This window comes from Kitasatospora sp. NPDC048662, from assembly GCF_055587065.1.
This window is the reverse complement of the sequence record NZ_JBVJHA010000005.1, coordinates 191681-248345: the sequence shown is the minus strand read 5'-3', so window position 1 is coordinate 248345 and position 56665 is coordinate 191681. Positions and strand designations below refer to the sequence as shown.

Here is a 56665-nt window from a genome sequence, read left to right as displayed (position 1 = left end):
CGCGGCCGGCACCGCCGCCGTGCCCGCCGCCGCGGCCACCACCACCCAGGGCTACACCCCGCCCGCGGGCATCGCCGCCACCTCCTCCGAGGAAGCCAACAACAAGGCGTTCTTCGAGGCCGTGATGAAGTCGGCCCGCGCCAAGCAGGCCGCCAACCCCTACCTGATGGCCGTCACCGTCACCTACGACGCCAGCCAGGCCCCGAGCTTCCGCACCGTCATATCCCAGAGCGCGCAGATCTGGAACTCCTCGGTCACCAACGTCCAGCTCCGCTCCGGCACCAACGCCGACTTCCGCTACTACGAGGGCAACGACTCCCGAGGCTCCTACGCCTCCACCGACGGCCACGGTCGCGGCTACATCTTCCTCGACTACGCGCAGAACCAGCAGTACAACTCGGTCCGCGTCACCGCCCACGAGACCGGCCACGTGCTCGGCCTGCCCGACCACTACTCCGGCCCGTGCAGCGAGCTGATGTCCGGCGGCGGACCCGGCACCTCCTGCACCAACCCGTACCCGAACGCCACCGAGCGCAGCCGGGTCAACAACCTCTGGCTGTACGGCCTGGCCGTCGCCGGCTGACCCCCGCCCGCCCGGGACGCAGGCCCCGCCCCGGGCCGGGCAGGCGTCCGACCACCGCACCGCAGGACCCCCGTCGCCCACCCGGGCCGGCGGGGGTCAGTGGCAGCCCTGCGGGCGGGAGGTTGGGTATCGGCCGGGAGGGGCCCGATGGGATGGGGCCGGGTGTACGGCGAACGGAGCAGACGTCTCGATCGTGGACGATCCGTCTGCTTGTATGCGAGCAGCCCCCACCCCGTCACCCACTGGGAGAAGAACGTGCTGCCTTCCGCCCGTCACCTGCTCGCGATCGGGACCTGCCTGCTGGCCGTCGGCGTCCCGTCCACCGCCGTCGCCGCCCCGCAGTCCGTCCACCGGCTCCAGCCGCAGACCCTCACCGACCTGCAGACCTCGATGCAAGGCGAAGCCTTCGCAAACGCCTCCTACACCTTCTACGCCGACCAGGCGGAGCGGGAGCAGCTGCCCGCCGTCGCGGACCTCTACCGCCGCACCGCCAAGGTGGAACTCCACGAGCACTTCCACGAGGAAGCGCTGCTCGCGGGCGTGATCGGCGACGAGGTGGCCAACCTCACCGCTGCCATCGAGGGAGAGACCTACGAATCGACCACGATGTATCCGCAGTTCGCCCGGGAGGCCGAGCAGGACGGCGACCAGAACGCGGCGGCGCTGTTCGCGGAGATCGCCAAGGACGAGGCCGCCCACAACCAGGCGTTCAAGGCCGCGCTCCGTGTCCTGCAGACCGGAGAGGGACAGGTTCCCGCCCCGCCCCAGGCCGACCAGGTCCCGGTGCCCGCCGGCCCGCCGCAGGTGCACTCGGCCCGGACCCTGGCGAACCTCGACACCGCCCTGCACGGCGAGGCGCTCGCCTTCGCCCGCTACACCGTCTTCGCCGAGCAGGCGGCACAGACCGGCGACGAGCGGGTCGCCGAACTGTTCACCGGCACCGCAGCGGTCGAGCTGCACGAGCACTTCGCCGGCGAAGCCGTCCTGCGCGGCTTCGTCAAGGACACCCGGACCAACCTGCGCACGAGCATCGCCGGCGAGAACTACGAGGCGTGGACCATGTATCCGACCTTCGCGAGGCGGGCCGAGGCCGCGGGAGACCTCGACGCGGCCGAGCTGTTCCGCCACAACTCCCGTGACGAGGCCGGCCACGCCCGGGCGTTCCAGGAGGCCCTCATCCACCTCGGCTGACCGCCGGTCACCGCCGGTGCGCCCGGCTCCCCGCGAGGGGCGCCCCGGGGGCGAAATAGGGGATCGCGGCAGCCGGTGCTCCGGCTGCCGCTTCGGCGTGTGGGAGGCGGCGTGTCACCGCGGGTCGGTTGCGGTGTTCGGGGCGAGGTGGGCGGTGATGACGAAGTTGTCGACTGCCGGGGTGTTGTCGGGCTTTTCGAGGCAGGTGAGGACGACCAGGCGGCCGGGGACGTCGGACCAGATGGCGGTGGCGTTCGGGAGGTCGGCCTTGGGGATGGTGGTGGCCTGGTCGACGATGTACTGGGTGCCGCCGGCGTCGATGACCGCGCCGGGGGTGACGTTGGAGGTGCCGGTGTCGGCGGCGAAGAGGTAGTTGCCGGGGCCGAGGGCGCCCCAGCGCAGGGAGTGCATCGCCACGTAGACGGTGCCTGCTTCGGGGGCGGTCGGGGTGCCGAGGTTGGTGATGCGGTAGGCGGCGGTGAAACCTGGGGGGACGACCGAGCCGCCGACCTCGTTCATGCTTCCCAGGGGCACGTCGAGTCCGACCGAGGGGACGATGAACCGGCCCGCGCCGTCGGGTTTCGCGTCCTGCTGCTGTTTCTGCTCGGGGGGCAGGTCTGCGCCGGGGTCGAGTCGGACGGGTCTGCCGTTCATGTCCACACCCGCCACCTGCCGCGCGGGTGCGGCGGGCTCGTGGTGGGTGAGGGCGTACCCGCCGAGCAGGGCGAGCGAGGTGGCGGTCAGTAGCAGCACCGGCCACCCGGCGCGGCGGTCCGTGGTCATGGGCGTTGCTGCTCCTCGACAGGACCGCCCGCCGGTCCCGGAGGGGCGGCGGGCGGTGCGGGGACGGACTGGACGTGACAGGTCAGGGGCGGCGCCTCTTGCGCCGCAGGGTGAGGGTGGCCAGTCCGGTGGCGGTCAGCAGGAGGGCTGCCGCGCCGGTGATCGGCCAGGCCGGTGACGAGGTGTTCGGGTCGGCCAGCGATCCGCCGGTGTCCACGGACGGGCCCTCGGGGTGGGGGCCGCGGGACGGCTTGTGGGTGGGTTCGTGGGTGGGAGTGGGCTTGGGCGAGGGGGTGGGGGTGTTCGGGGTGATCGGGAGGACGGTGCCGGCGGGCTGGGAGGTGAGTGTGGCCCCGTCGGGGAGCCGGCCGGAGGCGGTGGCGGTGTTGCGCAGGGCGCCGGTGGTGAGGTCGGCCTCGGTGATGGTGTAGCGGGCGGTGCAGCGGGTGGAGGCTCCTGCGGCGAGGGTGCCGCCCAGCGGGATGGGGTCGCAGGTGATCGGGCCGAGTGGTCCGGTGCCGGAGAAGTCGACGTCGTTGATCGCCAGCGAGGTCAGTGGCAGGTTGCCGCTGTTGAGTACGTCGAAGGTGTAGGTCACGACGTCGCCCGCCGCGGTGAGCTCGGTGATCGGCTGCCCGTCCGCGTCCGTGGCGGTCGCGGTCTTGGCGAGCGAGAGGCCCGGAGCCGCCGGGTTGATGACGATGGTGTACTCGCGTGTCGAGGTGCCGTCGACGGGGTCCGAGACCTGGACGGTGAAGGTGTAGCTGCCCGCGGCGGTGGGGGTGCCGGTGATCGTTCCGTCCGGGTTCAGCGTCAGCCCCGGTGGGAGCTCACCGGCGGCCAGTGTCCAGGTGAGCTGGGGGTTCGGGTTCTGGGTGGTCGCCTCGACCACGTCCGTGTAGCCGACGCCCACCGTCCCGTCGTGCAGGAACGGCGTGATGATGCACGGGGGCTGGGTCAGGCCTCCGGACAGGTTTTCGTTCCATCCGGAGAAGGTGTTGCAGATCAGCGTGGTGCTCGCGGCGGCGCCGGAGTAGCCCGCGATGCCGATGCCCCAGAAGTCACGCAGGGGCGGCTGGATGGGCGATCGGGTGATGTTGTTGTAGGAGATGGTGATGTTCGTACCACCTGTGACGTTGATCCCGACGTCCGCACCGTTCGGGCCGGCGATCGTGTTGTGATCGACCGTCACGTTGTTCGCGGTGAACAGCAGCATCCCGGTGGAGCTGCTCGCCGAGTTGTTGGCCGTGTACGTCAGCACGGTGTTGTCGGTGAAGGTGCCGCCGGAGTTGAAGTACTGCACCGAGTTCTGCGCGATGTTGCCGGTGACCGGCGGCGCGGGCAGGGGGATGGCCATGTCCGGCGGGCCGAGTGTGGAGCCGGTGACGTTCATGGTTGCCTCGCCGTTGGCGGTCAACCCGTTCTTCTGGAAATCCGCCACCGTGACACCGGTGACCGTCACGGTCTGCGGGCCGCCGCTGGTGGCGTCGACCATGATGCCCTGGCCGAAGTTGTAGGTCTGGTGCCGGGTGATGCCGGTGACGGTCACGTTCGACAGCGACCCCGAGGCGGAGAGGAACCTGATGCCGAAGAACGGCGCGTTCGTTCTGGAGTCGGCCGGATCCCTGGGCAGGTAGTTGCCCTGGACGGTCAGGTTCTCGATGGTCATCGTCGTGGCGCCGGAGGCGTTGCTCACCACCGCGTCCAGCAGGGGGGACGCCAGGGAACTGTCGGTCGCGGTGATCGTGTGACCGGCGCCGTCCAGGGTGTACCCGTCCGGGATCGTGAGGTTGTCCGTGGTGGCGCAGTCCCCGGTCAGGGTGATCGTGGTGCCCGAGGTGGTCGAGGCGGTGCAGACGGTGCGGATGTCCACCGTCGCGGCCGAGGCGGGGGACGGTGCCCACACCAGCGATCCCGCCACAACGGCCCCGCCGACAACGGCGGCGCTCAACATGCGACGCCGGCCGGGCCACGGTCCTCGTGGATGCCGGCGTGAAGACACGGCAGTGGTGCCGAATTGTGACGCTCTGATAATCATCATGTGACAACCTCCCGCCAGGAGGCTAGGACCCGGACAATCCGGTCAGAAGCCAACACCCCGGACACCTGGCGGCCCTGACTGCCAATCACCCGTTCGCCGCCCCAGGGAAGGGCGGCGAACGGGCCCGCGACGCTGTCGGCTACGCGGGGCGTTGGGCGGGGATGGTGCGGTCGGCCTGGAGAGTGAGGAGTTCGCGGAACAGGCCGTCGTGGTGGGCGAGTTCGCTCCAGGTGCCGGCCTGGACGATGCGGCCCTGATCGACGACGAGGACACGGTCGGCGAGGCGGGCGTTGGCCAGGTTGTGGGTGACCAGGAGGGTGATCCGGCCGGCCGCGAGGCTGCGCAGGGAGTGCAGGATGCGGTGTTCGGCGCGGGGGTCGAGGTCGGAGGTCGGCTCGTCGAGGATGAGCAGGCCCGGGCGGCGGGCGGTGCGGAAGAAGGCGCGGGAAACGGCGCCGCGTTGCCAGCCGCCGCCGGAGAGTTCGGCGCCGCCCTGCCAGCCCTGGGCGAGCAGGGTGCGCCAGCCGGAGCGCAGGCGGGCGACGGTCTCGTCGAACCCGGTCAGGGCCGCGGCCGCGGTGACGGCGGGGGCCGGGTCGCCGTCGTACTGGCCGAGGTGGACGTTCTCGGCGGCCTGCAGCGGCCAGCGAGCGAACTCCTGTGGTACGCGGGCCACTTGGCGGAACAGCCCGTCGGCGTCGAGGTCCCCGATCGGGACGCCGTCCCAGCTGATCGTCCCGCCGCCGGGCTGCGGCAGGTACAGGCCGGAGAGCAGCTTGAGCAGGGTCGACTTGCCGGAGCCGTTCTGCCCGATCACCGCGACGACCTCACCCTGGCGCAGGGTCAGGTCGATGCCACGCAGCGCCGGTTCCTGCTGCTCGCCCGGGTAGGTGTAGGTCAGGCCGGTGACCTCGATCGTCCTCGGCGGGCCGGGGACGACGCTGCCACGGGCGATCCGGTGGCCGCCGGCCTCGTCCAGGAAGGTGAAGTAGTCGTCCAGGTAGAGGCCCATCCGGTAGAGCCGGGCGCCGTTGCCGACCATGCCCTGGATGCCGCCGGCGGCGGTGCGCAGGGCGAAGGTGGCGGAGCCGGCGGCGGCCAGGCCGATGCGGCCGGTGGAGACCAGGTAGAGCAGGGCTCCCCACATCAGCGCCGCGCCGGCGCCGGTGGCCAGCGCGGCGAGCAGCGAGACCCGGGCCGCCTCGCGTCCGGCACGGTCGGTGACGGTGACGATCCTGGCCTCGGCCTGGCGGTACTTCTCCAGCATGAACGGCAGGACCTGGTCGGAGCGGACCTGGTCGGCCCGGCCCTTGTCGATCAGGTACCAGCGGTAGATCCGCAGGGCATGGCGTTCGTCGCCGGTGGTGATCGCGGCGAGGTAGTGGATGCGGGCGGTGCGCACCGCGGCGATGCCGGTGGGCACCGAGCCGAGCAGCAGGAACGGCACGAGCAGCGGGTGCAGGGTGGCGAGGACACCGGCGGCGGCGATCAGCGAGACGGTGGAGGCGATGACGTCCTGTGCGGAGGTCAGCAGGTCCTGGGTGGTGGACGCGCCCCGGTCGGCGGCCTCCCAGCGCTCCGCGTACTGGGGTTCGTCGTAGGCGGCGAGTTCGGCCGAGCACCCGGCCTCGATCAGCGCCATGTCGGCGTCCCGGTTGATCCGCGGTGCGACCTTCCCCGAGAGCGTCATCACGGCGATGCCCAGTACCGCCCGCAGCGCGGCGGACGCGGTGAGGATCGTCAACGACGGTGCGGCGTCCCGGAGATGGGCGGCGACCGGGCCCGGGCGCAGCAGGGCGGCGAGGGTGCCGGTGGTGGCGTACAGGGCGAGTGCGCCGAAGACGCCGGCGCCGAGCTGGCAGAGCAGGAGCAGGACGGTGGAGCGGCGGTCGGCGGCCCAGGCGAGGTGGAGGGCGCGGCGGATCAGCTGCGGCAGGCGGCGCACCATGGTGGTGGTGGAGATGGACTGGCCGACGAGCTGCCGCTTGTCGCCGGGGTGCTGGTAGCGCAACTCCTCGTCGTGCTCGGGGAGTTCGGTCTTGTCCTCGGGCTCGGCGTCGGCTTCCCGGGGCGGGTTCGGGTGGGCGGTCTCGGTCACGTTGCTCCCTGGTTCGACGGCTGGGCGGGGCAGGTGCGGGCATGGCCGGGTGGCAGCGGTGCCGGGTGGCGCGCTGTGTCGGGGTGCGGTTGGTGCGCCCCGATCCTGGCAGGGCGCGTTCGGCGCGTCGGGCGTGTCCCGGACGGGCTCACCCGATCCGGGTAAATCTGCGCGGGCTCCGGCGAGTTGGTGGATGTTGATCAGCCGGGCGGGCAGCGGGCGGCTACAGCGGGGTGGAGGCGCTCTCCGCGTGGACGGTGGTCCGGCCCGGGAAGCGCGCGGCCAGGACGATGGCGAGGAACCCGACGGTCGTGGCGCGGACGGCAGTTCGGTTCACGGGGCGCTCCGGGGGAGGGTCAGGGGGTGTGGGGTGGGAGGGGGCCGGTGAGGAGGGCTTCGAGGTCGGTGTCGGCCGAATTCGTAGAGCCAGGCGATCAGGCCGCCGAGGGCGAGGGCGACGAGCCACTGGGCGCTGGTGGTGACGGCTTCTCCGCTCAACTGGCCCGTTTCTTCGAGGTGGTGGGCGGCGGTGGAGGGGCTGTGCTCCAGGCGGGCGGCCATGTGGTCGTGGGCCGGGTGGGACGGGACGGTGGCCTCGCACATCAGGACGATCTCGGCGGCGGCCTGCCAGCGGGGGCGGTTGCGCAGCGCGAGCAGGCGGCTGCTGGGGGAGCTCTCGTCGGGGGCGGGGGCGGTCAACTCGGCGACGACCAGGTCGAGGAGGGCGGGTTGCGCTGCTGGAGCGCCTCACCCTGGAACAGAAGGTCCGGCTGCTGACCGGCGCCTCCGTCTGGTCGCTGCACGAGGAACCGGCCGTCGGCCTGCGCTCCATCGTGGTCTCCGATGGCCCGTGTGATCACCCCGCTCGACGGCCTGCGCTCGGCCTTCGGCACGGACCGCGTCCGGTAGGCGCCCGGCCTGCCGCCCACCGGCGAACACCCCTTAACCCGGGACTTGGTCACCGACCCGGTCACCGGCGAGGAGGGCGTCCGCGTCCGCTACCTCGACCAGGACGGCGCGGCGTTCAGCGAGGAGACCTTCGCCTCCGGCCGCCTTGCCTGGCTTGGCGACCCGCGCCTGCTCAAGGCCGCCCGCGTCGAGATCACCACCCGCCTCACCGTTGACCGCGACGGCCGGCACGACCTCGGCTTCGCCGGCATCGGCGGCTTCACCTTCGAGATCGACGGCGAGAGCGTCAGCACCGAACCGCTCGCCCCCGTCGGCGGCGACCCGGTCATCGCCCTCCTCAACCCGCCGACCCGGGTGTTCCCCCAGGAGCTGACGCAGGGTCAGGCGATTGAGCTGCGGCTGATCTGGACGCCGGCGCCGATGGGAGACTTCCCCCTCGGTGTGGTCCAGCTCGGCTACAAGGACATCTTCGGCGACCCCGCCGAGGAACTCCGGCGGGCCGTCGAGACGGCCGCCACCAGCGACCTCGCCGTGGTGGTCGTCGGCACCACCGAGGCCATCGAGTCCGAGGGCTTCGACCGTCCAGGCCTCGCCCTGCCCGAGGGCCAGGACGAGCTGGTCCGGCAGGTCCTGGCGGCCAACCCGCGCACCGTGGTGGTCGTCAACTCCGGTTCCCCCGTGGTGATGCCGTGGCTCGAGGAGGCAGCGGCCGTCGTGCTGTCCTGGTTCCCCGGCAGGAGTTCGGCGACGCCCTCGCCGACGTCCTCACCGGCGCCCGCGAGCCCGGCGGCCGACTGCCCACCAGCTGGCCCGCCCGCGAGCAGGACGTCGCCGTCTGGGACGTCGAACCGCAGGACGGCCGACTCGCCTACACCGAGGGCCTGCACATCGGCTACCGGGCCTGGCTCAAGCAGCAGCAGAACGGCGGCAACGCCCCCGCGCTGCCGTTCGGTCACGGCCTCGGCTACACCAGCTGGCAGTTCGGCGAACCGGCCGTCGGCGTGTCGGCCGACCGGGTGGTGGTCGAGGCGGACGTCGTCAACACCGGTGCGCGGCACGGCAAGCAGGTCCTGCAGGCCTACCTGTCGCGGCCCGGGTCGGCGATCGAACGGCCGGTTGCCTGGCTCGTCGGCTTCACCGTCGTGCGCGCCGATGCGGGCGAGCGGGTGCGCGCCCGCATCGAGATCGCCCCGCGTGCGTTCCAGCACTGGGACACCGAGGCGCACGCCTGGGCGACCGAGAGCGGCCCGTACACCCTGCGGATCGCGACCTCCGCCGCCGACCCCGGCCACACCGTCACGGTCACCCCGGTGGCCGGCGAGTAGCAGGGCGACACAGACCCCCTTACCGCCCTCGCGCCTGGGGGCGGAAAGGGACTGGTGCTGTGGGGCCGGAACCTGACGGACGGTCCCGCAGCACCTCTTGGACTTCGACCGGCCTGTTGTGCGGTCCGTCAGGGGAGCAGTGCGGGGCCGTCGGCCTCGGTGGGGTCGGCGAGGCGGCGGAGGAAGGTGAGGACGCCGGCGGTGCCGGTGGCGTAGGGGAAGGCGGGGTGGGTGAGGCCGGGGTCGGGGAAGACGGGGCGGGTCGGAGGGCCGGCGGTGCGGGTGAGGAGGAGGGTGGCGACGGTGGTGGCGGCCTCGTGGAACTCCTCGGCGATGGGGGCGAGTTCGAGCATCAAGTGGCCCACGCCGGCCAGGCCGCAGCACTGGGTGACCAGGGGCATGCGCGGGGCGATGGCCAGGCAGGTGCGGGCGGACTGTTCGGCGAGGGCGCGGTAGGTGGGGTCGGCGAGCCGGTCCGCGGCGCGGGTCAGGACGGTGCCGATTCCGGCCAGGCCGCGGCACCAGGAGCCGTAACGGCGGGTGGCCGCAGGGTGGTTGGCGGCGGCGAGGATCGCGGGGGTGGCGGCGGCGAGCTGCGCGCAGGCCCGGTGGGCGTGCTCCAGGGCGGCCGGATCGCCGGTGGTGTGGGCGTACTCGAGGAGGAAGTACGCGACCCCGGCTTCGCCGTGGGCGAGCCCCTGGGACAGGGCGGCGTCGCCCGGGCGCGGCTCGGCGGTGGGGGTGAGGCGGGCGCGGCCGGTGGTGAGCCGGTCGTGGCAGGCGGCGGCGACGGCGAGGTGGCGGGTGGCGTGGCGGTGGTCGCGGTGGGCCAGCAGGAGGTGGCCGAGGCCGATGCCCGCGACGCCGTCGATCAGGTCGGCCTCCGGCGGGCCGCTGCCGTCGGGGCCGTGCGCGGGGAGGGCGATGGTGGTGGCGGGAGGCCGGTCGGCGGCGGTGAGGAAGAGATCGACGCCGGTGCGGCCGGAATACAACCCCGGTGGCAGCGTGCGGCTTTGGCGTGCGGTCCAGTCAGCGAGCGCGGTGACGGCGTCGCGGACGCCCGGGCGGTGGAGGTGGTGGAGGAGTTCCAGGCCCAGGCCGGCGCTGCCGCTGTAGAGGTCGATGGGGGTCGGGACGGCGGTGCGGGCGGAGAGTTCGGGGTCGGCGATCCGCCGGGCCTCGGCGACGCAGTACGCGGCGGTGTGGTCGAGGATCTCGGCGAGCAGATCGGGGGACAGGCGCGGGCCGGTGCGCGTGAACTCCGGTGTGGCGGCGGGTGGTTGGGAGCCCTTGCGGAGGTGCTCGGCGCCCGTCGTGCGGGCGGTGGCGTCGAGGTCGGTCAACTCGGCGATCAGGGCGCTGACTTGGTGGTGGGACGGGCCGGGGAGGGCGAACTCCAGGGCGGCGAGGGTGCGTTCGCGGTTGACGGCCGGGTTGGAGTCGAGGATCACCGGGTCCATGCCGGTGGCGGCGAAGTACAGCGTCATGCCCAACCCGTAGTAGTCGTCGGCGGGTTGGGCCGCGAGGCCGGGGAGGACGACGGGGTCGCTGTAGCCGGGGGTGGAGCCGGCGGGGCCGGTGCCGTGGACGGCGCTGGTGCCGAAGTCGATCAGCTGGGGGTGCCCGTCGGGGGTGAGGACCACGTTGTTGGGCTTGAGGTCGCGGACGGTCACGCCGTGCCGGTGGACGGCGTCCAGGATCCGGAGCAGCTCGCGGGCCAGCGTGAGCAGCCGACGTGGGCCCAACTCGCCGTCGCGGTAAGGGCCGTGGGTCTGGACGTCGCGGCGAAGGTCGCGGTCGCCGCAGCTGGTCATCACCAGGTACTCGTCGTCGCGGTGCCGGAAGTAGTCGAGCGCGCGGGGCAGGCCGGGGGCGTCGGCGAGCAGGTCGAGCACGGCCCGCTCGTGGCGCAGGCGGTCGCGGGTGTCGGCGCCCTGCGCGTCCTCGGCTACGTACGCCCGGGCCTGTTTGACCACCACGGCGGTGCCGGTGGCCTGGTCGAGTGCGCGGTAGACGTTGCCCTGCGGCTTGCGGGTGATGCCGCCGGTGACGCGGTAACGGCCGCCGCCGAAACCGGAGTTGGCGGTGGGTGCGGGCGGCGCGAACGGGTCCTCGGCCCAGGGCGGGCAGCGGTAGGCGGTGGCGGCCAGGCCGTCGAAGACCCGGCCGTCGGGGCCGGTCATCACGGATTCGAGGCGTCCGCTGCGGCCGGTGCGGTACTGGCCGGTGAACGGGCCGTACCGGTAGTACACCGGGGCGTCGGGGTCGAGGCGGCGGTCGCTGACGATCTGCGGGCCCTGGTGTCCGCGCAGTACGGTGACCAAGGCTTCGGCCAGCGGCCGGAGTTCGTCCGGCGCGGGGTAGAGCGTGAGTGCCTTGCCGACCGAAGCAGCGTTCTTGGTACCGGAGTTGAGGGTGCGCAGGGTGTCCGGGTCGCGGGCCCACTTGGCGTGGCAGACGTGGCGCTCCAGCACGGGCAGGACGAGGGCGGTGACAGCGCTCAGCATGCTGGGGCGGGTGGAGATGTGGAGCTTCCAGCCGTGCTCCATCGCCGGCATCCGCGGATCGTGCAGGTACGACCAGATGTCGTCGGACCAGCTGCGGCGGCCGGCGATGGGCGCGGTCACTGTCAGCGGTCGCAGGCGATGCGGGTGGTGGCGGTCACCCACGGGTCGGCCAGGCAGGCCGTGGGGTCGTGGTCGGCACGGTCGTCGTCCTCGAAGACGAGGATCTCGTCGTCGACCAGCAGCGGACCGGCATCGCGGATCTCGGTGAGGGTGGCAACGGGCATGTGACGCCTCCAGGTCGTGTGGTGTCTCCGGCTGCCGCCGGGGGTCGGCGAACGCCGAGGACGGCGCGGCCCGGTGGGGCCGACGTCCTGGAGCATGAAGGTATGGAGCTTCGGTGGAGCTGACAAGAGGGCAGGGCGGACCGATTTCACAGGACGGCCACAATTGGTGGGTGGGCGATCGGATCGGGAGACGAGATCAACTTCCGTGCGGCGGTGCGCTGTTGTCACCCTCGGTAGCGATGTGCGGAAGCAGTCGGTCCAGCCGGCGGGGCGTCCACCAGGCGGCGTCGCCGAGCAGCGTCATCGCGGCGGGGACCATCAGGAGCCGCACCACGGTCGCGTCGATCAGCACGCTGACGGCCAGGCCGAGGCCCATCATCTTGATCACCACGTTGTCGCTGACGATGAACGCCGCGAACACGCTCACCATGATCAGTGCGGCGCAGGTGATCACCCGGGCCGTGGTCTCCAGCGCATGCGCCACCGCGCCCCGGCTGTCGCCCGTCACCAGCCAGCGCTCGTGCACCCGGGAGAGCAGGAACACCTCGTAGTCCATGCTGAGGCCGAACACGATCGCGAACATCATCATCGGCACGTAACTCTCGATCGGGACCTTGCCCGACACCCCGAGCGCCGGCCCGCCCCAGCCCCACTGGAACACCGCGACCAGCACCCCGTACGAGGCGGCGATCGACACCAGGTTGAGGATCGCCGCCTTCAACGCGACCAGCGGCGCCCGGAACACCAGCAGGATGATCAGAAAGGCGAGCGCGACGACCACCGCGATGATCGGCAGCAGCCGGCTCGCCACCAGATTCAGGAAGTCCACCTGCGCCGCCGTGGTGCCGGTGACGTACGTGGCGGCGGCCGTCCCCCGGACGGCGTTCGGCAGCACGGTGTCCGCCAGGTGGCCGACCAGGTCGGTGGTGGCCTCGTCCTGCGGGGCCTGCGCCGGAGTGACGGTGGTGAACAGCACGTCACCGTCGCCGCTGGTCTGCCACGGCGCGGTGCTCGCCGTGTTCGGCACGCCCGTCAGCGCCTGCTGCACGGACGACGCGAGCGCGGGACGGTCCGCGGCCGGGACCGCCGTCTGATCGACCACCACCGTGAGCGGCCCGTTGGAGCCGGGCCCGAACGCGGCGGACATCAGGTCGAACGCCCGCCGGTCGGTGAACGACACCGGGTCCGCCCCGTCGTCGATGTGCCCGAGCTGGATCGACGGCAGCGGCACCGCCAGGACCAGCACCGTCACCAGCCCCGCCGCCAGGTACCACCACGGACGGCGCTCGACCCGCCGCGCGTAGCGGTGCCACAGACCCGTCGCCGACGCGTCGTCGGGACCGGTGCCCTCGGCGACCGGCGTGCGCACGGTGAAACGATCCATCCGGCGGCCGATCAGCCCCATCATCGCGGGCAGCAGCGTCAGCGCGCCGCACACCGCCGTCACCACCGTGACACCCGCGGCGAGGCCCAGCTTCGCCATGAACGCGATGCCCGACACCGACAGCCCCGCCAGCGCGATCGCCACCGCGCAGCCGGAGATCAGCACCGCCCGGCCGCTGGTCGCCACCGCGTGGCCCGCCGCCGCCGGCGGGTCCGCACCGTTCATCAGGTTCTGCCGGTGACGGGTCAGCAGGAACAGCGCGTAGTCGATGCCGACGCCCAGTCCGATCATCGTGGCGAGTGTCGGCGCGACCGTCGCGAACGTGCTCAGCGCCGCCAGCAGACCCAGCAGCCCGAGGCCCACCACCACCGCGACCAGCGCGCTGACCAGGGGTAGTCCCGCCGCGATCACGCTGCCGAAACCGACCATCAGCACCAGCACCGCCACCGCGAACCCGATCAGCTCGCTCACCCGGTCGTCCGGCGCCGGCCGCGCCAACTCGCCCAGCGGACCGCCGTACTCGACCTGCACCCCCGCCTGCCGCAGCGGCGCCACCGCGGCGTCCGCCTGCGACAGATAACCGGTGCCGAAGGTGGCCGGATTGGCATCGAAGCGCACCGTGATGTACGCCGTACGCCCGTCCGAGGAGAGCGGGCCGCCGGGCGGCGCGCTCTGCCCCGGCGGCGGCAACGGATCCTGTGCGGACAGCACGTGCGGCAGGTGCTGGAGGGACGTCACCGCCTGGTTCACCTGGGCCTGGAAGTCCGTCAGCGGCTGGTCGTCGTGCAGCACCACCTGCGCGCTCGTCCCGCCCGCAGACGGTTCGTGCGCCTGAAGCACCTCGCGGCCGTTCTGGGCCTGCGTACCGGGCAAGGAGAAATCGTCCGAATACGCACCGCCTACGGTCCGGTTGGCGACCTGCACGCCCGCAAGCACCAGCAGCCACCCGACGATCACCACCACCGAATGCCGCGCACACCACGTGCCCACCCACCACAGCAACCCCCGGCGCGGAGCTGCCGAACGGGGCTCGGACCGGTCCTCCGACGCGGGCATCGTCCCTCCCATGGGTCCACCGTCACCACGCACAGTGATCGGAGCTTCAGACGGTAGGCGGGCCCGGTCTGCCCGCGAGTGCGCCTGTGGCGCGACACGGGTGAACCACCCGAACGCCAGGTCGGGGCGCGGGTGTCAGGGTGCGGGCGTCGGGGTGCGGGTCAGGGTTTGAGGCGTCAGGGCGCGGGCGTCAGCTCGTCGGTCCAGGCGCGCTGTTCGGCGGTGTCCGGGACGGGGAGACCGCGGGCGTGGGCGATGCGTGCCCAGGCGGTGTCGGCGTCGAGTCCGTCGAGGATCAGGGTGGACGCCGCGAGCAGGGAGGACCGGCCGATACCGGCGCGGCAGTGGATCACCAGGTGGGCGCCCGCTCGGAGGAGGGTGGTCAACTCGTCCAGCTTCGGCCGGACTTGGGAGTGGGCGGGAGTGGTGAAGTCCGGAATCGGCAGGCTGTGGAAGTGGAGTCCGGCCGCGACGGCGAGCTCCGGTTCGGCGCTGAGCCCGAGTTCGGCGCACTCCGGCGGAGTCAGGGCGCTGACCAGGTCCGTGACTCCGGCGGCGGCGAGCGCCGCCAACTCCTCGGCCAGCCAGTCGCCGCCGCGCGGCCGGGCCATGGTGCTCAGGCGGCCGGGGCCGGGCCGTTCGACGGTGAACAGGGTGGGGCGCATGCGTGGGGTTCCCTTTCGGGTTGACGGGCGCGGTGGTTGAGGCCGGAGATGCCGCTGCGGCGGTGGACCCGTTTGCGGAGGAGCGCCAGAACGGCCGGGGAGCGCCAGAACGGCGTGGGCGCGCCGGAACGGCGGGCGGCCGGGCTTGCTCGGCAAGGACGGGTGGAGGCGCGCGATATGGCCCGCGCGCGTTCGACGGTTGTCGAAGATAGCACCATCTGTTGTGGGCCGGTTGTGGGTGAAGCGCCCTCGGTGCGTCGGCGGCCTGTTCGTGCGGCGAAGGATTTTGCCTCTGCTGGGGAGTGGCATTGCGTCATCTTGGTGCGTGTTATCTTCGCGGTCGAAGTTCCTGGAGCACATCTTCGAGGGGGGAGATCATGCGCCGAAGCGTGATCCGTACTGCGGCGGCCGGCCTGCTGGCCGCCGCTGCCATGGTCGGCCTGGTGCCGACCGCCCAGGCGGCCGACCCGGTGCCGCCGACGCCCAAGTGCACGCTGCCGACCGACCCGTACCCGGGCGCGGTCGAGTTCTATCAGGGGCGCGAACTGCGGTCGGGTGACAGCCTGGTCGGCAAGGACAACGAGTCCAGCCTGGTGATGGAGGCCGACGGCAACCTGGTGCTCTACCTGCTCAACTCCACGGGCGGTCCGAAGCACGTGATCTGGAGCAGCGGCACCTCGGGCCACCCCGGCGCGTACGCCGTCCTGCAGCGGGACAGCAACTTCGTGGTGTACCAGGCCGGCGGCAGTGCGGAGACCGGCGGCGCGCTCTGGTCCTCCAACACCTGGGGGCAGAACGGAGCCGTCCTGAGGCTCTACCCGGGTGCCGTGGTCCACGTGGACACCTGGGGCCAGGGGTGGAGCACCAGCACCTTCGAGATGCCGTCCGCCTTCTGCCCGGACATTCCGAGCTCGCCGGGGCTGATCACCTCGGGCTCGTGGGCGCAGTCCGCCTCGGTCTGGCTGGTCATCCAGCGGGACGGGAACATCGTGATGTACCGCAAGCGCGACGACAAGGCGATCTGGTCCTCCGGCACCTGGGGCCACGACGGCGCCATGCTGCGCATGCAGGAGGACGGCAACCTGGTGCTCTACAAGCCGGCCGCCCATCTGACCGACGCGATCTGGGCCACCGGCACCTCGTGGAGCCCCGGTGCGTACGCGCTGCTCCAGGACGACGGCAACTTCGTCATCTACAAGCGTGGCGGGAGCCCGAGCACGGGTGGGGCGATCTGGTCCACGGGGACCTTTGGGCAGTAACTCCCTTCCGTGAACGGTTGCTGAGCGTCGCCCCGGCCGGGGTGGCGCTCAGCTGCGGGCGCGGGCCACGATGGGGTACGAACTCTCACCGAATACGGCCGGCCCTTCCGGGAACTGTTGCGGGAGGATTTCTGGACGGTCGTTCGTGTCGGCCTCACCGGCGGGGCTGACGACGCCGAACTGGCCGCCGCCAGTTGCGAGTTCCGCTGTTTCGGTGATGAGACGTCCGCGTACTACCAGGCTGTGTGGCGCGAAAGGGCGCGGGCCAGGGGCGAAGCGCCGGGCGCGACGGCAGGTGTTGTTGGTCCGGCGGGCAGGAGCAGGTGCGACGGGGCGGGCGACCGCCCTGGGCGGGATCTCTTGCGGTGCGGAAGGTACTGGGGGTGGCGCGTGTCCGCCACACCGATGCGTCCGAACTCGCCGTCCACGTACGGGAACTGGGCCACTGGCGGCGGTCGGGCCGCCCCGTTGCCGTCGAATGGTCGGCGACCCGGCACACTTGACCTCATGAGTTCCTCCCCCGTCGCCGCCCCCTGTCCTCCCGTCGCTCCGATCGCCGCCGGCGAGGACCGGTTGCCGCTGACCGAGACCCGGCGGGCCGAGCTGCTCGACTCGCTCAACGACGCCGTTCGGCGCCCCGAACTCTTCGGTGGCACGGCGGCCGTGGTCGAGCTGCTCGATGCGCTGAACGGTGAGCGCGGCACGGCCTGGATCGCCGACACCAACGCCCGCAACGTCTCCACCCTGCTGCGCGGCGGCTTCGGCGAGGCGGACGCGCCGCTGGTCGCCTCGCAGTACGGCGAGGACGCCCACCGGCGGGGCTGGCTGCGACTGGACCGGGCGCTGGGCGGCGAGGAGCTGCGGGGGCTGCTCGACCGCGTCCTGGACTGGGCCGAGGACCGCCGTCAACTGGCGGATGTGATCAGCGAGTTCGGCGAGCCTTCGGTGGTGTACGGCGACCCCGCGCCGGACGCCCCGAAGACCTTCGGTTACGCGAGCGAGGACCGCGACGCGCCCGTTGCCGCGTTCCACTTCGGGGCGCACGGCGTGCTGTACGCGGTGCGGATCGGCGAGAACCTGCTCGGCGACTGGGCCCTCACCTCGGACGGGGTGAAGCTGTTCGACTGAGCTCGGCCGTGCGCGGAGTGCGTCGCGGCGGCCAGTGGCGGTCAGTCGCGGTCAGCGCCGGTCAGTGGCGGCGGTGGGCCAGGGCCCAGGCGGCGATGCCGACGCGGTTGCGGGTGGCGAGTTTGCGCTGGATGTTGGCCAGGTGGTTCTTGACGGTGCCGGGGGAGAGGAACAGATCGGCCGCGATCTCGGCGTTGGTCGCACCGTCCGAGACGAGTTCGGCGATCTGCCGCTCGCGCGGGCTGAGCGCCTCGCGCGGGGCCTGCTGGGACGGTTCCGGCGGGGCGTAGTGCCGCAGCAGCCGGAGTGTCAACTGCGGGCTGATCAGGGTGTCTCCGGCCATCGCGGCGCGAATCGCCTCCGCCAGCAGGGCGGGGCTGGAGCGCTTGAGCAGGAAGCCGGTGGCCCCGTTGCGGAGCGCCGTGTGGACGTACTCGTCGAGGTCGAAGGTGGTGACGACGACCACCCGGAGCGGGTCGGCGACGTCCGGCCCGGCCAGCTGGTAGGTGAGGTCCAGGCCGTCGAGGTGCGGCATGCGGATGTCGGCGAGGACGACGTCCGGCCGTATTCGGCGGGCGAGTTGGAGCGCGGTGCGGCCGTCGGCGGCGTCGGCGACGACCTGCATGTCGGGCTGGGCGTCGAGGATGATCCGGTATGCGGTGCGGATGTCCTCGTGGTCGTCGGCGAGCAGGATCCGGATGGTCACGGGGTCTCCGGGAGAGGGGTCGGGGCGGTCGGGGCTTGCGGGAAGGTGGCGCTGATCTGCCAGCCGTCCGGGACGGGGCCGGCCCGGAAGGTGCCGCCGAGGGCCTCGACCCGGGCGGCGAGGCCCGCCAGGCCGTGACCGCCGCGCGGTCGCGAACGCCGGGCGGCGGACGGGCCGTCGTTGTGGACGAGCAGCTCCAACCGATCGCCGGTGCGGGCGAGTTCGATCCGGACGGTGCGGGCGGTCGGGGCGTGACGGCGGACGTTGGTGAGCGCCTCGACGGCGATCCGGTGGACGGTGGCGGCGCTCTCCCGCCCCACCGGGCCCGGGGCGATGGCGAGTTGGACGGCCGGGCCGCCGGTGGCGGTGAACCGGGCTGCCAGCTCCGGGAGTTCGTGCAGGCCGCCGTGCGCCCGTCGCCCTGAGCCGTCCTCGTGCTGGTCGGGGGAGCGCAGCAGTTCGACGGTGCGGTCGAGCGAGGAGAGGGCCTGCTGCCCGGCCTGCTCGATCCGGGCGAACAGTGCGGCCGCGAGCTCGGGCGACTGCTGGGCCAGCACCGTCCCGGCCTGCGCCTGCGCGACCATCCCGCTGACGTCGTGGGCGACGAAGTCGTGCAGGTCGTGGGCGAGTTCGAGGCGCTGGGCGTGCCGGGCGGCGGCCACGGCCTGCTCGCGCCGGCGGTCGAGGGAGTGCAGGTAGCGGCCGACCGTGCAGGCGGCGGCGACCGCGAGGGCACCGAACGCGAACAGCGGCGGCTCGAAGCCGACGAAGCGCATCGGCCAGCCGAACGCGGCCAGCGCCGGCCACAGCGCCGACCGGTGCCGCCCGTGCCGGACCGCGAGCGCCACCAGCCCCAGCAGCGCGGCGAGTTCGACCACCCCGGCCAGTCCGACGGCGGGCGCCCCGTCACGGTACGGACCGGCCCACCCGGCCGCGAGGCTGAGCGCGACCGAGAGCCCGGCAGCGGGCGCGGTCCACCGGGGCCGGTACAGCGACCACCCGGCCACGGCGCCGGAGACTGTGAACCCCGCTGCGCCCCAGGCGAGTTCGCCGCTCATGCGGTGGCCTCGGGCAGGTCCTGCCGAGCTGTGAAGGAGCGCTCCCGCGGGTACGCGGCTGCCCCCTGGTCCCCGTTCATGTGATCACCCTAGGGGCCGCGGGGGTGGGGGTGGGTGTGCCGATCGGCACATCCCGGGCTCGGGGACTGGCCGTTCGGCATCTGCCGGGGTGGTGGGGGAGGGCAGCAGAGTCCTGGGGGTGGCCGGCGGTCGGCCGGCAGGAGACGAGAAGAGGACGAACAGTGGGCGAGAACCTGGAACCCGCACCGCGCTGGGCCGTGCGGGCGGCGCAGGCGGCGGCCTGGTCGGTGGTGCCGTCGGGCCTGTGGCGGGTGGCCCTGGGCGTGGGCCTCCCGGTGGGCTTCCACGGCGACCTGGAGCGGATGTTCGGCCGCTGGATGCCCGGCTGGGGCACCGTCTACGTCCTGGCCCTGAGCGCACTGGCGGAGGCGCTGGCCTTCCTGACCCTGGGCCTGGTCCGCCCGTGGGGACGGCGGGTGCCCCGCTGGGTGCCGGGCTTCGGCGGACGGGCCCTCCCCGCCTGGGGGGCCCTGGTTCCGGCCGGGCTGGGGGCGCCGGCGGTCACGGCGGTGACCTGGTCCGCGGCCGTGGGCCCGTGGCAGCACAACATGAGCGACCCGGACTCGCCGCACGGCCTCGCGGGCGCGGTGATGACCCTGTGCTACCTGCCCCTGGTGGCCTGGGGCCCCCTGCTGGCGGCAGTGACGATCGACCACGCCCGCCGGGCCCGCCTCGCCGCCCGAGCCTGAGAAAGCGTGGGGCAATTGATCAACTCCGGGGTGAGGCAAGGGTGGTGACCTCCGCGCTGGAGCTTTCCGCGGAGAGTGTGTGGCTGTTCGTGCAAGCCTTGCTGTGGCTCGGAGTTGACGGATGCGCAATGGGTGGTGACCGATCCACTGCTGTCGCAGCGGCGGCGGTGCTGGACTCCCGGTCGGCCCGCAGTCACCAGGGCCCGGGCACGGCAATAATTGCTGTCCGGTGACCGCAGCGCGGTGATAGAAATCCGGCGTGCAAAAGACTCTTGAGCTCCCCGACTTGCTGCGACTGATCGACGAGCGGTCGGCCGCCTTCCGTGCCGCGGTCGCCGCCGCGCCCAGCCTCGACGTGCAGGTGCCGACCTGCCCCGACTGGACGCTGTTCGATCTGGTGAAGCACCTGGGCGGAGGAGACCGGTTCTGGGCCGCCGTCGTCGGCGCCGGGCCCGCCGGCGCTCCCCCGGCCGAGGCCACCGCCGTGCGCGCCGCCCTGGAGGTGCCGACGGAGCGCGAGGCGCTGCTGGACTGGCTGGCCGCATCGACGGAGCTGCTGCTGGGCGCCCTGCGGGAGGCGGGCCCGGAGAGCGGTTGCTGGGCGTGGTGGAGCCCGTTGCAGTCGCCGCACAGCTCCGGTGGGGTGGCCCGGCACCGGGTCCAGGAGACCGCCGTGCACACCTACGACGTCCAGCTCACCCTCGGCGACCCGGATCCGCTGCCGGCCGAGGTCGCGCTCGACGGCGTCGAGGAGTTCCTGTTCAGCTGCTGCGCGACGCCGAGCGCCTGGCCGCACGAGCCCACCACCTTCGACTTCCACGCCACCGAGGGCCGCTCCTGGCGCCTCACGGTCGACGCCGACGGCGCACGCACCACCAGCATCCCCGCGCCCGGCAGCACCGCCGGCCAGGACCTTGACCCGGCCGGCGCCGCCGTCCACGGCACGGCCGCCGAGCTGGTCCTCTTCTGTTACGACCGCATCCCGCTCGACTCCCTGCGCGTCGAAGGGGACGCCGAGCTGTTCGGCCTGCTCCGCGCCTGGGAGCCGGAGGAGTAGGACGCAGCGGAGCCGGCCGCCCCGGTCACTTCGCCGGGGCGGCGGCGACCTGCACGAGGTAGGCGCGTCGGGCTGCCCCCGGCGCCGTCCGGCCGTAGGGGGCGACGACCCGTCCGAAGCCCGGGTCGGGTGACGGGCGGGGCGCCGCTGTTCCCGAGGGGGCGGGTGCGTCCGTCCGCACCGGCCGCCGTTTCAGCCGCCGAGGATGGCGTCCTCGACCAAGGTGGCAGCGTTGGCCTGGCCCTTGACGTTGGGGTGCACCAGGGCGAACCGCAGCGGGACGATGCTGCTGAGGACGCCGTCCACCCAGCGGTCGGAGTCGCAGACGCTGTGACCGGCGCTGGAGGAGTACTGGTCGACGAAGCGGTCGCCGTGGGCGGCGGCCGCCTGCTGGATGACCGCGTTGAGCGGCTCCAGAACGGCGGTGCGGGCCCAGTCGAGGTCGCCGGCGGTGATGGTGTTGAACTGTGTGATGTCGCCGAACCGGCAGCGGGTGGCGTCCTCGGGAACGATGTGCGGGTACCCGACGGTGATCACCTTGGCGGTCGGCGCCTTGGCGTGCAGTGCGGTGAGCATCTGGTCGTACTGCCCACGCACGGTCTCGAACCGGACGGGCAGACTCGCCTCGAACTCGTCCTTGCAGGGCGTGCCGGTGTTGTTGGTGTCGTTGCCGAGTTCCATGCACTTCCTGAGGATCTCGGCGAAACCCAGCGTGTTGCCGCCGGCCCCGACGGTCAGCAGGTCCGTGTGCGCGCCGACGGCGTCGATCTGCGGCGGGACGGGTGCGAACGGGGCATCCGGGTCGGTGCCGTTGGGCGGCAGCGGACGGCCGAGCGGGGTCTGCTCCGCGCGATAGACGTTGTCGATGGTCGCGGCGCCGCAGCTGACGTTGTGCAGCTCGACCAGGGAGCCGAAGTCACGGCGAACGATCTCCGGGTACGACTCGGTGGTGCGGCCACAGCCGTCCGGCGGGTTCTCGAAGGTGTCCCCGGTCGCCTGGATCACCCCGGCGGTGTACGAGTCGCCGAGGGCGACCCACCGGAGAGCACCGGACCGGCCCTCGGCGTCAGCCGTGGAGGGAACGGCGAGGCCGGCGGCGAGGACCACAGTGGCGGTGGAAACGGCCAGGCGGGACAAGGTACGTGGCATGGTCTCTCCTCGATGAACGGACGGGAGGCCGAGGTTGTCGCCCCCCGGAAGGAGATCGTCCGGCCGCGCCGTGGGCTTGATGGCGCACACGAGTGAACGGCCGTCGGCAGCGGACCCGGTGGATCGGCCGCGGATGCACGGGCCGCCGATGGCCGGCCGGCTCGCGCGCGGTGGCGAACGACCGGTCGTCACCGGGGAGTTCTGTCACTCGCCGGAGCACTCCGCGGCCACCGGGTCGGTCGCGCATTAACAAGGGAGAACTTCGGGGCGAACAGAGGCAGCTCGGGAGGGATTCCGCTTTCGGGCGTTGTCCGTGCACCCATAGCGTTCGCAGCGTGACGATGTGCGTCCGGTTTCGTGCGTGTGTGCGGGGCGGGCGGGGCATGCGGTGCTGTGGCCGAGGGCGGTCTCGGGCCGGTGGAGACCCGGGGGGTGGCGGGCGGTGCGCGGGGAGGGTCTGTTCACGGAGCGGGCGGCGAACGGACGGTTCCAGTGGCAGTTGAAGGCGTTGAACGGGCGGGTGGTGGCGGTGTCCTCGTCCGTCTACGACTCGGCCGGGGACGCGGAGCGGGCGTTCGCCGAACTGGTGGCGCTGGGACCGGCGTTGGTGGCGCGGATCACCCATGTCCGGGGCGGGCCGGGGTGGACCTGGGTGGTGCCGGGGGTGCGGGGCAATCCGCTGGTCAAGTCCAGCCGGGCGTACGAGCGTTACGCGACCTGCCAGAACGCGTTCCGGCGGTTCATGGCGCTGCTGGCCCGGATGTCCGAGGCCGCCGCGCCCGGGGCCGGGCGGTGAGCGGCCCGCGGCTGGTGCCGGTGCGCGGTGCGGACGGGCGGGCCGGGTGGTCGCTGGTCGCCGCCAACGGGCGGCGGCTGGCAGCGGCCGTCCGGGGCTACCGTTCGGAGCGGGAACTGGCTTCCGGCGTCGCCGAGTTGCTTGCCGAGCGGGCGACGCTGCGGTTCGTGCTCAGCCAGCGCGAGGACCGGCAGTGGACCTGGACCGCGTACCTGCCGACCCGCAGCACCCGGGCCGGGGCGGGTGGCGGCGAGGCGGTGGCCCGCAGCGCCCGGGGTTATCTGCGGCGCGACCAGTGCCGGCAGAGCGTGGCCGGGTTCCTGCAGGGCGTCGAGCACGTCCAGCGGATGTGGCGAACGTCCGGGAACCCCTGGTGAGTTGAGGGACGCAGTAGCGGGCTTCCGACTGTCCGAGGGGTTCGTGCACGTCCGGGCGGTGTCGGTGGTGCGGGGGTGAAGCGGAGATGGCCGAGGTGCCCCCGTGAGCACACCTGGAGAAGAACGTGTCCATGGCGGGGAGGAATCGTGGAGGTGGCTCAAGTGGCTTCGTGAGCAGGGAAGTTGTGGCGCAGCGGTGCGGGCGGACGGCAGGGCGGGGGAGTGGGGAGAGGCTTCCCGACGGCCGTCGGCGGCGGCGAGGATCGCTCCGCCGGGAAGCCGCGGAGCTTCCCGGTACCGGACCCCGCCAGGTCCGGTCCAGCGAGGCACGATCCCCCTCGGAGGAAGAGGACCATGCGTCACACCGCTGCCAAGGCGCTCGCGGCCGTTGCGTTCACCGCCGCCCTGACGACTGTTGCCACCGTTCCCGCCATGGCGGACCCCGCCGCTCTCCCCGCCGCGAAGGACATCGTCGGCGCGGGCTCGGACACCACGCAGGCGCTGTTCAGCCAGTTCTCCACCGACTACAACGCGACCCTGCCGGCCACCGACACCACCACGCCGCGCCTGTACAGCTGGGACGCCACCGGCTCCCCCACCATCGTCCCGAAGGCCGGCGGCAACTCGATTCCCCGCCCGAACGGTTCGAGCGCCGGCATCAATACGCTGAACACCACCAACAACCTCACCCTGGACTTCGCCCGTTCCTCCCGCGCCGCCCAGCCCACCGACCCGGCGAACTTCGACTTCGTCGCCTTCGCCAAGGACGCGGTCACCTGGTCCGCCCCGACCGGCGGTCTCGCCCCGGCGAACCTGACCACCCTGAACCTGGTCGACATCTACACCTGCGTCAAGACCGACTGGTCGCAGCTCGGCGGCGGCTCCGGCGCCATCAAGCCGTACCTGCCGCAGAGCGGCTCCGGCACCCGCTCGTTCTTCCTGCAGGCCATCGGCAACATCACCCCCGGCACCTGCGTCACCAGCGGCCCGGAGGAGAACGAGGGCACCGACTCGCGGCTGGCCGACCCCGGTGCCATCTTCCCGTACTCCGTCGGCCACTACGTGGGCCAGCTGAACGGCCACACCTCCAGCACCGACAACCGCGGCAACCTGACCCTGCGCAGCGTCAACGGCGTCGCGCCGCTGACCTCGACCAACACCCTGAGCCCCGTTTTCGCCGGCGGCAGCTACGGCCGCGTCCTGTTCAACGTGCTGCGGGACGGCGACTACACCGCCACCACCACCCAGGGCACCGCGCTGCGCGCCATCTTCAGCCCCACCGGCTGGATCTGTGGCGCGACCGGCCGCGCCGACATCATCAGCTACGGCTTCCTGCCCCTGCCGGGCGCCGGCTGCGGCGCGATCATCCACTGACGTTCCCCTGTGCTCCACCGTCGCCGCCCGTCCCGCACTCACCGGGACGGGCGGCGGCCCGTAGCGGCGCACCCGCTGTGTACAACCGACCCCGTACCGAGCACTCCGTACCGAGCACTCCGTACCGAGCACTCCGTACCGAGCACTCCGTACCGAGCACTCCGTACCGAGCACCCCGCACCGAGCACCCACACCCCGCACTCAGCTTGAAGGAGCCACGATGTCCCGCACGTTCGCCCGGATCGCCGCCGCTGCCGCCGGCCTCGCGCTCGCCGCCACCGCCGCCTCCGCGACCACCGCCTCGGCCGCGCCGGCCGCCGGCAACGCGGTGATCCGCGAGAGCAACGCGTTCTTCCAGCAGGCCGCGCAGGCGGGCATCGTGGCCGTGCCGCTGCCCACCGCGACCGCCGGGTACGACGCGAGCACCGGCCTGTCGGCGAGCTTCCCCGTCACCGACGGCTCCGGCAACCTCGCCCAGTTCTACGGGAACATCCAGTTCGGCGGCGGCCTGCTGTTCGTCGACGCGCGGACCGGTAGCGCGGTCGCCTTCCGCCAGCTGGCGTTCTCCGTCGACAACTGGCAGGTCACGGGCGTCCCGGACGGCTCCACCACCCCGGTCGCGCTGTTCGATCCGGCCGGCGAGACCGTGGTCACCAAGAGCGGCACCACGCAGAACCTGTCCGCCTCCTCGCTGACCCTCGACCCGGCCGGCGCGCAGTACCTGGACGGCAAGCTGCGTACCTCCTTCTTCACCGCGGGCCAGAGCGTCGGATCCTTCACGGTGGCCTACACGCCCGCCTCCTGACGCGTCGTCAGAACCGCGCACCACACGTACCGCTCGCCCCACCAGGGTCGGGCGGTACGTGGCTTTGGGAGCTGATGGCACGTCAGTTCTCTTGATTCGAGCACCAATTGGGGTCTCGTACACCTGGTGGACAGCATCCGGTCAGACGTGAATGGCCGAATATCGTCGGAGCCGCCGAACGTCGCCGCTCCGCTCCCTGTCATCCGTGCGTGCCTGCTCCGGTGCGCCCGTCGCCGGAGGTGCTGTGCCGATGAGAGTCCGCCCGTCAGGGCCCAGAACCGGATCGCGCCCGTTGCAGGCCTGGTTGGCGGCCGTCCTGACCTGGACGCTGGGCGCCGCCGCCGTGCTGCTGCCGCTCGGCGGGACGGGCGTCCAGCAGGCGCAGGCCGCCGCCGGAACGACCGTGCCCGGGCCGCCGCGCTGGGACCCGTTCACCTGGACGAGCGGGCCGCGCGGCTCCGTCACCGTCACGCCGACCAGCGGCCTCGGGAACCAGGTGCTGCACGTCAGTTGGAGCGGATTCACGCCGACCGTGGACGCCGACTTCCAGCCCGTCCCGGTGGTGCTGAACCCGCACGGGAACTCCGGCTTCGACAAGGTCGCCCGCTACCCGGTGCGGATCTACCAGTGCCGGGGCGAGGAGCCGAAGATCACCGACTGCTACGGCTCCAGCCTGTACAACGCCGACCCGGCCAAGGGCTTCCAGCAGGAGCGGCCCGCGCCCGGCACCAACACGCCCGAGTTCCCGTCCAACATGGCGATCGCGGCCACCCGCCCGGACGGCAGCGGCGAGGCGGACATCGAGGTGTGGACCGCGCAGCAGAGCCAGACCCTGGGCTGCGACCCCAAGCACAAGTGCTCGCTGGTGATCGAGGCGAACTACGGCGGTGACTCGATCGGCGCCTACCAGTTCCCGACCGGCGAGATCAACTGCGAGGACCACTCGGCCGACTCCGACGGCCTGTTCAACACCGCCAGCGACAACGTGGTGGCCGTGGAGAACACCGGCGGCAAGCGCTGGGCCAGCGGCGAGGCCTGCGCCTGGGCGAACCACGTCGTGGTGCCGCTGGACTTCGGCCCCACCCCGGCGGCCTGCGCGGCCAGGAACGCCGACTTCTCCGCGATCGGCCTGGAGATGGCCGACCGTGCCGTCCAGCAGTGGCGGACCGGCCTGTGCCAGGGCAACAACCCGCTGACCGTGCAGTACACCTCGGGCGGCGGCGAGCCGCAGGCCCGGTCGGCCTTCCTCGGCGGCTCCGGCGCCGACATCGCACTCACCTCGATCCCCGACCGCAACCCGGCGAGCCGCCCGTACACGTACGCGCCGCTTGCCAACAGCGCGATCTCGGTGGTCTTCCTGGTTGACGACGGCGACAGCCACCGGCAGATCCGCAGCATGAAACTCAACCAGCGGCTGCTGGCCAAGATGCTGACCCAGAGCTACCGGCTCGGCACCGACGACGAAACCGACAGCGTCAAGGGCAACCCGATGTGCGTGTTCGCCGACCCCGAGTTCCTGAAGCTCAACCCCAGCGGCGGCAACGGCCCGACCTGGCCCGGCTGCCTGGCCGGCGGCACCTTCGCCGCCACCGCCCCGATCGTGGTCGGCGGCACCACCGACCTGGTCACCCGACTGACCACCTGGATCGCCGCCGACCCGGACGCCGCCGAGTTCCTCCAGGGCGCCGCCGACCCGTGGGGCGCGCACCTCAACACCAAGTACCTGCGCTCCAGTTACCCCGGATTCCCGGTCGACTCCTTCCAGCCCCAGGACTTCTCCGGGAAGAACAACTGGAAGCAGTACGAGTGGAACCCGGTGCTTGGCGGACTCGGCCAGGTGCTGCGGATGACCCTTGAGGTCCGGCCGTCCTGCCTGAACCCCGACGAAGTCCAGGGCCAGCACGCCAAGTGCATCAACCAGGACAACGGCAAGCGCGCCCTGTTCGCCGTCATGGACGCCGGCCAAGCCCAGGCGATGAGCCTGCCCGAGGCCCAACTCCCCAACCCCGCAGGTGGCTTCACCGCCCCGACGATCGGCGCCATGCAGGCCGCCGTCGCCGACATGCCGCTCGACGCCGCCACCGGCACCCAGCAACTGCCGTACGGCGAAGCCGACTCGGCGTACGCCAAGGACAGCAAGGCCTACCCGCTGACCATGGTCCAGTACGCCATGGTGCCCACCCACGGACTGTCCGAGGACAAGGCCGGCGCGGTCGCCCGCTTCCTGCGCACCGTCACCGACCCGGGCCAGGGCCAGATCTACGGCCGACAGCCCGGCCAACTCGCCGCCGGATTCGCCGATCTGACGGCCAGTCAGGTCAAGGCGGCGAAGGCCGCGGCCGGACACGTCGCCGCCCAGGACAGTGCCCTGCCCGGCAACCAGACCGCGCCCGGCGGCAAGGGCGACGGCGGAAACTCCACCGGTGGCGGCGATGGTTCGGGTGGCGGAGGCGGTAACTCCGGTGGCGGTGGCGGCGGTTCGTACCTCGCCGACGGCGCCCCCGGAGGCGGCGCCCCGAGCGAGACGGCCGGCCCCGGCAGCAGCGCCAAGCCCGGCGGCAGCACCGCACCCACGCTCGGCGCCAAGTCCGTCGGCCAGTCCGCCGCCGACCGGGCCGGCCTCGCCCGGCTGCTGCTGCCCGTGATCCTCGCCACCGGCGCCGTCCTGCTGGTCGGCGGACCCGCCGCGCTGCTGCTGGGCGGCACCCCCGCCGGCGCCGAACTGCGCCGCAGGGCCGGCCGGATCCGCGCCCGCCTGTTCGGCCGCTGACCCGTCCCCGGTCCGCTGCCGAGATCCGGCCCGGGTCCGCTGCCAATGCGCTGCCGGTCCGCTGCCGAGATCCGCCCCCGGTCCGCTGCCGATCCGCTCCGTCGGGCGGGCGCCTCGCGCGCCCGCCCGGCCCGCGACGGCCCGCACCGACGTCCCGCCCCACGAACCCTCACCGCGCGGAGAGTTGACACCATGACCGCCGCCGTCCAGCCGACGGAAACCCGTGTCCCACCACCCGAGGCCGACCGGCCCCGACCGATCAGCGCCCCCGCCTCGCCCGCCGACCGGGCCTTCCGCGGCCTGCTGCGCGCCGCCGGCCTGTCCGTGTTCGCGCTGATGGGCCTGATCGCGTTCTTCCTGCTGCTGCGCGGCACCGAGGCACTGAACGCCGTCGGCTGGTCCTTCCTCACCGAGCAGCGCTGGCGCACCGCCGCGCACTCCTTCGGCATCGCCGCGGTGCTGCCCGACGGCCTACTGATCGCCGTGATCGCCCTGTGCATCGCGGTGCCGGTCGCGCTCACCGCCGCGCTGTTCATCTCCGAGTACGCGCCCGTCCGCCTGCGTCCCATGCTGATCTCGCTGGTCGACCTGATGGCCGCCATCCCCAGCATCGTCTACGGCCTGTGGGGGCTGTTCTTCCTGCAGCCGCGGATCGTCGGCCTGTGCCGCTGGCTGGCCGTCCACCTCGGCGGGGCGCTGCCGTTCCTGGAGGTGCGTACCGGCGAGATCGCCACCTCCTACACCTCGTCCACGTTCATCGCCGGCACCGTGGTCTCCCTGATGATCATTCCGATCATCACCTCACTCAGCCGCGAGGTGTTCTCGCAGGCCCCCGCCGGCGAACGCGAGGGCGCGTACGCGCTCGGCTCCACCCGCTGGGGCATGGTCCGCACCGTGGTGCTGCCGTTCGGGCGCGGCGGCGTGATCGGCGCCGTGATGCTCGGCTTCGGCCGCGCGATGGGCGAGACCATCGCCGTCGCGCTGATCATCTCGCCGGTGTTCCGGCTCTCCTGGCACGTCCTGGAGAACGGCGGCAACTCGATCTCCTCGCTGATCGCGCTGCGCTTCAGCGAGTCCGACAACCTCTCGCTGTCCGCGCTGATGGCCGCCGGACTGGTGCTCTTCGCCCTCACCCTGCTGGTCAACGTGGCCGCCGGGTTCATCATCAGCCGGTCCCGGTCCGGCGCCTCGACCTCGGACTGACCGGAGGGCCGCGCAGATGACAACACCCGTGATGGAAAAGACAATTGACGGCACAGGAAGTTCAGATGCTCCCGAGCAGCAGCGGATCCGCCTCGGCGGCGTGACCCGCGAGGAAGTCCTCACCATGGCCGCCGCCGGCGCCGGCTCGCTCGCGCTGGACTGGCTGCTGTACGAACGCGTCCTGCCGTTCAGCGGCGCGTTCGGCTTCCTGCTCTGCTGGTACCTGCTGTTCCTCGCCCTCTACGCGATCGCCGGACGCCTCCAGTGGGACGCCCTGACGGTCCGCGAACGCCTCGCCACCGCGCTCGCCTGGAGCTCCGGCCTGCTGGTGGTCGCCGTCATCGCCGACCAGATCGGCTACGTGCTGTACCGCGGCCTGGACGCCGCCCGGCACCTGAACTTCTTCACCGAGACCATGCGCAGCACCGCCGCGCTCGACCCGATCACCTCCGGCGGCTGCCTGCACGCCGTGGTCGGCTCGCTCGAACAACTCGGCATGGCCACCCTGTTCTCGGTGCCGCTCGGCGTCCTCACCGCGGTCTTCCTGGTCGAGGCCGGAAACACCCGGCGCGGCGCCCGCCTGGTCAAGCCCGTGCGGGTACTGGTCGAGGCGATGACCGCGCTGCCGTCGATCGTCGCCGGATTGTTCGTCCTCGGCGTGGTCGTCCTCACCCTCGGCGTCGAGAAGAGCGGCTTCGCGGCGTCCCTCGCGCTCACCGTCATGATGATGCCGATCGTCACCCGCGCCGCCGAGGTCGTCGTCCGGCTCGTCCCCGGCACCCTCAAGGAGGCGTCCTACGCGCTCGGCGCCAGCCAGTGGCGCACCGTGTGGCACGTGGTGCTGCCCACCGCCCGGCCCGGACTGACCACCGCCGTCGTGCTCGGCATGGCCCGCGGCGTCGGCGAGACCAGCCCGGTGCTGCTCACCGCCGGCTTCACCACCCGGCTCAACCTGGACGCCTTCCACGGCAACCAGACCAGCCTGCCGCTGTTCGTCTGGAACTACGTCAAGCAGCCCTACCCCGACATGGTGGCCCGGGCGTTCGCCGGCGGGCTCACCCTGATGGCCGTGGTGCTGATCCTGTTCGTCACCGCCCGCGTCCTGGGCCGCCACCGCACCCCCACCGACCGGCGCACCCGCCGCCCGCTGCGCCGGAACCGCACCGCCGCACCGGCTGTCGAAGCCAACTCGCTCGCCCCGGCGGTGAACTGATGATCAATCACATCACCATTGGCATGAGAAGGAAGACCCATCCCGTGCGACTCCGTCATCTGACGTCGGCGCTGCTCGCCGCCGCACTCGCCCTGCCCGCCGTGCTGCTCGGCGCGACGCCCGCGAACGCCTCCACCTCGCTCAAGGCGGACGGCTCCAGCTGGGCCGGGCCGGCCATCGACCAGTGGCGGCGCGACGTCCAACCGATGGGCATCGAGATCGACTTCACCGGGAACGGCTCGGCCGCCGGCCGCGTCCAGTGGTCGATCGGCCAGGACGACTTCACCGCCTCCGACGTGCCGTTCCGCTCCAAGCCCGACACGGGCGTCAACAGCGGCGGGGCCACCAACGGCCAGGGGCAGGCGGAGAATCCGGTGTACGCCTACTCGTACGTGCCGATCACCGCCGGCGGCACCGCGCTGATGTACCACCTGGAGGTCGGCGGCAAGAAGGTCACCGACCTGCGGCTGTCCCCCGACACCATCGTCGGGATCTTCACCAACAAGATCACCTCCTGGGACGACCCGAAGATCACCGCCGACTACGGCCGGGCGCTGCCGAAGATCCCGATCACCCCGGTCGTGCGCTCCGACGGCTCGGGCGCCAGCGCCCAGTTCACCCGCTGGATGGAGCACACTCACAAGAGCGAGTGGGACGCCTACTGCACCCAGGTCAACGGCGTCAGCTGCGGCGACTACACCGAGTTCTTCCCGGCGGCGGGCCGGATGACCGCGCAGAACGGCTCCGACGTGGTGGCGAACTACGTCCAGTCGCCGACCGGCATCGGCGCGATCGGCTACGACGAGTACGCGTTCGCCAAGCGCAGCGGCTGGCCCGTCGTCAAGGTGCTCAACCCGGCCGGGTACTACACCCTGCCGACCGCCTCGAACGTCGCGGTCGCGCTGACCGCCGCGAAGATCCGCGGCGTGGACGACAGCACCTCCTCCAGCGACCCCGACTACCTGCAGCAGAACCTCGACGGCGTCTACACCAACGACGACCCGCGTTCGTACCCGATCTCCTCCTACAGCTACCTGATCGTGCCGCGGGCCGGCTCCTCGCTGCCGGTGACGCCGAAGTTCAACGACGCGAAGGGCAGCGCGCTCAGCCGCTACCTGGCATACGTGCTGTGCGGCGGCCAGCGCGAGGCCGACGAGCTCGGGTACTCGCCGATCCCGCGCAACCTGGTGCGCGGCGGGCTGCTCCAGACCCAGCACATTCCCGGGAACGCCAGCCCCGTTGACCCGAACACCCTCTCCAACTGCCCGAACCCGACCTTCGATTCGTCGGGCCAGCTGATCGTGCTGAAGAACGCCCCGCAGCCCACCCCCTGCGACAAGAAGGGCAGCCCGCTGGACTGCACCGTGCAGAACAACCAGGCCGTGAACACGGCCGGTGGCAAGAACTCCGGTGGCGGCAACGGCGGTTCGGGCAACGGAGGCGGTGGCAACGGCGGGGGCTCCGGTGCGGCCGGGACCGGTGGTGGTGGGGCCGGGCCGCAGGCGGTCGATCCGCAGACCGGCGAGATCATTGACAACTCCGGCTCCGGCGGCGGCAGTTCGGGTGGAAACGCGCCCGGGGCGGTGGTCGCGCTCGGGGGCCGCCCGCAGGACTGGCTGTTGTCCACCCTCACCGCGCTCGAACTGCTCGGAGTGGTCACCGTCCCGCCGCTGCTGGCTGCCTGGTGGCGGCGGCGCAACACCGCGGCGGGGCCCCGGTGAGCTCGTTGAACGCCTCAACCGGCCTGGCCCCCCGTCCCGTTGGCAGCGCACCCGAGGAGACCGGGATGACCGCGACCGCCCTGGAGCGGCCCTGCACAGCACAGAACTCGCCCTCCGGAGCCGGTAGTTCCGCCGAACCCGGCCGAGGGCGGCGCCGGCTGCTGGCCGTCGCCTGGTCGGTGACGCTCGCCGCCATGCTGCTGCTCGGCTTCGTGGGCTACCTGTTCGCGCTCTCCGGGCTGCAGGAGGCGCGCCACCAGTCCACCGCGTACGCCACCTTGCGCGACCAGCTCGGCAAGGCCACCGCGCCCACCGGGCCGACCGCCGACGGTGCGCCGCTGGCCGTGCTGGACATTCCCGCGCTGGGGCTGCACCAGGCCGTGGTGGTCGAGGGCACCAGTGGCCGCGACCTGATGCGCGGGCCCGGCCACCGCCGCGACACCGTGCTGCCCGGACAGCCCGGCGTGGCCGTGCTGTTCGGACGTTCCACCGCGTTCGGCGCCCCGTTCGCCGGACTCGGTGGGCTGCAGACCGGCGACGGCATCGATGTGACCACCGGCCAGGGCAGCTTCCACTACACCGTCAACGCGTCCGGCGACGGCGAGCACCCGATCCGGGACACCGCGCCCAACCGGCTGGTGCTGGTCACCGGGGACTCCGACTGGATCCCCGGCAGCACCGTGCTGATCGGCGCCCGCCTCGACGGCGAACCGCAGCCACTCGGCGCGCGCCGCCCCGCCGCCGCACCCACGGACAAGGCGCTGGCCGCCGACAAGGGCGCCCTGTCCGCGCTCCAACTCTGGTCGCTGGCGCTGCTGTTGGCCGTCGTCGGCGCCGGCGTGACGGCCCGGCACTGGCGGCGCAGCGCGACCTACCTGTGCTTCACGCCGGTCGCCGCCGCGCTGCTGTGGGCGGTCTACGAGAACGCCGCCGCCCTGCTGCCCAACGTCTACTGACCCCTCGTGCTCCTGTACCGCCCGCTCGCCGGAGAGGACCTGCCCGCCCATGACCGAGACCGCACAACCCCCGCACGCCGCAGCCGAGTTCGAGACGGCGCCGACCGACCCGCCGACGGTTCCGCTGCCTGCTGTGCCTGCTGTGCCTGCCGTGCCCGGCGCGTCCGCCGTGCCTGCCGTGCCTGGCGCCGGCCCGTCCGGTGCGCTCTCCGGGCTGGAGACCCGGGACCTGACCGCGTGGTTCGGGCAGCGCAAGGTGCTGGAGCGGGTCTCGTTGCAGATGCGGGCCGGTGAGATCACCGCGCTGATCGGGCCGTCCGGCTGCGGCAAGTCCACCTACCTGCGGATCCTCAACCGGATGCACGAGATGGTGCGCGGCGCGGCGCTGGCCGGCGAGGTGCTGCTCGACGGCGAGGACGTGTACGCCACCGGCCGCCGCCCCGCCGAGGTCCGGCGCCGGATCGGCATGGTGTTCCAGCGGCCCAACCCGTTCCCCGCCATGTCGTTGTACGACAACGTGATCAGCGGACTGAAGCTGGCCGGCATCAAGGCGAGCCGGGACGAACGCGACCACCTGGTGGAGTCAAGCCTGCGCCAGGCCGGACTGTGGGCCGAGGTCAGCAGCCGGCTCGGCACCCCCGGCGGCGCACTCTCCGGCGGCCAGCAGCAACGCCTGTGCATCGCCCGCTCGCTCGCGGTCTCCCCGGAGATCCTGCTGATGGACGAACCCTGTTCGGCCCTCGACCCGACCTCCACCCGCCGCATCGAGGAGACCATCGCCGAACTGCGCCACCGCCTGACCATCGTCATCGTCACCCACAACATGCAGCAGGCGCAGCGGGTTTCGCAGTCCTGCGCGTTCTTCCTCGCCTCCCACGACACCCCCGGCCGAATCGTCGAAGCGGGCCCCACCGAGCGCCTGTTCACCGACCCGGCCGACCCGCGCACCGCGGACTACGTCAACGGCCGCTTCGGCTGAGCCCGGGAGGCGCGGGCCGCTCCGGCCCTGGGTGACGGTGTGTCACATCCGGGTCGGGCGGCGGAAACCCCTAGCGTGGACGGGCGCGGCCGGGGCGAGCAGCCTCCGCGGCGCCCCGCCGTACGTCACGAGGAGAGAGCGCAGACCATGACCGTCAGCCTGCCCGAGCTCACCGGGGACTACGTCCTCGACCCCGCCCACACCCGGATCGGCTTCGTCGCCCGCCACGCCATGGTCACCAAAGTGCGCGGCGCCTTCCACCAGTTCGAGGGCGCCGCGCACCTGGACGGCGCCGACCCGGCGCGCTCCACCGGCCAGTTGGTCATCAAGACCGAGAGCATCGACACCGGGGTCGAGCAGCGCGACCAGCACCTGCGCACCAACGACTTCCTGGACGCCCCGAAGTTCCCCGAGATCACCTTCCGCACCACATCCGTCGAGCCGAAGTCCGACACCGAGTACCGGGTCACCGGCGACCTCACCATCAAGGAGACCACCCGGCCGGTCAGCATCGACTTCGAGTACACCGGCAACGCGGTCGACCCGTACGGCAACCTGCGGGTCGGCCTGGAGGGCTCGGTGACGATCAGCCGCAAGGACTTCGGCGTCACCTGGAACGCCGCCCTGGAGGGCGGCGGCGTGCTGGTCGGCGACAAGGTGGTGCTGGAGTTCGACATCTCGGCCATCAAGCAGGCTTGACGTTCCGTCAACCTCCGTTGCTCCCCGCCGCAGCGGGAAACCGCTTTCCCGCTGCGGTCGGCAGCTCGGTCGCTCCGGCGCCACGCAGCCCCAACACCCTCGGGGCGGCCCACCCGCGCCGTACCATGTCTGCCCCGCCCGTCCGTCCTTCGGACGCATACAACACCCCACCCGGGGAAGGCGGTTGCGGACATCGGAACGAGGAGACCCGCCTGATGCGCACGTGCGTCGAACGCCACCTGCCCGTCCACGTGTTCGGCCCGACCGGGGGGCGGCGCATCATGATCTGCGGCTACCACACCCTCGACCCCTACGCCGTCCGCCTCACCTTCCCCGACGGATCCCCCGACGGTGGCGTCACCTGGCTGATCGCCCGCGACCTCCTCGCCACCGGCCTCACCGGCCCCGCCGGCAACGGCGCCGTCCGCATCCGCCCCTGGCCCAACGGCCGCCTCCGCCTCGCCTTCCGCGGCGCCGACGGCACCCGCGCCACCGTCCTCGCCCCCACCGCCCCCCTCACCGAATTCCTCACCGCCACCCACACCCTCGTCCCCCCAGGCGCCGAACCCACCCACCAACCCGCCCCCACAGACCCGTCCCCCCTCTTCCCGGGCCCGCACCCGCCACTGACAACGGACCACCCGTGACGCCGCCCGCCGCCCTGCGGCCCGGAGGCGACGGGTAACTGTCGGAAACGCATCGTGTCCAAGCCATGACGGGGTGTGGATCAAGCCACTCTGTCGTCAACTGCCCCCGGCGAGAACGTTCATGGCCATCCTGGAACGTTCGTCACCGACCGAGGGGAGAATGGTGGACGTTCAACGGCTGCATGCGCGGAATCCGGAGGTCATCGGACAGACCGCCGCGCTGCTCGGATTCCTGCGCGACGTGGTGCAGAGCGGGACGCAGCGGGCCCGGGACACGCGTTCCTGGGAGCAGTTGTGGCTGAGTGACCTACCCGCCGCGATCGCGCGGCCGACCGACCAGCCGGACCGGGCGCTGCTGGTGCTCGACCACGTGCCGCAGAGCGCTCCGCCCGATGTGCCCGCCGAACTGCGCGGCTGGCTCGACGAGCAGGACTGCGAGAACCCCGACGGCGGCGACCCACCGCTCGCCGAGAGCGGCCCCGAACGCACCGGCGCCGTTGTCGAGCTGTGGCAGGACACCGGCGCGACGGTGGAGCGCGCGGAGGCCGACGAGGTATTGCGCGCGTACGGCAACTGGCTGAGCCGCTGGCGCCGGTGGGCCGAACGCGAGCGGGCCGATCGGCCGCTGCGCGCGCTGTACGAGACCGTCTACCGCTGGCACCAGCGCCTGGTGCAGCAGGACGATCAGATGGAACTGGTCCTCGGCACCGGCCTGTTGACCTGGAGCGAACCGCGTGGCACCGCCCTGCACCGGCACGTGTTCACCCGCCGCGCCGTCACCCACATCGACAAGCGCACCGCCCGCATCACCGTCCACCTCACCACGGACGGCGAAATGCGCCTGGAGGACCAGGACTTCCTGGACAGCGAGGACGGCCTGGTGCAGGAGCGCTCCACCGCGCTCGCCGAGGAACTCTCCGCCAACCCCGTTCACCCGCTCGGCGAGGCCGCCCTGGAGTGCCTCACCCGCTGGCAGGAACTCGTCCTGCCACGGCCGGTGTCCTTCAACGCGGGCTGGCGGTCCCCGGCCGCGCCCGACGCGAGTGTGCGGCTGACCTTCGCGCCCGCGCTGATGCTGCGCCCGCTCGACCGCAACGCGGTACTGCGCTGCTACGAGCGGATCGCCCAGTCCGTGGTGTCGGAGCGTCAAGCTCCGCTCGGGCTCGCCCAGTTGGTGATGACCCTCAACCCCCAGGAACGGGCCGCGTGGGCCGACACCCCCACCCGGGGCCTGTTCGAGGAAGAGCCGCTGTTCCCGCTCAAGACCAACGCCCAGCAGCGCGCCGTCCTGGACCGCCTGCAGCGCGACACCGGCGTGGTGGTCCAGGGCCCGCCCGGCACCGGCAAGACCCACACCATCGCCAACCTGCTCAGTGCCCTGCTCGCCCAGGGCCAGCGGGTCCTGGTCACCAGCGCCCGCGACCACGCCCTGACCGTGCTGCGCGACAAACTGCCGCCCGCCGTACGCGACCTGTGCGTCCTGCTGCTGTCCGGCGCCCGGCAGGACAGCGCCAGTGAACTCGAACGGACCGTCAACGCGCTCAGCGACCAGGCCGCCTCCGGCGACCCGGCCCAACTGCGCGACGAGATCCGCCGGCTGACCCGGAGCAGGCAGGAGCTGCAGAGCAGGCAGAAACTCCTCACCGAGAAGATCATCGCGCTGCGGGAGGCCGAGCTCTACCAGCACCCGGAGGTGGCACCCGGCTACTTCGGCACCCTCGCGGCGATCGTCCAGCGCGTCCAGGACGCCGCACCCGGGCTGTCCTGGATCGGCAGCCTCTCCGACCATGCGCCCGCCAGGCCGCCGCTCACCCCCGTCGAAGCCGAAGAACTGCTGGTGCTGCTCCGGGAAGGCGCCGCAGACTGGTCCGCCGGCCCGCTGCCGACCGCACCGGGCCTGCTGCCCACCCCCGGCCAGATCGCCACCGCGATCGCCGACGCCCAGCCGGCCGTCGCCGGGCTCTCCGCCGAGGCCGCCGCCCTGCGCACCCGGCTCGCCACCCTCGACACCCCCACCACCGACCACCTGGTCGCCCTGCTCGGTGCCGGACGCGGTCTGCTGCACCGCCTCGCAGTGCCCTGGGACGCCCGCCAGTGGGGCGAGGCCGACTGGACCGCGCGCGCCCTGACCGACCGGCTGGCCCGCCGCCGCCACGTCCTGTGGGAGCGGGTCGCCGAAGCCGAGCCCGTCCTCGTCGAAACCGCTGCCGCACTGGCCGCCGTCGGCGTCCGCACCGTCACCCTGCCGTCCGGCCTCAGCGCCGAACAGGCCAACCGGATCGCCGACGCCGTCCCCGAACTGCGCAGACACCTCGCCGGATCACGGACCCTGCGCGGACTGTTCGCCCCCAGGGCGCTGCGCGAGGCCGAAGGCCTGCTGGCCGACTGCCGGATCGACGGCCGGGCGCCCGCCGACGCCGCCGACCTCGACGCCGTCCTCGCCCACCTGCGCGCCCACCTGACCCTGGCCACCGTCGCCGTCCGCTGGACCCAGGCCGGCGCGCCGCTCGACGACGGTCCACTCGAGGTGCGCCTCGCCGACCTCCAGGAACGCTACCGCCACCTTGCCGCGATCACCGGCTTCGGCGGGCTGCGCGAACGGATCGACGAACTGCTCGTCGGCCGCTCGGTGTTCCTCGACCTGACAAACCCCCAGTCCTGGCAGGACTTCACCTCCGCGGTCACCGCGATGTCCGGTCGGCAACGCGCCGAGGAGGCCACCGAACGGCTGGCCGGGTGGGAACGGTCGCTGCGCGCGCCCACCGACGGCTCACCCCCCACCCCCGAATCACTGGCCATGGCGCAGGCCGTCGCCGACCACGACCTCGACCGCTACACCAAAGAACTCGACGCCTACGCCGCCGCCCACAGCCGGCAACAACGCGGCCAGCGCTGCACCCAATTGCTCGACGCGCTCGCCGCCGCGTCCCCCGCCCTTGCGGGCCGGCTCGCCGACGAGTGCCTCGACGCCGAATGGCCGCAGCGACTCGCCCGCCTCGACGAGGCCTGGGCCTGGGCCGGTGCCCGCCGGTTCGTCGAGGACGAGCGCGCCCCCGGCCGGGAACAGCGCCTGGACGCCGAACTCACGGAACACGAAGCGAAATTGGAGCAGCTGACCGGTGACCTGGCCGCCGCCAAGGGCCGCCTGCACTGCCTGGAGCGGATGACCAACGAACAGCGATCCGCCCTCCAGGCGTACCGCTCCCACATGGCTTCCTACGGAAGGGGCACCGGCAAGAGCGCCGCCCACTTCGGAGCTGCCGCACGCAGCGCCATGCAGGTCGCACAGGGCGCCGTCCCCGCCTGGGTGATGCCGATTTCCCGGGTCGCCGAAATGATCGAGCCCCACCAGGACGCGTTCGACGTGGTGATCGTCGACGAGGCCAGCCAGGCCGGCATGGACGCCCTGTTCCTGCTCTGGCTGGCGCCCCGGATCATCGTGGTCGGCGACGACAAGCAGTGCACCCCGCCGGTCACCGGCTACGGCCGCACCCAGCAGATCCAGGACCGCCTGAGCGCCCACCTCCCGGACGTGCCACGGCACTTGAGGCAGCTGTACATGCCGCACTCGAACCTCTACCAACTGCTGTCCACGTTCTTCCCGTCCACCATCCGGCTCCAGGAACACTTCCGCTGCATGCCGGAGATCATCGGCTGGTCCTCCGCCACCTTCTACACCCCGCCCGGGCTGATCCCGCTGCGCCAGTACGGCGGCGACCGGCTCGACCCGCTCCTGACGCACTACGTCGCCGACGGCGTCGCCGAGGGGCGCGACCACCGGATCCGCAACCGCAAGGAGGCCGAGGCGATCGTCGACTGCCTGGCCGAACTCACCGCCGACCCCGCCTACGAGGGCCGGACCATGGGTGTCATCGTGCTGCAGGGCGGCTTCGGCGGCCAGGTGAAACTGCTGGAACAGCTGATCCAGCAACGGATCCCCGCACCCGTGCGGGAGAAGCACGACATCCGGGTCGGCACCGCCGCGATGTTCCAGGGCGACGAACGCCACGTCATCCTGCTGTCCATGGTGGTCGACAAGGTCCGCAAGATCGCCGGTGGGCTGCGCAGTGAACAGCAGGCCTACAACGTGGCCGCCAGCCGGGCCCAGGACCAGATGCGGCTGTTCTACTCCGTCCCGCCGGACCAGTTGAAGCCCGGCGACCTGCGGCTCAACCTGCTCTCCTACATGCAGAACCCGCCCGCCGCGCTCGCCGAACTGGACGAGATCGGCGTCGTGCTGCCCGACGTGCCGTGCAAGCACTTCGACTCGCTGTTCGAACAACAGGTCTACCTGCGGATCAAGGAACGCGGCTACCACGTCGTCCCGCAGTACCCCGCCGGCAACAAGCGAATCGACCTGGTAGTGGTCGGCGCCCGAGGCCGGCTCGGCGTCGAGTGCGACGGCGACCGCTACCACTCCACGCTCGAACAGCTGCGCCACGACCAGCAGCGCGACCGCGAACTCCAGCGCGTCGGCTGGAGGTTCTGGCGCATCCCCGAGAGCGAGTTCCGCTTCGACCCCGAGCAGGCCCTGGCCGGCCTGTGGCAGGAACTCGACCGCCAGGGCATCCGGCCCGCCAACTACCACCAGAGCCGCCCCACCACCATGGACGAGCCCTGGTCGCCGCTGCTGCTGCCCGAACCGGGCGACGAACAGGCCGAGGAGGAGGCCGGCGCCGCCGACAGCACCGACACCATCACCGACACCATCACCGACGCCGACACCATCAACGACACCGAAGGAAAATGATGACCGCCGCACACCCCCTGCCCGACAGCCCGCTGCTCGACGAGAAGACCGTCACCGAACTTGCCCGGGTGGTCACCGGCGAGGACGACCTCTACTACCGCCGGGGCTACGAGATCGCCGGATTCCTGCGCCGTGCCGGCTGGCAGGACGTCCCCGAATACGAAGGCCAGTTCCGCCGCGAGTGGGCCCTCGAACTGCTGATGGGCCGGCGTGAGCAGCCCGCCGAGATCGAGAAGGTCCTGCTGCGGCTGGCCGACGCCCGAGAGTACCTGGACGAGCCGGAACTGCTGGCCGACGTGGTCACCGCGGTCAACTCCTTCCTCATCCACGAGGGCTACCGCCTGGAGAGCAGCGGTGGCGGCCCCCGCCTGCTGCCCTGCGATCCGGCCCTCGCCCACCCCTCCGAGTACGGCGCCTCCGAGCTCAAGGCCGCGATGACCGACATCGTCGCCGACCCCAAAATGGCTCTACTGCTCCAACGCCGCCTGGACGAGGCCCGCACCTGCTACGCCAACGGCGCGCATGTGGCGGCCCTGGTGATGCTCGGCAGCCTGCTGGAAGGCGTCCTGCTCCAGGTGATTCTGGAACGCGACCGGTCCCTGCTGGGCAACAACTCCGAACGGAACGTCAGGTTCGAGATGCTCATCGACGTGTGCCACAAGGCCGGCTGGCTCGACGCCGACGCCCAGAAGTTCAGCCACGTGCTGCGCCGCTATCGCAACTTCGTCCACCCCGCCGCCGAGGCCGGCGAGTCGAGCCGACCCGACCGGGACACCCTCGGCATCGGCTGGCAGGTGGTCAACGCCGCCCTCAACGATCTCGCCGCCTCGGTGTCCGGCCGGTAGGCATCACGGTCGGTGGAGGAACGGGTGGCAGTCGCGAGGGGCGAGGCCACCCGTTCGAGGCTCCTCGGCTCGTCAGGCAGCCTGACCGGCCCTCACTTGCCGAGCGCGGCGGCTATCAGCGCGGCCGCCACCAGGAAGACGACGCCGCTGGCGAGGACGACACCGATCATGCTCAGGGCCTTGACCGGCGTGGACAGGTTCTTCTTGGCGATCGCGGCGTTGCCGAGTGCGGCGAGTGCGCCGATGACTCCGCCGATCGCGCCGCCGGCGAAAAGGAGGGCGAGGGGGAGGAGGGTGAGGGCGAGCTGCCAGCCGTTGAGCTGGCCGAAGCGGCCGCCCGTGGCGCTGGTGTGGTTGAGCGGGGGGAGGACGGGCGGCTTGGTCATGGGGGTCTCCTCCGGGGCGTTGGGGAAGGGCGGCCCCGCGCACGGATCCGAGGCGGTCCCGGCGGGCGTTCGGGAGCCCTGGCGGGGACAGGTGGATGAGGGTAGCAGTAGGCCGTTGACCAGCCCGGCGGATGGGACCACTCCGTCCGGTACGGCACCCTGTTCGTCCCCTGGCTGACCCTCGCCGCGACCGGCCTGCTCTGCGCCCTCGCCCTCCACCACCTCGCCCGCACCGGCCGACTCGACGGCGCGCCTGTCGTCGCGACCCCGGCACCGGCCTGACGGGCACCTGGCGAGGTCCGGTTCGATGCCGGCGAGCAGCAGTCGGCGGACTCGGCCGGGGCCGGGTGCACCTGGGGCGCGCAGAGCCGGGGCGTCGGCGCGTCCTCCTCCAGTTCGGGCGAGAAGGACGCGAACTCCCCACGCTGCGGGAGGCGCCCGGTGGCGAGGCCTTCGCGGTAGGCCCGACCGCCACCGGGCACGCCCTGCGTTCGATCAGTAGGCGTAGACCTGGCCGGCCCAGAGGCCGTTCACGAGGACGCACCGGTAGTACTTCACGTTGGACGCCTTCAGGAAGTACGAGGCGCGGGCGTCGCAGGTCGCCTTGGCCGAGTAGTACTCGCCGGTGTACTGCCAGGTGTACACGACCTGGACGGCGGACCCCGGCGAGGCGGGGGCGGGCGTGGCCGCCATGGCAGGTGCGGCCGCGGCGCCCAGAGCGAGCGCGGCGCCGACAGCGGTGGCGGCGAGAGCACGACGAATACGCATGAAAGCCTCCATAGGTGGTTTCTCGGTTTCGGGCGGCCGGGCCTCCCCCGGGGGAACCACCGGTGTCTCGTGGCCCCCCGGCCCGCCGCCCTCGGAATCCATCCTGAGGGTGCCGGCGGGCGCCGTCCCAGCCCTTTCGGGCGTCGCCGAAATGCCCTGTGAGGAGGCCTACTTGAAGCATTCGCGGGCGACCGGGGACGATGGGCCCCGGGAAGGTGGGCGTCCGAACCGAACCCGGGAGAGCTCACGTGCTACGCATCACGTTCACCCCGCAGGACCTCGCCAGGACGCGGATAGCGGCGACCTGGGGCCCGCTCGGCGAGACGTTCCTCGCGCTGACGACTCTGCACCAGCCGGGCAGCCGGGCGATGTTCGGCGCATGGCGACAGGAGGTCCACGCCCGCTCCTCCTCCCTCGTCCATCCGGCCTCGTCCCTCTTCCGGGAAACCGTCGTGGACCTGTTCACCGTCACCGGCGCCGCATCTTCCGTCGAGGAGGGGATCGAGGCGCTGCGTGCGGCTCCGGCGGAGCTGTTGCGTGCCGAACTCGAGGGGGCCGTCGAGTCCCGGGCCCGCTACTCACGCTGCACGGCTCCCTGGGCGGGTGTGACGTGGGGCGACATCGCGCACGACCGGGGGGACCGCGAGGAGCTACTGGTGTTGCTCCGCGACGTCCACCGCATCGCCGTGGCCCCGCACTGGCAGCGGATCCTGTCCCGTCTGCGGGCCGAGCAGACCACCCATGCCCTCAGGCTCGCCCAGGACGGACCCGAGGCGATGCTTGCCGGACTGCCGCCGGAGTTCCGCTGGAAACCGCCGACGCTGGAGATCGGCAGGGGTGCTGTCACGGGTACCGTCAACCTGAAGGGGCGGGGCCTGTTACTGGCCCCGTCCGCGTTCTGCCAGACCAGGCCGATCACCTACACGGACGCGCTCGACGAACAGGCGCCTGTCCTGCTCTTCCTCCCCGTCATGCGCGGCGTGTCCGACGCCGCCACGCTGCTGGCGACGGCCCGGCACGGCATCGACAGCGCGTTGTCCGCGCTTCTGGGCCGCACCCGGGCCCAGGTCCTGCACGCCATCAGCGAAGGCCCGTGCACCACCGGGAAGCTCGCCGAGCGCATTTGCGCGTCGCTGCCCACCGCGAGCGAGCACGCCTCCGTCCTGCGCAAGGCCGACCTGATCACCACCACCAGACGCGGCAGCGCCGTCCTGCACGCGCTCACTCCGCTCGGCAGCGCCTTGCTCAACGGCCATCACTTCCGGGCCTGATCGTCCGGAGGCTCGCCCGGGGCCAGGGGGCGCCCCCGTCAACTCGCCCCTCCCGGGCGCCGCGAAGCCACACCGGGCCCAACCCGCCGCCGTGGGGCCGCCCCGCCGCCGTGGGGCCGACCCGTCGCCATGGGCCCGCACCGCCGCCTTGGGCCGCCCGCCGCCGTGGGGCCGACCCGTAGTACAGTCCGCCAAAACGATCACCAGGGGGACGGATGACGGCGGCGCGGCGCAGACAGATCGCGTGGGGGCTGAGGGGTCTGGCGTTGGTGTCGGCTGTGGCGTACCTTCCGGGGCTCCAAGCCTCCTCCTCGGGTGGGCTGGTGGAGGTCGAGCACTGGCTCAACCACCCGGTGCCGCTGATCGGGGTCGCGGTCGTGCTGGTCGTGATCTCGCTGGTGGTCGAACTGGAATTCCGCACCTGGGTGTCCCAAGTCGGCTGCGCGATCGGGTTGGTGGCGCTCATCTTTGTCGGGGTGCCGCTCGCGTTGGTGGCGTTCGTCTTCAGCGGGGAGGGGCGGAACGTCGTCCGGGAGCCCGATCCGGAGCATTCGGGCCGGGTGCTGGCCGTGACCGACATCACCGCGTCGATCGACCCGGTCTACGAGGTGCAGGTGCTGACCGGCAGCGGCTGGTCCGCCCGGCACTGGGATCTGGGGGTGTGGAGCGAGCGCGACAAGCGCGGCTGGTTCAAGGGCGCCGAATGGTCCGGGCCGAACCAGATCACCGTGACGTCGGAGAGGGAGATCGCGGTCTTCACCCTGGACCCCGCCAGCGGTCGGCCGAGCGAGCCGAGGACGACGCCGCGATAGGTCACTTGGCCACGTTGGCACCCCCCTGAAAGGCCCGTGGTGTACGAATGGGCTGACGGGGGCGCCACCGGGCGTCCCCGACCATGCGACACGGACGACGGATGCGGGAGGGCGGCTGCTGATGGGTGCTGACGGCGACAGCTACGACCTGGTGGTGCTCGGGGCGGGGCCGACGGGGGAGAACCTGGCGGATCGGGCGCGGGCCGGTGGGCTGAGCGTGGCGATCGTGGAGAGTGAACTCGTCGGCGGGGAATGCTCGTACTGGGCGTGCATGCCCAGCAAGGCGCTGCTGCGGCCCGTTGCCGCGCTCGCCGACGCCCGGCGGCTGGCCGGGACGCGGGAAGCCGTCGGCGGGCAACTCGACGCGGGGGCGGTGCTGAAGCGGCGGGACGAGTTCGCCTCGCACTGGAAGGACGACGGGCAGGCCGGCTGGCTGGCCTCCGTCGGCATCGAGCTGGTCCGCGGCCACGGGCGGCTCGACGGCGAACGGCGGGTCACCGTCCAGACCTCCGACGGCGGTTCGCGCACCCTCACCGCACGGCACGCCGTCGCCGTGTGCACCGGCACCCGGGCCGCCCTGCCCCCGCTGCCCGGCCTTGCCGAGGCCAAGGTGTGGACCAGCCGGGAAGCGACCTCCGCGAGCAGCGTCCCAGGGCGGCTCGCGGTGGTCGGCGGCGGCGTCGTCGCGGTCGAAATGGCCACCGCCTGGCGGGCGTTGGGCAGCGAGGTCACCCTGCTGGTACGCGGCGACAGGCTGCTCGACCGCACCGAGGACTTCGCCGGACAGCTGGTCGCGGACGGCCTGCGGGCAGCCGGAGTGGACGTCCGGCTCGGCGTCTCCACCACCGCCGTGCACCGCGCCGAGGACGGCACAGTCACCCTTGACCTCTCCGACGGCACCCGACTGCCCGCCGACGAAGCCCTGTTCGCCACCGGACGCGTCCCCAACACCGCCGACCTCGGCCTGGACACCGTCGGCCTCACCCCCGGCGACTGGATCACCACCGACGACACCGGCCTCGCCACCGACGTCCCCGGCGGCTGGCTGTACGCCGCCGGCGACGTCAACCACCGTGCCCTGCTCACCCATCAGGGCAAGTACCAGGGCCGGGTCTTCGGGCAGGTGATCGCCGACCGCGCCGCCGACCGCCCCCTCGACCTCACCCCCTGGGGCCGCAGCGTCGCCACCGCCGACCACGCCGCCGTCCCGCAGGTCGTCTTCACCGACCCCGAGGTCGCCGCCGTCGGCCTCAGCCGGCGCCAGGCCGAGGACGCGGGCCTGCGCGTGCGCGCCGTCGACTACGACCTCGGCAACGTGGCCGGCGCCTCGCTCTACGCCGACGGCTACCCGGGCCGCGCCCGCGCCGTCGTCGACCTCGACAAGGAAACCCTGGTCGGCGTCACCTTCGTCGGCCCTGGCGTCGCCGAACTCCTGCACTCCGCGACCGTCGCCATCGCCGGCGAAGTCCCGCTCTCCCGCCTCTGGCACGCCGTCCCCGCCTACCCAACGATCAGCGAGGTCTGGCTGCGCCTGCTGGAGACGTACCGGGGCTGAGATCAGCTGCGCCGATCGCCCAACCGACCTGTGCGTTGCGGACGGAGCGCGGGTCGGTCGGTCGGCGGTCCGGTGACGGCATTGCGGGTGCGTGGGGTCGGCGGGACGACGGGATGGTCGGCGGGACGGCGGGAGGATTGCGCGCCATTGCGGCGGGGTGACGTCGCGTCACAATCACCCGCCGTCCGTTGATCGCTCCGCTCCCGCTGTGTGAGCGTGGCGGGAGCGGGACGGGCGGCCGTGCGGGGCCGTCGCCCGTGCGAGGAGGAACCCCGGTGCCCACCCCCGACCGGCCACTGCGTTCGCTGGGTTTTCTGACCATCGGACTGTTCGGCGAGCTCCGGCCCGCCGAGGGCCACGAAGCCACCCTGCGGCTGATCGAACGTGGCGAGCAACTCGGCTTCGACAGCGCCTGGTTGCGCCACCGGCACCTCCAGTACGGCATCTCCTCGCCGCTCACCGTGCTCGCCGCCGCCACCCAGCGCACCCGCCGGATCGTCCTAGGCACCGCCGTCACCCCGCTCGGCTGGGAGAACCCGCTGCGGTACGCCGAGGACCTGGCGACCGTCGATGTGCTGTCCGGGGGACGGCTCAACCCCGGTGTCAGCGTCGGCGTCCCCGCGCACTACGAGGACGTGAAGGACGCGCTGTACCCCGACTCCGCCGAGCGGGAGGACTTCGGCTACGGCCGGGTCGAACGGCTGCTCGGCCTGCTGCGCGGCGACGCGGCCAGTGCGTTCCGCGGTACCGAGGGCACCGAGTCGTACTCGGAACGGGTCCAGCCGCACGTCCCCGGCCTGGCCGGGCGGGTCTGGTACGGCGGTGGCAGCCTGCGCTCCGCCCGCTGGGCCGGGCAGCACGGACTCCACCTGCTCACCAGCAGCGTGGTGCGGGCCGAGGGCGGCGAGGGGTTCACCGGCAACCAACTCGCCCAGATCCGCGCCTTCCGGGCCGCACACCCCGACGGCGAACGGGCCCGGGTCTCGCAGGGCCTGGTGGTGATTCCCACCGACAGCGCCACCCCCGCCCAACGCGCCAAGTACCGCGCGTACGCGGCGTCCCGACACGCCCGCACCCTCACCCCGCAGGGCCCCGCCCGGCTGCTGTTCGCCCCCGACCTGGTCGGCGCCTCCGAACAGCTCGCCGAACTCCTGTACGCGCACGCCGCGTTCCGCGAGGTGGACGAGGTGGCGTTCGCGCTCCCGTTCACCTTCGAGCCCGAGGACTACACCCAGATCCTCACCGACCTCGCCACCCGCCTCGGCCCACTCCTCGGCTGGCGCCCGGCCGCCAACTGACTACCAAAAACGATGAGTTGGGCGCCTCCGCTCACCCGTCAGCCGGTGGCGCGGGGTCGTTCGGCACTCGTCGGGGCCGGGGCCGGGGCCGGGGCTCGGGCAGGCGGGCGGCCACCAGCGCGGAGAGAGCGACGGCGGCGAGGCCGGCCGGCCAGAGGAGGGGGAGCCAGGGGCGGACGGTTTCGAGCGTCAGGTGCAGCCGGACCACGGCCAGCATCACCAGGACCAGCGGCAGTGTGGTGCCCAGCACGCTGACCCGGGCGTAGCCGAAGCGGATCAGCAGCGGGAACTGGATCGCGATGTTGACGGCGAACAGCGCCCAGCACAGCGTCAGCACCATCAGCACGTCGCGCGTGGCGAGCGGTGCGTCCTCCACACGGGCGAGCAGCAGGGCCGCCGCCGTGCCCGCGCCGAGGGTGGCGACGAACCCGGCCAGCGCCCAGACGTAGTGCCCCAGCAGCACGGTGCGGCGCGGTACCGGCAGCACCGCGTACAGCGTCTCCAGGCCCGACCGGTCGGCCACCACGAACGGGTGCACGGCGATCAGCGGTGCCAGCAGGATGGCCAAGACCGGCAACAGCCGGACCGGTTCGCGGGCCAGCACCAGCACCATCACGCCGAACACCAGCAGCCCCTGGGTCCGGTACGGGGCGACCGTGCGCAGGTGCAGCACGGCCACTCGGGCCACGGCGGTCATCGCGTCACCCCGCCGGTCCTCGCCGGGGCGCCGATGTGGACGGCGATCTGCTCCAGGGTGGGTGCCTCGACCAGCACGTCGCGGCCGAGCAGGTCGGCCTCCTCGGTGTGCACCAGCGCCTCGGCGCCGGTCGCCGTCCGGCGGGCGCCGATCAGTTCGACGCCGATCAGGCCGGTCAGGTCGTCCGGCCCGCCGCGCACCACCCGGTAGGCGTCCAGGATCTCGTCTTTAGTCCCTGCACGGATGATCTGGCCGCCGTGAATGATCGTCACATGGTCGCCGATCCGGTCAAGATCGGTCGTGATGTGCGTGGAGAAGAGCACACTGTGTCCTTCGTCGAGCAGAAACTCTCCGATGATGCCGACCAGTTCGTCCCGGGCCACCGGATCCAGCCCGCTGGTCGGCTCGTCCAGCACCAGCAGCCGCGCCCGGTGCGACAGTGCGACCGCGATCATCAGCTTCATCGACATGCCGCGCGACAGGTCCTTGACCCGTGCCCGCAGATCGAGGCCGAACTCGTCGAGTAAGCGCCGCCACCGGTCGCCGTCCCAGCGGTTGTAGAACGGGCGCAGCGTGCGCTCGACCTCGGCGAGCCGCCACTCGCCCACCAGGTAGGAGTGGTCGAGCACCACCCCGACGTCCTGCCGCAACTCGACCGGCCCCGGCACTCGTTGGCCGAGCAGCTCGATCTCGCCGCTGTCGATCCCGCGCATGCCCAGCAGGCAGCGGATGGTGGTGGTCTTGCCGGCGCCGTTCGCGCCGATCAGCCCCATCACGTACCCCGTCGGCAGCTCGAAACTCACGTCGCGCAGCGCGAAGCCGGGGCCGGTGGCGGCGTTCACGCCGCGCAGGGCGAAGGCGAGTTCACTGGGCACCGGCCGCCTCCCTCGCCCCTTCGTGCGCGGGCTCCGGCCCGGCCTCGATCAGCCCGTCCAGCATCCGGATCAGGTCCTCCCGTCCGAGCCCCGCCCGCCCCGCCGCGTCCAGCGCCGCCTGCAACCCGTCCTCCACCTGCCGCAGCAACTGCTCCCGCACCAGCGCCGAATCCAGCGGCAGCACGAACGCGCCCTTGCCGGGGACGGTGGTGATGAACCCGTCCGCCGACAGCTCCGCGTAGGCCCGGCCGGTGGTGATGATGCTTATCCGCAAGTCGCGCGCCAGCGCGCGGACGGACGGCAGCGCGGTGCCCTCGGTGAGCTCCCCCGACAGTACGGCGAGGCCGATCTGGTCCTTGATCTGCTGATACAGCGGAACCCCGGAACTGTTCGACAACACCACGCGCATGGTGGCGGCCCCCTTCGCCTCGTCTCATACTGTTCATGGACACTATAGACAGTCAGGACAGTATGAGTGGGCGGGAGTTCACGACATTCGCCACCGTCGGGCAGCATGGCGGGATGCGCGGGATGCGCGGGATACCGGATCTGCGGTGGGACGACGTCCAGGAGTTCTTCGACCCCGACCTGATGGGTGCGCTGCCCGAAGTGTCCGTGCCGGGCACCTCGGCGGAGGACTGGCAGGCGCGAATGTCCCTTGACAGGTGATCTTGACTGTTTGTCGAGTGATCTTGACCGATGCAGGGTCTCTGTCACTCGATCTCGACCTGCGTGAGAGTTGCGGCCGGCCGGGCGTCGGCCCCGTGCGCCATCGAGGACAATGCCTGCGTGAAGACCTGGATAGACGGCCTCCCGCAGATACCGTTCGGCTATCGCCAACTCCCGCAGGGCGGTGAGTGGATGACCCGGGAGGAAGCAGCTTCCTGTCTGGGGATCGGGGAGTTCCACCTCAACTCTCTGATGGCCAACATCCGCCGCATCGACCCGGTCTGTACCACCGACGGGGAGGTGGCCGTCACCCGGGCCAGTGTGGAAGCCGAGAAGCACTGGCGCGCCACCGCTCCCCGCTGGCGTAAAGTCCTGCGCCTGCTCAAGGACATCGCTGGTTCGTTCTGACGTTCCATCTCGACCGATCTGGGTCACTGGAAGCCGACCGATCGATCAAAGTGCCGACGGCTGACCGGCCTCTGTGGCTGCTCGGCTAAGCCTGCGGCTGACCGGCCTCGCCGGGGTTGATCAGTTGGTGCTTGCGGTGTCCGGCGGGGGCGGCGTGAGGTCGGCGGGCGGCTTCCGGGTGAACATGAACTCCTCCAGGGCCGTGACGAGTTCGGGCCGGCTCCGGGTGGTCCAACTGCCGAGGTAGGTGTGCACTCCGGCCGGGACCCCCTTCCGCTTGAACCCGGCGAGGACGAGGAAGTCGACCTCGTAGCGCCCCTCGGGATCCCCCTCCGGCTCCCAGCGCACGTCGAAGCACAGCCCGTCGCGCACCAGGTGGCCGCTCACCAGCACGGATCCGTAGAACCACTCCATGGTCTCCGGTGACGGGTCCACGGCGTAAAGGCTGTTCATGTCGATCACCCACCCGGGCGCCACCCGCAACGGCTGGAGCCCCCGCCAGGTCTCGCTCATCTCCACCCCCGTCTTCTCTGCGTGCACTTGTTCTCTGCGTGCACTTGGTCCGGCCGCCCATGATCGCAGGTGCGTGGCCTGGGCCGGGAGGAGGTGGCGGGGTCCTTCGTGCGGGTCACGGCGGGCCGCCAGGTGTGAGATGCGGCGGTACCCGGTGGTTCGAGGCGCTCCGGGTCGGCCGATGCCCGCCTGCCCTCGTCGGGGCTGCGGCCTTCGCCTCCACCATGGGGCACGGCGTCCGCGAGCCGCTCGCCCAGGTGGCCGGTCAGGCTGCCGCGCAGGGCGCCCACGGGGCCGCACCGTCCTGCTGCAGGACTTCATGGGCGCGGCCGCTCGGTTCGCGTGTCTCCTCGGGGCTCAGGGCTGAGTACGGTCGGCCGCCCGGCGGCGTTGCCCGAAGCTCGGTCGGGGTGCAGGCAACGCCGCTGCAGAGTAAGGGAGTTCAGCAGGAATGGCGGACCACCAGGTGGGTGGGCAGCACGACGGAGCGGGACGGGGACGGGTCGCGGAGGAGTTCGACGGCCCGGGCGCCGAGGTCCTCGACGGGCCGGCGGACGGTGGTCGGGCCGGGGCGGGCGGTGGCGGTGGCGGGGGGAGTCGTCGAAGCCGACCAGGCCGACGTCGTCCGGGACGCGCCGCCCCAGCCGGTGCAGCGCGCGCAGGGCGCCCACGGCCATCGCATCGGAGGTGGCGAACACGGCGTCTACGTCCGGGAATTGACCGAGCGGCCGGAGCATCGCGTGCTTGCCGGAGCAGGATCCGAAATCGCCGTACGCGACGGCGCAGCGGGCCGGGTCGCCCTGGTCGAGCAGGGCGTGGCGGTAACCGGCCGGGCGGTCCGCGCCGGCGGCGGTGTCGGGTGGCCCCGCGATGGTGGCGATCCGTCGGCGTCCGGCCAGGTGCAGCAGACGGACGGCGGCGTGGGCCCCGCGCAGGTTGTCGGCGTCCACGTGTGCCAGGCGCTGCGACTGCGGCGGCCGCTCAGTGCGATCACCGGCACGCCCGCCGCCTGCAACAGCCAGGGCAGCGCGGGATCCCCCCACCGCCCGACCAGCAGCACCCCGTCCACCTGCCCGCCGACAGGTACCGCACCAGCGACGACCTGTCCTGCCCCGGCCCGGCCGTGAGGACCGCCAACTCCCGCTCGGGCGCGACGCGTTGCGCCCCTGCGAGGAGCCGCACCGGGAACGGGTCGGCATGGAATCGCAGCAGGTCCGCGAACGCGACCACGGCGATCGCGCCGGTGTCCCGGGCGCTCGCGGCGGGCGCCCGGCGGCGGACGTACTGCAGCTCGCGGGCGGCGGACTCGACCCGCGCGGCGACCTGCGCCGGGACCGGCGCCGACCGGTTCAGTACCCAGGACGCGGTGGCACTGGAGACCCCCGCGTACGCCGCGACCTGCGCGAGCGTCGGCCCGGGCAGCGGGCCGCCCGGATCCGGCCGGTCGGGAGCCGGGGCACCGCTGGGACGGGGGAGCGGGTGAACGGGCAACACGGCCGCCCTTCCTGACACGGAACGGGGATGCCGTGGCCACCCGCCCGGGGCCACCGGCGTCTCCGCACCGCAGGTGCTGGTCGGTGCACCATCACGAGCCCGCGCAGCACCGACGTCGGGGCCGCGGCGCGTCGGCAGACGGCGGTCGAAGCCCGCACCCGGGGAGGGGCGTGCGGATCGACTCCCCAATACTTCGGGACGCTGTCGTCCGCACCGCCCCCATGCGCCTTTCGCCTTCCGGGCCGGTTCGGGCCGCAAGGCTCCGGTTACCAGTTGCCCCAGGTGCCGGTGCTCCACCGTGCGGTGCCGTCGCTGCTGTAGAGGACGAAGTTGCCGTCGTCCTGCAGCTTCGCGTAGTTGCCGGCCTGGCCGGCGACCGGAAGGGACCAGGTCGTGCCGGTGTGGATGTCGGAGAGCCACACGGCACCGTAGCTTGGCCTGTCCGAGAGGAACGCGTCCGTCTCCGGGTGGCCGTAGGTTCCGGTGGACCACAGCGCGGCGCCGTCGCGCTTGCGGTAGAGCACCAGGTTCCCGTCGGTCTGCATGATCAGCCAGACCGAGTTCGACTCGAGCCAGGTGCCGGACGCCAGAGTTGTGCGATCCGGGCCGAGCGTGTCCTTCAGAGTGCCGGCGAAGGGGCCGGGTCCGGTGTGGCTGTACCAGTACAAGTTCGCACCGGAGACTCCCAGCCAGCCGTTCAGCAGAGCGGCGTTCGAGCCCGGGTGGCCCCACGTCCCGGTGCTCCACAGGGCGCCGCCGGAGTCCGGGCCGCCGCCCTGGCGGTAGATCACGAGGTTGCCGTCGGGCTGCATGTAGGCGTACGCGCCCGGGTTGCCGTAGGTGCCACTGGCCCACAGCACTGGGCCGCGGTGGCCGTTGTCGCCGTCCAGGTAGAGCACCAGGTTGCCGTCCTGCTGCATCACCAGCTCGGACTCGCCACTGATCATGCTCTGCCCCGGCACGAGCTTCTGACCGCTCAGCAGGTTCGTGCTCTCCGAGGCCGGTGGCGTCGCCGCGGCGGTGCCGACGGGTGCCGCGAGGGCGATGGCGGCGGTGCCGAGCAGGGCGGCGGTGGCGCGCTTGAAGACGTTCTTCTGCATAGGGCGGAAACCCCCTTTGTTCTCGGCCCACGGTTCGTGTGGGCGCAAGATTCATACACCCTTTCCCGCCCGGCCCGGAAAGCAATTTGTCGATGTTGTGCGCACCGCTCCGGCCAAGCGCGGGGACGCGACTGCGCCCCGGCCGGGGTGAGTGGCCGGGGCGCAGGCGGGACGGGGTCAGTCCTCGTAGTAGTTGTTGACGATCACGTCCGGGCTGTCGTCGTCGAACGCCTCGGCCAGCAGCGCGCCGCCGACCAGGCCGGCCGCACCCGCGCCGATCAGCGCGCCGGTGCCGAAGCGGCGGCCGCCCTGCTGCTGCTCGGGCGGGTAGCCGCCCTGCTGGGGGTGGCCGGGCTGGGCGTAGCCCTGCTGCTGCGGGTAACCGGCGGCGGCGGGGGCGGTGTAGTACGGCGGCGGGGTGGTCTGGACGCGCTGGGCGCAGGCGCCGCAGGCCTGGATCTGGCGCGGGACGCCCCACTGCGGGGACCAGAGGACGGCCGTGCTGCCGGGGCCGTGCGCGGGGTCGAAGAAGCAGGTCACCGGGGAGCCTCCGGAGGTCGTCTCGGGCAGGACGGGAACAGGCACCGCCACGGTGGGTACGGGAAGCGGCGCAGGCGCGGCGGCAGGCATCGGCGGAACCGCAGGAGCAGCCGGAGCAGCGGCCGGTGCCGGGGCCAGGACCGCGACGCCGAAGTCGGTGGCGATGCCGGCCAGCCCGGAGGCGTAACCCTGGCCGATGGCGCGGAACTTCCAGCCGCCGCCGTGCCGGTAGAGCTCGCCGAAGACGACGGCGGTCTCGGTGGTCAGTTCGGGGCCGAGCTCGTGGCGGGCCAGCTCGCCGCCGCCCGCCGCGTCCGCCACGCGGACGTACGCGCCGCGTACCGAGCCGAAGGCCTGGCGGCGCTCGTCGGCCTGGTAGATCGCCACCGTGAAGACGATCCGCTGCACCCGCTCCTCGACCGCGTTCAGGTCGACGCTCAGCCGCTCGCGGTCGGTGCCGTCGCCCGGGTCGCCGAGGTGGGTGACGGCTCCGTCGGGGCTGGTGAGGTTGTTGAAGAAGACGAAGTGCTGGTCGGAAAGCGCCTTCCCGTCGGCGTCGCACAGCAGCGCGTTCGCGTCCAGGTCGTATTCGCCGGCGGCCTGCCACCCGAGGCCGACCAGGACGGTCGCAGAGCCCTTGCCGTCCCGGAGCACGGGAACGTTGGCTCCCTTGGCCAAGGCCGTTGACATGCGAATCCTCCACTTTTACCGAAGATCGTTCCGTGCCGACAACGCCCCGTGGGAACCGCTGGTTCCCGGGCCCGCCGACGGGTGGTGACGTAGTGTCGATCCGGCCGGGTGGCGGGGTCACCCGTCCGGGCCGGTGCGGTCGTCGGGCGGTGCTGCGGGCCGGAACAGTGGCAGGGAACGCGGAGCGGAGAGGGGCGCGGGTTGGACGGGCGAGCCGGGCAGGCCGACTGGGGCGAGGCGCTGCGCCGCACCGTCCGCCGGCTGCGCGAGGAGCACCCGGGCCGTTCGCCCGAGCTCGCCTCCGGGCCGCCACCGCTCGTCCCCGATGCCGCGCTGGATCCGGACCTGGCCCGCCCGCCGGAGCAGGACCTGTACCGCCTGCTGGACGCCGTGCCGCAGGCGGCCGTACTTGCCGAGCCCGTCCGGGACACCGACGGCGCCGTGCTCGACCTGGCGGTGGTGATCGCCAACGAGGCCGTCGTCCGGCACCCGCACCACCCGGAGCAGCTGTCCGGGCAGGCCGCCACCGGGCACGGCGTCTCGCTGCGGGAGGCGTACCCGGGGCTGTGGACGGAGCCGGTCGCCGAGGCCGTCGAGGAGGTGCTGCGCACCGGGCACGCCGCGCGCGGCCTGCCGGTGCGGTGGGACGGCGCGGGCCCGGACGGCGCCGCCCGCAGCCGCCGGGAACGGCTCACCGTGCACCGGCTCGGCCGCCGCCTGCTGCTGCTGTGGACCGACGACCGGACCGAGGAGGTGGCCCGGGCCGCGCAGCGGATCGCCCGGGTCGGCTGGGCCGAGTGGAGCCTGCGCGACGGGCGGCTCGACATCTCGCCCGGCTTGGCCGTGCTGCTCGGCCGTACCCCCGACACCGTCACGCTGAGCGTCCCGCAGCTGCTGTCCCGGGTCACCGAGACCGCCCGCCCCGCGCTGTACCGCGCACTGAACCAGCTGCTCACCACCGGCGCCGACATCGACGTGCTCACCGAGCTGTACGGCGTCGGCCGCCCCCGCCGGATCCGGCTGGTGGCCGAGGTGGTCCGCGAGGAGAACGGCCCGATCGAGGGCCTGCGGGCCGTCCTGCAGGACGTCACCGAGCTGTACGAGAGCCAGCGCCGACTGCGCGAGCAGCAGGAGGAGACCGAGCGCCAGGCCCGCCGCGCCGACGCCGAGCACACCGTGGTCAAGCGCCTCCAGGACGCGCTGCAGCCGCGCTCCGCGACCCTGGTCGGCCTCGGCGTCACCTCCGCCGTCGCCTACCGCCCGGCCGAGGGTCCGGTCGGCGGCGACTGGTTCAAGGTCCGCCAACTGCCCGACGGGCGTGCCCTGTTGGCGGTCGGGGACGCCCGTGGGCACGGGCTGGACGCGGTCGCGCTGATGTCCATGCTGCGGCACGCGCTGGCCGGACTGGCGTTCACCGGCGCCCTGGTGGAGTCCCTCGGCGGCTGGCTCAACCGGATCGCCTGCGACGACAGCGACGAATCCACCGCCACCGCGATCGTCTCCCGCTACTACCCCGACCGGCGCCTGCTGCGCTGGATCTGCGCCGGCCACCCGCCGCCGGTCCTGCTGCGCGACGGCCGCGCCGGCCTGCTGCCCGCCGAGGTCGGCCCGCCGTTCGGCGTGCTGCCGGTGGTCGCCTACCGGGCCGTCGAAACGCACGTCCGGCCCGGCGACACGGTGCTGTTCTACACCGACGGCCTGGTCGAACGCCGCGACCAGGATCTCGACCTGCGCCTCGCCGCCCTCCGCGCGGCCGTCGAGGCGCACGCCGCGGAGCCCACCCTGCAGGACCTGGTGGACGCCGTGGTCCGCGACATGTCCGGCCCGCTGTCGGAGGACGACGCGACGCTGCTGGCGTTCCGCTTCGACCGCTGACGGATGGTCAAATCCCCTGCGCGGCCGGTCAGTCGACGAGATAGAGCGCGGCCAGGCGGGGCAGGCGGCGGTGCATCTCGGCGTCGTCGTCGAAGTCGAACGACTCGCCCATGCCCGCGTCCCGGTCGGTGGCGGGTACCCGGCTGAGGCCCTGCTCGGCGCGGTGGCGTTCGTAGGCCCGGTGGAAGGCGGCCCGGTCGCCGGTGCGGCGCTCGAAGGCGTACGACGCACCGTAGTTGACGGCCTCGTTGAAGAACACGTCCTCCGCGTCGAAGCGGTTCTCACCGGCCGCCGACGGGTGTTCGGCGATCACGTCCGGCCCGGCCAGCACCTTCTCGTACCAGGCGCGGCCCTCGGCGATCACGCCGGCCCGGAAGTCCATGAAGGAGTCGTCGGAGCAGCCGCCGCCGATCAGGTACGCCGCCGCCCAGACGTCCCACCGGTACAGGGCGTGATGCAGGCGCTCGAAGCAGACCTCGAAACGCAGGATCTCCGCCTCCGGGCGGGCGGCCAGAACGTCCACCAGCGCCCGCTCGAACGGGACCTCGGGCGTGGCCGCCGCCCGGGCGGAGTCGATCAGCTGCCAGAACTCGTCGTTGTCCATGGCGGTCAGCCTGCCCGCCGGG

Annotated in this window: 50 protein-coding genes and 1 pseudogene (1 of these 51 only partly in view); 29 read left to right on the top strand and 22 right to left on the bottom strand. The window is 72.5% G+C overall.

What is annotated here, in order from left to right; all coding sequences use genetic code 11:
* Both snpA and ACZ6R9_RS16980 read left to right on the top strand, forming a co-directional pair.
* Positions 1 to 583, top strand: partial view of a snapalysin gene (gene snpA, locus ACZ6R9_RS16985; protein WP_380480525.1) — the 3' portion only. It extends 47 nt beyond the left edge of the window; only the last 583 of its 630 coding nucleotides appear in the window; its start codon lies off the left edge, out of view; its stop codon occupies positions 581 to 583.
* A 210-nt stretch (positions 584 to 793) separates the two neighbouring features.
* Entirely contained in the window at positions 794 to 1774 is a 981-nt protein-coding gene (locus tag ACZ6R9_RS16980) for a ferritin family protein (RefSeq protein ID WP_465538718.1), read from the top strand.
* 114 nt (positions 1775 to 1888) lie between these two features.
* On the opposite strand, the gene ACZ6R9_RS16975 is transcribed toward ACZ6R9_RS16980, so the two are convergent.
* The 4 genes from ACZ6R9_RS16975 to ACZ6R9_RS16960 form a co-directional block, all read right to left on the bottom strand.
* Complete coding sequence (locus ACZ6R9_RS16975) at positions 1889 to 2557, bottom strand: class F sortase (protein WP_465538717.1); 669 nt, start codon at positions 2555 to 2557, stop codon at positions 1889 to 1891.
* Between the two features lie 82 nt (positions 2558 to 2639).
* On the bottom strand, positions 2640 to 4463 hold the full coding sequence (locus ACZ6R9_RS16970) for a DUF7507 domain-containing protein (protein WP_465538716.1): 1824 nt from the start codon (positions 4461 to 4463) through the stop codon (positions 2640 to 2642).
* A gap of 274 nt (positions 4464 to 4737) precedes the next feature.
* Positions 4738 to 6696, bottom strand: a complete 1959-nt coding sequence (locus tag ACZ6R9_RS16965; protein ID WP_465538715.1) for an ATP-binding cassette domain-containing protein — start codon at positions 6694 to 6696, stop codon at positions 4738 to 4740.
* 333 nt (positions 6697 to 7029) lie between these two features.
* Positions 7030 to 7395: a hypothetical protein gene (locus tag ACZ6R9_RS16960; protein ID WP_465538714.1), complete on the bottom strand. Its 366-nt coding sequence runs from the start codon at positions 7393 to 7395 to the stop codon at positions 7030 to 7032.
* Between the two features lie 630 nt (positions 7396 to 8025).
* Between ACZ6R9_RS16960 and ACZ6R9_RS16955 the strand changes: the two are divergent.
* Positions 8026 to 8441, top strand: a pseudogene (locus tag ACZ6R9_RS16955) (glycoside hydrolase family 3 protein); the annotation flags it as partial.
* Between the two features lie 165 nt (positions 8442 to 8606).
* Positions 8607 to 8930 carry a fibronectin type III-like domain-contianing protein gene (locus ACZ6R9_RS16950; RefSeq protein WP_465538855.1) on the top strand — a complete coding sequence of 108 codons (324 nt, stop codon included), beginning with the start codon at positions 8607 to 8609 and terminating at the stop codon, positions 8928 to 8930.
* A 128-nt stretch (positions 8931 to 9058) separates the two neighbouring features.
* Here ACZ6R9_RS16950 and lanL read toward each other — a convergent pair whose 3' ends face one another.
* The 4 genes from lanL to ACZ6R9_RS16930 all read right to left on the bottom strand — a co-directional run bounded on the left by lanL (position 9059) and on the right by ACZ6R9_RS16930 (position 14826).
* Positions 9059 to 11557 (bottom strand): class IV lanthionine synthetase LanL, encoded by a 2499-nt coding sequence (gene lanL, locus ACZ6R9_RS16945; RefSeq protein WP_465538713.1) that lies wholly within the window; start codon positions 11555 to 11557, stop codon positions 9059 to 9061.
* A gap of 2 nt (positions 11558 to 11559) precedes the next feature.
* Entirely contained in the window at positions 11560 to 11721 is a 162-nt protein-coding gene (locus ACZ6R9_RS16940; protein ID WP_198520389.1) for an SflA family class IV lanthipeptide, read from the bottom strand.
* A gap of 196 nt (positions 11722 to 11917) precedes the next feature.
* Complete coding sequence (locus tag ACZ6R9_RS16935; protein WP_465538712.1) at positions 11918 to 14173, bottom strand: MMPL family transporter; 2256 nt, start codon at positions 14171 to 14173, stop codon at positions 11918 to 11920.
* 164 nt (positions 14174 to 14337) lie between these two features.
* Positions 14338 to 14826, bottom strand: coding sequence for a protein-tyrosine phosphatase family protein (locus ACZ6R9_RS16930; protein WP_465538711.1), 489 nt, complete (start codon positions 14824 to 14826; stop codon positions 14338 to 14340).
* Positions 14827 to 15203: 377 nt separating this feature from the next.
* On the opposite strand from ACZ6R9_RS16930, the gene ACZ6R9_RS16925 reads away from it, so the two are divergent.
* Both ACZ6R9_RS16925 and ACZ6R9_RS16920 read left to right on the top strand, forming a co-directional pair.
* Positions 15204 to 16085 (top strand): hypothetical protein, encoded by an 882-nt coding sequence (locus ACZ6R9_RS16925; RefSeq protein WP_465538710.1) that lies wholly within the window; start codon positions 15204 to 15206, stop codon positions 16083 to 16085.
* Positions 16086 to 16592: 507 nt separating this feature from the next.
* A complete protein-coding gene (locus ACZ6R9_RS16920) occupies positions 16593 to 17213 on the top strand; it encodes a hypothetical protein (protein ID WP_465538709.1) in 621 nt (206 codons plus the stop codon).
* A 61-nt stretch (positions 17214 to 17274) separates the two neighbouring features.
* On the opposite strand, the gene ACZ6R9_RS16915 is transcribed toward ACZ6R9_RS16920, so the two are convergent.
* Positions 17275 to 17919: a response regulator gene (locus tag ACZ6R9_RS16915; protein ID WP_465538708.1), complete on the bottom strand. Its 645-nt coding sequence runs from the start codon at positions 17917 to 17919 to the stop codon at positions 17275 to 17277.
* Positions 17916 to 18977, bottom strand: coding sequence for a sensor histidine kinase (locus ACZ6R9_RS16910; RefSeq protein ID WP_465538707.1), 1062 nt, complete (start codon positions 18975 to 18977; stop codon positions 17916 to 17918). Before ACZ6R9_RS16910 ends, ACZ6R9_RS16915 begins: the two co-directional genes overlap by 4 nt.
* A gap of 242 nt (positions 18978 to 19219) precedes the next feature.
* On the opposite strand from ACZ6R9_RS16910, the gene ACZ6R9_RS16905 reads away from it, so the two are divergent.
* Both ACZ6R9_RS16905 and ACZ6R9_RS16900 read left to right on the top strand, forming a co-directional pair.
* On the top strand, positions 19220 to 19747 hold the full coding sequence (locus ACZ6R9_RS16905) for a hypothetical protein (RefSeq protein ID WP_465538706.1): 528 nt from the start codon (positions 19220 to 19222) through the stop codon (positions 19745 to 19747).
* A gap of 259 nt (positions 19748 to 20006) precedes the next feature.
* Positions 20007 to 20804 carry a maleylpyruvate isomerase family mycothiol-dependent enzyme gene (locus ACZ6R9_RS16900; protein WP_465538705.1) on the top strand — a complete coding sequence of 266 codons (798 nt, stop codon included), beginning with the start codon at positions 20007 to 20009 and terminating at the stop codon, positions 20802 to 20804.
* Positions 20805 to 20996: 192 nt separating this feature from the next.
* Here the strand turns inward: ACZ6R9_RS16900 and ACZ6R9_RS16895 are convergent, their stop codons facing one another.
* A complete protein-coding gene (locus tag ACZ6R9_RS16895; protein ID WP_465538704.1) occupies positions 20997 to 21953 on the bottom strand; it encodes an SGNH/GDSL hydrolase family protein in 957 nt (318 codons plus the stop codon).
* Positions 21954 to 22395: 442 nt separating this feature from the next.
* Between ACZ6R9_RS16895 and ACZ6R9_RS16890 the strand changes: the two genes are divergently transcribed.
* The 14 genes from ACZ6R9_RS16890 to ACZ6R9_RS16825 all read left to right on the top strand — a co-directional run bounded on the left by ACZ6R9_RS16890 (position 22396) and on the right by ACZ6R9_RS16825 (position 41088).
* A complete protein-coding gene (locus ACZ6R9_RS16890; protein ID WP_380480555.1) occupies positions 22396 to 22749 on the top strand; it encodes a DUF1508 domain-containing protein in 354 nt (117 codons plus the stop codon).
* The gene (locus ACZ6R9_RS16885) at positions 22746 to 23126 is read left to right on the top strand and encodes a hypothetical protein (protein WP_465538703.1); all 381 of its coding nucleotides are present in this window, start codon (positions 22746 to 22748) and stop codon (positions 23124 to 23126) included. The genes ACZ6R9_RS16890 and ACZ6R9_RS16885 overlap by 4 nt, the downstream gene beginning before the upstream one ends.
* A 354-nt stretch (positions 23127 to 23480) precedes the next feature.
* Positions 23481 to 24500, top strand: a complete 1020-nt coding sequence (locus tag ACZ6R9_RS16880; RefSeq protein ID WP_465538702.1) for a substrate-binding domain-containing protein — start codon at positions 23481 to 23483, stop codon at positions 24498 to 24500.
* 220 nt (positions 24501 to 24720) lie between these two features.
* Positions 24721 to 25305 (top strand): hypothetical protein, encoded by a 585-nt coding sequence (locus ACZ6R9_RS16875; RefSeq protein ID WP_380480561.1) that lies wholly within the window; start codon positions 24721 to 24723, stop codon positions 25303 to 25305.
* Positions 25306 to 25597: 292 nt separating this feature from the next.
* Complete coding sequence (locus ACZ6R9_RS16870; RefSeq protein ID WP_465538701.1) at positions 25598 to 28075, top strand: hypothetical protein; 2478 nt, start codon at positions 25598 to 25600, stop codon at positions 28073 to 28075.
* Between the two features lie 192 nt (positions 28076 to 28267).
* Positions 28268 to 29278 carry a phosphate ABC transporter permease subunit PstC gene (gene pstC / locus ACZ6R9_RS16865; protein ID WP_380480565.1) on the top strand — a complete coding sequence of 337 codons (1011 nt, stop codon included), beginning with the start codon at positions 28268 to 28270 and terminating at the stop codon, positions 29276 to 29278.
* Positions 29279 to 29309: 31 nt separating this feature from the next.
* On the top strand, positions 29310 to 30491 hold the full coding sequence (gene pstA, locus ACZ6R9_RS16860; RefSeq protein WP_465538700.1) for a phosphate ABC transporter permease PstA: 1182 nt from the start codon (positions 29310 to 29312) through the stop codon (positions 30489 to 30491).
* A gap of 44 nt (positions 30492 to 30535) precedes the next feature.
* Positions 30536 to 32212 (top strand): substrate-binding domain-containing protein, encoded by a 1677-nt coding sequence (locus tag ACZ6R9_RS16855; RefSeq protein WP_465538699.1) that lies wholly within the window; start codon positions 30536 to 30538, stop codon positions 32210 to 32212.
* Positions 32213 to 32277: 65 nt separating this feature from the next.
* Positions 32278 to 33168, top strand: a complete 891-nt coding sequence (locus ACZ6R9_RS16850) for a sortase (RefSeq protein WP_380480571.1) — start codon at positions 32278 to 32280, stop codon at positions 33166 to 33168.
* Between the two features lie 49 nt (positions 33169 to 33217).
* Complete coding sequence (locus tag ACZ6R9_RS16845; protein WP_465538698.1) at positions 33218 to 34147, top strand: phosphate ABC transporter ATP-binding protein; 930 nt, start codon at positions 33218 to 33220, stop codon at positions 34145 to 34147.
* A 147-nt stretch (positions 34148 to 34294) separates the two neighbouring features.
* On the top strand, positions 34295 to 34846 hold the full coding sequence (locus ACZ6R9_RS16840) for a YceI family protein (protein ID WP_465538697.1): 552 nt from the start codon (positions 34295 to 34297) through the stop codon (positions 34844 to 34846).
* Positions 34847 to 35061: 215 nt separating this feature from the next.
* A complete protein-coding gene (locus ACZ6R9_RS16835; RefSeq protein WP_465538696.1) occupies positions 35062 to 35493 on the top strand; it encodes an SsgA family sporulation/cell division regulator in 432 nt (143 codons plus the stop codon).
* A 160-nt stretch (positions 35494 to 35653) separates the two neighbouring features.
* Positions 35654 to 40243, top strand: coding sequence for an AAA domain-containing protein (locus tag ACZ6R9_RS16830; RefSeq protein WP_465538695.1), 4590 nt, complete (start codon positions 35654 to 35656; stop codon positions 40241 to 40243).
* Positions 40243 to 41088 carry a hypothetical protein gene (locus tag ACZ6R9_RS16825; protein WP_380480581.1) on the top strand — a complete coding sequence of 282 codons (846 nt, stop codon included), beginning with the start codon at positions 40243 to 40245 and terminating at the stop codon, positions 41086 to 41088. Before ACZ6R9_RS16830 ends, ACZ6R9_RS16825 begins: the two co-directional genes overlap by 1 nt.
* Positions 41089 to 41180: 92 nt before the next feature.
* Here ACZ6R9_RS16825 and ACZ6R9_RS16820 read toward each other — a convergent pair whose 3' ends face one another.
* Positions 41181 to 41474, bottom strand: coding sequence for a hypothetical protein (locus tag ACZ6R9_RS16820; protein WP_465538694.1), 294 nt, complete (start codon positions 41472 to 41474; stop codon positions 41181 to 41183).
* Between the two features lie 495 nt (positions 41475 to 41969).
* Entirely contained in the window at positions 41970 to 42242 is a 273-nt protein-coding gene (locus ACZ6R9_RS16815; protein ID WP_465538693.1) for a hypothetical protein, read from the bottom strand.
* Positions 42243 to 42490: 248 nt separating this feature from the next.
* Here ACZ6R9_RS16815 and ACZ6R9_RS16810 point away from each other — a divergent pair, with 248 nt between their 5' ends.
* The 4 genes from ACZ6R9_RS16810 (at position 42491) to ACZ6R9_RS16795 (ending at position 47178) form a co-directional block, all read left to right on the top strand.
* Positions 42491 to 43513: an ArsR/SmtB family transcription factor gene (locus ACZ6R9_RS16810; protein ID WP_465538692.1), complete on the top strand. Its 1023-nt coding sequence runs from the start codon at positions 42491 to 42493 to the stop codon at positions 43511 to 43513.
* Positions 43514 to 43728: 215 nt separating this feature from the next.
* Positions 43729 to 44325, top strand: coding sequence for a hypothetical protein (locus tag ACZ6R9_RS16805; protein WP_465538691.1), 597 nt, complete (start codon positions 43729 to 43731; stop codon positions 44323 to 44325).
* 121 nt (positions 44326 to 44446) lie between these two features.
* Positions 44447 to 45880 carry a dihydrolipoyl dehydrogenase family protein gene (locus tag ACZ6R9_RS16800; protein WP_380480590.1) on the top strand — a complete coding sequence of 478 codons (1434 nt, stop codon included), beginning with the start codon at positions 44447 to 44449 and terminating at the stop codon, positions 45878 to 45880.
* 275 nt (positions 45881 to 46155) lie between these two features.
* Positions 46156 to 47178 carry an LLM class flavin-dependent oxidoreductase gene (locus tag ACZ6R9_RS16795; protein ID WP_465538690.1) on the top strand — a complete coding sequence of 341 codons (1023 nt, stop codon included), beginning with the start codon at positions 46156 to 46158 and terminating at the stop codon, positions 47176 to 47178.
* 31 nt (positions 47179 to 47209) lie between these two features.
* Here the strand turns inward: ACZ6R9_RS16795 and ACZ6R9_RS16790 are convergent, their stop codons facing one another.
* The 3 genes from ACZ6R9_RS16790 to ACZ6R9_RS16780 are packed head-to-tail and all read right to left on the bottom strand — an operon-like array spanning position 47210 to position 49150.
* Positions 47210 to 47875: an ABC-2 transporter permease gene (locus ACZ6R9_RS16790; RefSeq protein ID WP_465538689.1), complete on the bottom strand. Its 666-nt coding sequence runs from the start codon at positions 47873 to 47875 to the stop codon at positions 47210 to 47212.
* On the bottom strand, positions 47872 to 48750 hold the full coding sequence (locus ACZ6R9_RS16785) for an ABC transporter ATP-binding protein (RefSeq protein ID WP_380480593.1): 879 nt from the start codon (positions 48748 to 48750) through the stop codon (positions 47872 to 47874). Before ACZ6R9_RS16785 ends, ACZ6R9_RS16790 begins: the two co-directional genes overlap by 4 nt.
* A complete protein-coding gene (locus ACZ6R9_RS16780; RefSeq protein WP_465538688.1) occupies positions 48740 to 49150 on the bottom strand; it encodes a GntR family transcriptional regulator in 411 nt (136 codons plus the stop codon). Before ACZ6R9_RS16780 ends, ACZ6R9_RS16785 begins: the two co-directional genes overlap by 11 nt.
* A gap of 122 nt (positions 49151 to 49272) precedes the next feature.
* On the opposite strand from ACZ6R9_RS16780, the gene ACZ6R9_RS16775 reads away from it, so the two are divergent.
* Both ACZ6R9_RS16775 and ACZ6R9_RS16770 read left to right on the top strand, forming a co-directional pair.
* Positions 49273 to 49419, top strand: coding sequence for a hypothetical protein (locus ACZ6R9_RS16775; protein ID WP_465538687.1), 147 nt, complete (start codon positions 49273 to 49275; stop codon positions 49417 to 49419).
* A 120-nt stretch (positions 49420 to 49539) separates the two neighbouring features.
* A complete protein-coding gene (locus ACZ6R9_RS16770; RefSeq protein WP_465538686.1) occupies positions 49540 to 49827 on the top strand; it encodes a DNA-binding protein in 288 nt (95 codons plus the stop codon).
* Between the two features lie 120 nt (positions 49828 to 49947).
* Here the strand turns inward: ACZ6R9_RS16770 and ACZ6R9_RS16765 are convergent, their stop codons facing one another.
* From ACZ6R9_RS16765 to ACZ6R9_RS16745, 5 genes are all read right to left on the bottom strand, one after another.
* The gene (locus ACZ6R9_RS16765; RefSeq protein WP_380480969.1) at positions 49948 to 50340 is read right to left on the bottom strand and encodes a hypothetical protein; all 393 of its coding nucleotides are present in this window, start codon (positions 50338 to 50340) and stop codon (positions 49948 to 49950) included.
* Between the two features lie 317 nt (positions 50341 to 50657).
* A complete protein-coding gene (locus ACZ6R9_RS16760; protein WP_465538685.1) occupies positions 50658 to 51290 on the bottom strand; it encodes a substrate-binding domain-containing protein in 633 nt (210 codons plus the stop codon).
* 40 nt (positions 51291 to 51330) lie between these two features.
* Positions 51331 to 51834 (bottom strand): LacI family DNA-binding transcriptional regulator, encoded by a 504-nt coding sequence (locus ACZ6R9_RS16755; protein WP_465538684.1) that lies wholly within the window; start codon positions 51832 to 51834, stop codon positions 51331 to 51333.
* Between the two features lie 266 nt (positions 51835 to 52100).
* Entirely contained in the window at positions 52101 to 52934 is an 834-nt protein-coding gene (locus tag ACZ6R9_RS16750; protein ID WP_465538683.1) for a hypothetical protein, read from the bottom strand.
* 177 nt (positions 52935 to 53111) lie between these two features.
* A complete protein-coding gene (locus tag ACZ6R9_RS16745; RefSeq protein WP_465538682.1) occupies positions 53112 to 54164 on the bottom strand; it encodes a TerD family protein in 1053 nt (350 codons plus the stop codon).
* A 201-nt stretch (positions 54165 to 54365) separates the two neighbouring features.
* On the opposite strand from ACZ6R9_RS16745, the gene ACZ6R9_RS16740 reads away from it, so the two are divergent.
* Positions 54366 to 56039: a PP2C family protein-serine/threonine phosphatase gene (locus ACZ6R9_RS16740; protein ID WP_465538681.1), complete on the top strand. Its 1674-nt coding sequence runs from the start codon at positions 54366 to 54368 to the stop codon at positions 56037 to 56039.
* 28 nt (positions 56040 to 56067) lie between these two features.
* On the opposite strand, the gene ACZ6R9_RS16735 is transcribed toward ACZ6R9_RS16740, so the two are convergent.
* Positions 56068 to 56643 (bottom strand): DUF4240 domain-containing protein, encoded by a 576-nt coding sequence (locus ACZ6R9_RS16735; protein WP_465538680.1) that lies wholly within the window; start codon positions 56641 to 56643, stop codon positions 56068 to 56070.
* Positions 56644 to 56665 lie beyond the last annotated feature (22 nt).

What these genes read in the sequence shown, in the direction of transcription:
- ACZ6R9_RS16975 (WP_465538717.1), bottom strand. Translation starts at nt 2,557, where the DNA reads ATGACCACGGACCGCCGCGCCGGGTGGCCGGTGCTGCTACTGACCGCC.
- ACZ6R9_RS16940 (WP_198520389.1), bottom strand. Translation starts at nt 11,721, where the DNA reads ATGCCCGTTGCCACCCTCACCGAGATCCGCGATGCCGGTCCGCTGCTG.
- ACZ6R9_RS16935 (WP_465538712.1), bottom strand. Translation starts at nt 14,173, where the DNA reads ATGGGAGGGACGATGCCCGCGTCGGAGGACCGGTCCGAGCCCCGTTCG.
- ACZ6R9_RS16930 (WP_465538711.1), bottom strand. Translation starts at nt 14,826, where the DNA reads ATGCGCCCCACCCTGTTCACCGTCGAACGGCCCGGCCCCGGCCGCCTG.
- ACZ6R9_RS16925 (WP_465538710.1), top strand. Translation starts at nt 15,204, where the DNA reads ATGCGCCGAAGCGTGATCCGTACTGCGGCGGCCGGCCTGCTGGCCGCC.
- ACZ6R9_RS16920 (WP_465538709.1), top strand. Translation starts at nt 16,593, where the DNA reads ATGAGTTCCTCCCCCGTCGCCGCCCCCTGTCCTCCCGTCGCTCCGATC.
- ACZ6R9_RS16910 (WP_465538707.1), bottom strand. Translation starts at nt 18,977, where the DNA reads ATGAGCGGCGAACTCGCCTGGGGCGCAGCGGGGTTCACAGTCTCCGGC.
- ACZ6R9_RS16895 (WP_465538704.1), bottom strand. Translation starts at nt 21,953, where the DNA reads ATGCCACGTACCTTGTCCCGCCTGGCCGTTTCCACCGCCACTGTGGTC.
- ACZ6R9_RS16880 (WP_465538702.1), top strand. Translation starts at nt 23,481, where the DNA reads ATGCGTCACACCGCTGCCAAGGCGCTCGCGGCCGTTGCGTTCACCGCC.
- ACZ6R9_RS16875 (WP_380480561.1), top strand. Translation starts at nt 24,721, where the DNA reads ATGTCCCGCACGTTCGCCCGGATCGCCGCCGCTGCCGCCGGCCTCGCG.
- pstC (WP_380480565.1), top strand. Translation starts at nt 28,268, where the DNA reads ATGACCGCCGCCGTCCAGCCGACGGAAACCCGTGTCCCACCACCCGAG.
- pstA (WP_465538700.1), top strand. Translation starts at nt 29,310, where the DNA reads ATGGAAAAGACAATTGACGGCACAGGAAGTTCAGATGCTCCCGAGCAG.
- ACZ6R9_RS16850 (WP_380480571.1), top strand. Translation starts at nt 32,278, where the DNA reads ATGACCGCGACCGCCCTGGAGCGGCCCTGCACAGCACAGAACTCGCCC.
- ACZ6R9_RS16845 (WP_465538698.1), top strand. Translation starts at nt 33,218, where the DNA reads ATGACCGAGACCGCACAACCCCCGCACGCCGCAGCCGAGTTCGAGACG.
- ACZ6R9_RS16840 (WP_465538697.1), top strand. Translation starts at nt 34,295, where the DNA reads ATGACCGTCAGCCTGCCCGAGCTCACCGGGGACTACGTCCTCGACCCC.
- ACZ6R9_RS16835 (WP_465538696.1), top strand. Translation starts at nt 35,062, where the DNA reads ATGCGCACGTGCGTCGAACGCCACCTGCCCGTCCACGTGTTCGGCCCG.
- ACZ6R9_RS16830 (WP_465538695.1), top strand. Translation starts at nt 35,654, where the DNA reads ATGGTGGACGTTCAACGGCTGCATGCGCGGAATCCGGAGGTCATCGGA.
- ACZ6R9_RS16825 (WP_380480581.1), top strand. Translation starts at nt 40,243, where the DNA reads ATGACCGCCGCACACCCCCTGCCCGACAGCCCGCTGCTCGACGAGAAG.
- ACZ6R9_RS16820 (WP_465538694.1), bottom strand. Translation starts at nt 41,474, where the DNA reads ATGACCAAGCCGCCCGTCCTCCCCCCGCTCAACCACACCAGCGCCACG.
- ACZ6R9_RS16815 (WP_465538693.1), bottom strand. Translation starts at nt 42,242, where the DNA reads ATGCGTATTCGTCGTGCTCTCGCCGCCACCGCTGTCGGCGCCGCGCTC.
- ACZ6R9_RS16805 (WP_465538691.1), top strand. Translation starts at nt 43,729, where the DNA reads ATGACGGCGGCGCGGCGCAGACAGATCGCGTGGGGGCTGAGGGGTCTG.
- ACZ6R9_RS16800 (WP_380480590.1), top strand. Translation starts at nt 44,447, where the DNA reads ATGGGTGCTGACGGCGACAGCTACGACCTGGTGGTGCTCGGGGCGGGG.
- ACZ6R9_RS16790 (WP_465538689.1), bottom strand. Translation starts at nt 47,875, where the DNA reads ATGACCGCCGTGGCCCGAGTGGCCGTGCTGCACCTGCGCACGGTCGCC.
- ACZ6R9_RS16775 (WP_465538687.1), top strand. Translation starts at nt 49,273, where the DNA reads ATGCGCGGGATGCGCGGGATACCGGATCTGCGGTGGGACGACGTCCAG.
- ACZ6R9_RS16765 (WP_380480969.1), bottom strand. Translation starts at nt 50,340, where the DNA reads ATGAGCGAGACCTGGCGGGGGCTCCAGCCGTTGCGGGTGGCGCCCGGG.
- ACZ6R9_RS16750 (WP_465538683.1), bottom strand. Translation starts at nt 52,934, where the DNA reads ATGCAGAAGAACGTCTTCAAGCGCGCCACCGCCGCCCTGCTCGGCACC.
- ACZ6R9_RS16745 (WP_465538682.1), bottom strand. Translation starts at nt 54,164, where the DNA reads ATGTCAACGGCCTTGGCCAAGGGAGCCAACGTTCCCGTGCTCCGGGAC.
- ACZ6R9_RS16735 (WP_465538680.1), bottom strand. Translation starts at nt 56,643, where the DNA reads ATGGACAACGACGAGTTCTGGCAGCTGATCGACTCCGCCCGGGCGGCG.